Genomic DNA, 51,710 nt, shown 5'->3' on the forward strand with positions numbered 1-51,710 from the left:
AGTCCACAGCCGGTGCTCAGGCCGTTCTATCGAACAGCCTGAGCACAAGCACTACCTAGTCTAGCCCGCCGCCAAAGGGGACATCTCTATCTTGGGCAAAAGGGGACATTTCAATTTTGGATTGACATCAGGAGACAAAAATTCATAGTCTCAGGCTGTTTCGCCGTCGTACGCCCGCTGCAACTGCGCGATGTCGAGCTTGCACATCTGCATCATTGCGTGCATGACCCGCGCCGAACGCTCGCGATCCTGGTCGCGCAGCATCTCGCCGAGCACGGTTGGCACGACCTGCCATGTCACGCCGAACCGGTCGCGCAGCCATCCGCATTGGAGCCGCTCCCCCCCTTCGCCCAGCTTGTCCCAGAGCGCGTCCACCTCCGCTTGCGTGCGGCAATGAATGAAAAACGAAATCGCCGGCGAAAACGCCATCTGCGGATTCGGGCCGCCGTTCAGGGCGATGAAGGTCTGCCCGTCGAGTTCGAACGTCACGCTCATGACGCTACCTTTCTCTCGGGGTCCGGCTTCTCCATAGTGCATCACGTCGACGATCTTCGAACGCTCAAAGACGGACGTATAAAACGCAGCCGCCTGCTCGGCTTCGCGATCGAACCACAGAAACGGCGTGATCTTTTGCATGCTCTCTCCTTTTTACGGTTCGCATCGGCAGCGCGCCGCATCGTCCGGTCCGCGATCCAGCGATCCAGCGATGCGTACGATGCAGGACGACCGAAACCGGGCCGAATCGATCGCGATGTAAAAATGCACTTTCACCTGTCACATTTACACCGCTCGCGGTCCCATCACGACCGATCCCTCCGCCATCAAGACTAGTCGATGACTGTTGTCATCGGAATAGCGAAAAAATGGCCAACCGTACGAAAAGCGCATGCCGGTCCCGGCTGGCGCGCGCATACTGGCCGCTATCGACGCTATCCGTTCGTCGAACGCCGCCCCCGCCGCGGGAACGGCGGCATGCATCGTGCTTTCGCTCAGTCGCGCGCTCATGCCGCCAACGCCCCGGCCACGGCTCGCGCGGCGCACGGATCATCGAGCGCCGCCTGACAACGCGATGCGATCGCACACCGGGGCGCCTACGGGGCGGAGCCTGAACGTGCATCCACATCGCCGGACGAACTGGAACGGACCGATGGACTATCGTACGTATGCGCCGCGGATTTACTTTCTTCACCCCCTTCTCGTCGGGCCGCTGCAAGCCTGGCCCGCTCACTTCGAGCGCGCGGCGGCGCTCGGCTTCGATCACGTTCTGATCGGCTCGCCGTTCGCCACGGGGCAGGCCGCTCATCTGCAGCTCGTCGCCGATCACGCGCGGGCGCACCCGGTGTTGGGCGCGCCTGGCCACGTCGATGAAACACTGCGTTCGCTGGCTCAAGCCGCACAGACGCACGGGCTCGGGTTGCTCGTGGATATCGTCCTCGATCGCGTCGCGGCCGACGGCGAACTGATACGCGCACATCCGCAGTGGTTTCACCCCTACGAAAGCGCGCGCTCGCGACTCGATCCGCGGCATGCACGCCATGAGGACAATGCGGCCTTCGCGAACTTCGGCGATCCTCACGCGGCCACACAGCTCACCGCCTGGTGGTGCGAGCGTCTCGCGGCGATGATCGATGCCGGCGTGACGGGCTTTCGCTTCGATTCGCCCCATCACGTGCCGCTCGATGCCTGGCAAGCGCTGCGCGCCGCTCTGAAGGCGCGGCGCGATGATGTTCGCCTGCTGGCCTCGACGCCCGGGCTTGCACGCGGCGACCTCGCGCGGCTTGCGCCGGTGGGCTTCGACAGCGTCTTCTCATCGGTCCGCTGGTGGGATTACCGGGCGGACTGGCTCGCCGACGAGCATGCAGCGCTCACGCGCGTCGGCGCGCCGATCGCCTTCCCCGAAGCCCCCTACGGACCGCGCCTTGTCAGCGAGTTCACCTATGCGGCCGATTCCGCGGTGATCGAGCGGGCGTATCGCCGCGCAATCGCGACAAGCGCCGCGCTCGGTACCGGCTGGCTCGTGCCGATGGGCTTCGAATTCGGCATCGCCGAGCCGCTCTCGCCCACGATCGGCAGCGCCGATCGCTATCGCGAAGCCTGCGCCGCCGCGCGCTTCGATCTTTCCGACGCGCTCTCGCAAGCGAATACGTTGCAGCAGCAAACCCCGCTGCTGTCGACCGCTGGCGAAGTGCGTCAATTGTCGGCCGCGGGATCGAACGTCGCCGCCGTCTTGCGCGGCGAGTGCCCCGACCTGCGCGATGCACGCGAAGCCGTATTGCTGCTGGCCAACCCCGATCTGGACCGGCCCACCTATGTCGAGCCCGCGCGGTTCCTCGACGGCGTGCCCGGCAATTTCATGGCGTTCAAGCCGTTGAGCGATCCTTGCACGAGCCAGGCCGAGCCGCTGCCGGCGTTCGCGTTGGCGCCCGGGGAAACGCGCCTTTATCGCGCGCTGCCCTGTCCGAAGGTGGCCGTACGCCGTCCGTCGAAACGCACGTCGACTGCGTCGGCGATGGATGCGCTGGCGGCACCGCGCATCGCGATCGAAAGCGTGACGCCGTCCATCGACGGCGGTCGCTTCGTGGTAAAGCGCGTCGTGGGCGAGGAGGTCGAAATCGGCGCGGCGATTTTCGGGGAAGGCCACGACAAGATTGCCGCCGCGGTGATCTGGCGCGCCACCGATGAAACGGCCTGGCGCGAGGCGCCGATGCTGCCCGCTCAGCCTGCCGGGCTCGATCTCTGGCAAGGCCGCATCCCGCTGACGCGCGTCGGGCGTTACGAGTTCACGGTGATCGCCTGGCGCGACGATTTCGCCTCGCTCGTCGACCATATTCGAAAGAAGCTCGACGCCAATCAATCGGTCGAGCTCGAACTCGAAGAAGCGCGCCATCTACTCGCACGTGTCTTAGCCGAAGCCGAGACGGCCGACGAAACGGGCGTGCAACAGCAGATTCATCAGGATCATCGCGACTACGAAGGACAGCGTGCCGCGATCGCCGAATTGAAGCGTATCGCCATCCGCTTCGCGCATGCGAATGCAACGGCGCGGCTCGAAGTCCTGCTCGCGCCCGACACGGCCGCCGCCATTGCGCGGGCGCGCCATCGTCCCTTTCTTGCGCGCGACGCCACGATGTACCGCATCGACGCCGAGCGCGCCACCGCCCGCTTCGCGAGCTGGTACGAAATCTTCCCGCGCTCGATGAGCGGCGACGCGTCGCGTCACGGCACGTTCGACGATGTCATCGCGCAACTGCCGCGCATCCGCGACATGGGCTTCGACGTGCTTTACTTCCCGCCGATTCACCCGATCGGCAGGATCAATCGCAAGGGGCGCAACAATACACTCAATGCGCAACCGGGCGACGTAGGCAGCCCGTATGCGATCGGCAGTGCGGAAGGCGGCCATACCGCCGTCCACCCGGAGCTCGGTACGCTTGACGATTTCAAGCGGATGCTCGCGGCGGCCCACGCACACGGGCTTGAAATCGCACTCGATTTCGCCATCCAATGCGCGCCCGATCATCCGTGGCTGACCGAACACGCGACGTGGTTCGCCTGGCGCCCCGACGGCACGCTGCGCTATGCCGAGAATCCGCCGAAGAAGTACCAGGACATCGTCAATCCCGAGTTCTACGCGCATGACGCAAAGCCGGCGCTGTGGCTCGCGCTGCGCGATGTCATCGCGTTCTGGATCGATGCCGGCGTGCGCATCTTCCGCGTCGACAATCCGCACACGAAGCCGCTGCCGTTTTGGGAGTGGATGATCGCCGACATTCGTGCGCGCGACCCCGACGTCATCTTTCTATCGGAAGCGTTCACGCGGCCGCGCCTCATGTATCGGCTGGCGAAGCTTGGCTTTTCGCAGTCCTACACGTACTTCACCTGGCGCGAATCGAAGCGCGACTTCACCGAGTATCTGACCGAACTCACGCAGACGAACGTGCGCGAATTCTTCCGCCCGAATTTCTTCGTCAACACGCCCGACATCAACCCGCGGCACCTGCAAGCACAGGGGCGCGCCGGCTTCATGATCCGTGCGGCGCTGGCCGCGACGCTATCGGGGCTGTGGGGTGTCTACAGCGGCTTCGAACTGTGCGAAGCGGCGGCATTGCCGGGCAGCGAAGAGTATCTGGATTCGGAGAAGTATCAGCTGCGCGCGTGGGATTGGCATCGGCCTGGCAACATCGTCGACATCGTCACGATGCTGAACCGGATCCGCCGCGCGAACCCCGCGCTGCATTCGCACCTGGGCCTGACGTTCCTGACTGCGCACAACGACCGCATCCTGTTTTTCGAGAAAGCGACGCCGTCGCGCGAAAACGTCGTCCTGGTGGCGATCAGCCTCGATCCGTTCCAGCCGCAAGAGGCCGATATCGAACTATCCCCACGCACGTATGAGCACTGGCGCATGGGGGAATGGGATGCACTGGCTGTGACCGATCTCGCGACCGGCGCGCGCGGCGAATGGCGCGGACGCCGACAGCACGTGAGACTCGAGCCCGAGCGCCCCTTCGCCATCTGGCGCATCGCGCCGGCGGCCGGCATGCCGCACGACGAACGTGCGCATTGGGCGCTGAGCCACGCTGGCCGTACAGACCAGAGCAGTCCCGTCAGTCAACTGAGCCACGACGGCCATCGCGAGCACGGCGCCCCGGAGACCCACCATGAAGCGTGAAGATCAACCGCTCGACGCGGCTGCCGCCGAGTCGGGCGCGCGCGCACGCGCGGCGCGACGTCGAGCCCGCGGCGCGCTCTCGGACGATCCGCTCTGGTACAAAGACGCGATCATCTATCAGGTCCATGTGAAGTCGTTCTTCGATGCGAACAACGACGGCGTAGGCGACTTCGCGGGTTTGATCGCCAAGCTCGATTACATCGCCGAACTGGGCGTCAATACGATCTGGCTGCTGCCGTTCTACCCGTCGCCGCGCCGCGACGACGGCTACGACATCGCCGATTACCGCAACGTCCACCCCGATTACGGCACGCTCGCCGACGCGCGCCGCTTCATCCAAGGGGCGCACGCGCGCGGCATGCGCGTCGTCACGGAACTCGTCATCAACCACACGTCGGATCAACACCCGTGGTTCCAGCGTGCACGTCGCGCCAAACCGGGATCGAACCATCGCAACTATTACGTCTGGTCGGACACCGACAAGAAGTACGAAGGCACGCGCATCATCTTCATCGACACCGAGCCGTCGAACTGGACCCACGATCCCGTCGCGGGCGCCTACTACTGGCATCGTTTCTACTCGCATCAGCCCGATCTGAACTTCGACAATCCGGCCGTGATGCGCGAAGTGCTGCAGGTCATGCGCTTCTGGCTCGATATGGGAATCGACGGGCTGCGCCTCGACGCCGTGCCGTACCTCGTCGAACGCGAAGGCACGAGCAACGAGAATCTGCCGGAAACGCACGCGGTTCTGAAGCGCATCCGCGCCACGATCGATGCCGAGTATCCGAACCGGATGCTGTTGGCCGAGGCCAACCAATGGCCCGAAGACGTGCAGGAATACTTCGGCCAGGAAGACGAATGCCATATGGCGTTTCACTTCCCGCTGATGCCGCGCATCTACATGGCCATCGCGAGCGAGGACCGCTTCCCGATCACCGACATCATGCGGCAGACGCCCGAGTTGCCGCCTTCGTGCCAATGGGCGATCTTTCTGCGCAACCATGACGAGCTCACGCTCGAGATGGTGACCGATTCCGAGCGCGACTATCTGTGGAACACCTACGCGAGCGACCGACGCGCGCGGCTGAACCTCGGCATACGCCGTCGGCTCGCGCCGCTGATGGAGCGCGATCGACGCCGCATCGAGCTCATCAATTCGCTGCTGCTTTCGATGCCGGGCACGCCCGTGATTTATTACGGCGACGAACTCGGCATGGGCGACAACATTCACCTGGGCGATCGCGACGGCGTGCGCACGCCGATGCAATGGTCGTCCGATCGCAACGGCGGGTTTTCGCGCGCAGACCCCGAGCAGCTGGTCCTGCCGCCCGTCATGGGGACGCTGTACGGTTTCGACGCCATCAACGTCGAAGCGCAAACGCGCGATCCGCATTCGTTGCTCAATTGGACGCGCCGCATGCTCGCCACGCGCCGGTCCAAGCACGCGTTCGGACGCGGGACGATCCGCTTCCTGCGTCCGTCCAATCGCAAGATCCTTGCGTACCTGCGCGAGATGGAAGGCGAAGCGCCGATTCTCTGCGTCGCGAACCTGTCGCGTGCGCCGCAAGCGGTTGAACTCGACTTGTCCGAATTCGCGGGCCGCGTGCCCGTGGAAATGACGGCCGACTCCGTGTTCCCCGCCATCGGCCAGCTCACCTACCTGCTGACGTTCCCGCCCTACGGCTTTCTTTGGTTTCTGCTGTGCAACCGGGAGGACCGCCCGTCGTGGGCTCAGGCCAACTCCGAGCAGTTGCCCGAGTTCGTTACGCTCGTCATGCGCGCGGGACAAACGGGGCCGACGCCGGAAAACGTCCGCCTGCTCGAATCGGAGGTGCTGCCTTCGTATCTGAGCCGTCGCCGTTGGTTCGCGTCGAAGGATCAGAAACTGCATAGCGTACGGCTCGCCGCATTGACGACGATCCCCGATGCGGGTTTCGCCTTCACCGAAATCGAGGCCGATGTCGGCCGCCACACCGAGCGCTATGTGTTGCCGCTCGCGATCAGTTGGGGCGCCGATACGACCGTGCCCCTGTTCATGCAGCTCGCGCTGGCTCGCGTGCGTCGCGGCCGCAACATCGGCCACCTGACGGACGCCTTTGCGTTACCGCTGTTTGCGCACGGTGTACTGCAGAAACTGCGCGAGCGCGCGGCGGTGCCGACCGTGCAGAAGAGCGAAATCCGCTTCCTGCCGACGGCGCGTTTCGGTGAGCTCGATGCGCTCGGCGATGCGCCCGAGATCCGCTGGATCGCGGCGGAGCAAAGCAACAGTTCGCTCGTGATGGGCGAGCGCGCCGTGCTCAAACTGGTGCGTCGGTTGATCGGCGGCATTCACCCCGAAGCCGAAATGAGCCGCCATCTGACCGAGATCGGCTACGCCAATACTGCGCCGCTCTATGGCGAAGTGGTCCGCGTCGATCCGCAGGGCGTGCCGCATACGCTCGCGTTGCTCCAGGGGTTCATCGAGAACCAGGGCGATGCCTGGAATTGGGCGCTCGATTACCTGCGGCGGGTCATCGACGAGTTGGCGTTGAGGCCCGAAACCGAGGAAGTCGACACCGACATGATCGAGGGCTACCGCGCGCTGGCCGGCACGATCGGCCGTCGGTTGGGCGAGTTGCATGCCGCGCTGGCGGCGCCCTGCGATGATCCCGCGTTTGCTCCCGAGCAAGCCAGCGCGGCCGACGTGCGCAGCTGGATCGAGGGCGCCCGTTCGATGCTGGAGCACGCGCTCGACGTGTTGGCCGCCGAGGCTGCCAAGGAAGGCACCTCGATCGACGAGGACACGCGTGCGCTCGCCCAAGCGTTGATCGGCCGGCGCGCTGCGCTCGTCGAAGCGCTCGAACGGCATGTGCCGCACGACATCGACGCACTGCGTACCCGAGTGCATGGCGATTTCCATCTGGGCCAGGTGCTGATCGCGCAAAACGATGTCTACCTGATCGATTTCGAGGGCGAGCCGGCCCGCAGCCTCGACGAGCGTCGCACGAAACGCAGCCCGCTCGTCGATGTCGCCGGCATGCTGCGCTCGTTCTCCTATGCCAGCGCGGCGGCTCAGCCCGTTTCCGAAAACGCCCCCGCGCAAACGGCCGACCGCAAGCGCTCGCTGTTCGAGCGCTTCCGCGAGGAAGGTCAGGACAGCTTCCTGGCCGGCTATCGCAAGGCGATTGCCCAGGCCGTGCGCCCGGTGGTTGCGCCGGAAGCCGAACAGGTGCTGCTCGATTTGTTCCTCGTCGAAAAAGCCGCCTACGAAGTGCGCTACGAAGCGGCGAACCGGCCCACTTGGCTTGGGTTGCCGCTGCGTGGCCTGGCCTCGCTGGCCGCGCGGCTCCTCGGCGAGACGAAACATGACGGCGACGAAGCACCGGCGCCTGCGCAAACGTGAGGATGGCCGAAATGGGCTCTATGAAAGATCAATCCGCACGGATCCGCGAGATTGCCGATCGCGACCCATTGGCGGGGCTGCATCCCGTCGACCTCGAGGCGCTCGTCGATGCCCGACACCCCGACCCGTTCTCTCAACTCGGGCTGCATCGGACCGCAGACGGCCATGTCGTGCGCGCCATGCTGCCCGGTGCGGCAAGCGTGGCCGTCGTTGCTCGCGCGAACGGCCAATGCATCGGCAGGCTCACGCAAATCGATTCGCGCGGCCTGTTCGCAGGACGCGTCGAGCGCGCGGAACCCTATCGGCTTCATATCGACTGGCATGGCGTCGAGCAGGAGACCGAAGATCCCTACTCGTTCGGCCCGGTACTGTCCGAAGATGCGCTCGCCCGCCTCGCGCGCGCCGATCCGTATGCCGTGCTCGATTGCCTCGGCTCCCGGCCCTGCACGCTCGACGGCATCCCCGGCGTGCGCTTCGCGGTGTGGGCGCCCAATGCGCGGCGCGTGTCCGTGGTCGGCGACTTCAACACGTGGGACGGCCGACGGCATCCGATGCGGCTGCGCCACGTAGCCGGCGTATGGGAACTGTTCGTGCCGCGGCTGTCCGCCGGCGCAAGTTACAAGTACGAGATCGTCGCGCGCGACGGGCGCACGCTGCCGCTCAAAGCCGATCCTTGCGCGCTGCAAACCGAACGCACGCCCGCAACGGCATCGATCGTCGCCGATTGGAGCGCCATCGACCAATTCACCTGGACCGACGGCGCCTGGATCGCCAATCGCGCGTCGCTGCAAAACGCCCGTGCACCGATCGCCATCTACGAGGTGCATGCGGAATCGTGGCTGCGCGTCGAAGAAGACGGCCGCCGCGGGCTCGATTGGTACGAACTCGCCGATCGGCTCATTCCGTACGCGCTCGGTATGGGCTTTACGCACATCGAATTCCTGCCGATCGCCGAGCATCCGTTCGGCGGCTCCTGGGGCTATCAACCGCTCTCGCAGTTCGCGCCGTCGGCGCGTTTCGGACCGCCGCAGGGCTTCGCGCATTTCGTCAATCGGGCTCATGAAGCGGGCCTTGGCGTAATCCTCGATTGGGTCAGCGCGCACTTTCCGAACGACGCGCACGGCCTGATTCAATTCGACGGTACGCCGCTTTACGAACATCAGGATCCGCGCGAGGGCTATCACCAGGATTGGAACACGATGATCTACAACCTCGGCCGCAACGAGGTCAGCGCGTTCCTGGTCGCATCGGCGCTTGCGTGGCTGCTGCGTTATCACGTCGACGGCCTGCGCGTGGACGCCGTCGCATCGATGCTCTATCGCGATTATTCGCGCGCGCAAGGCGAGTGGGTGCCGAACATCTACGGCGGCCGCGAAAACCTCGAAGCGATCGCGTTCCTGAAGCGGGTCAATCACGAAGTCGCCTACGCGCCGGGCGTGCCGGGCGCGATCACGATCGCCGAAGAATCGACGGCATGGCCCGGCGTGACGGCTCGCATCGAGGACGGCGGGCTCGGCTTCGATTTCAAATGGAACATGGGCTGGATGCACGACACGTTGCACTACATGCATGAAGACCCGGTCTACCGCCGCTATCATCATCACAACATGACGTTCGGGATGGTCTACGCGTACTCCGAACGGTTTGTGCTGCCGCTCTCGCATGACGAAGTCGTGCATGGCAAAGGCTCGCTGCTCGGCAAAATGCCCGGCGACCGCTGGCAGCAATTCGCGAACCTGCGCGCGTACTTCGGTTTCATGTGGACCCACCCCGGCAAAAAGCTGCTGTTCATGGGCGGGGAGCTCGCGCAGTACGGCGAGTTCAATCACGACGCCTCGCCGCATTGGCATCTGCTCGACGACCCGATGCACCACGGCGTGCAAACGCTGGTGCGCGACCTGAATCGCCTCTATGCGGCGGAGCCGGCACTGCATGCACTCGATGCCGAGCCGGGCGGCTTCGAATGGCTCGTCGGCGACGACAGCGGCAACAGCGTCTTCGCCTATCGACGCTGCGACGGCAGCGGGCGCGAGGTGGCCGTCATCTGCAACTTCACGCCCGTGCCGCGCCATGGCTACCGCATCGGCATGCAGCGCGCAGGCTGGTGGGCCGAAGTGCTCAACACCGATGCGGCAGCCTACGGCGGCTCGAACGTCGGCAATTCGGGGGGCGTCGTCACGCAGGACGTCGCAAGCCACGGCAAACCGCAATCGGTCGTACTGACGATACCGCCTCTGGCCACGATCATCCTGCGCGCCGAATGACGGTGCGCAACATGGCGCCGGCCCGGACCATGACGAAAACAGCAATTGCCATCAGAACCAGGATGCGGCATGGCGAATTCACTACCCGAGCGGCTCGATCCCGGGGCACCGTATCCGCTCGGCGCGACTTGGGACGGGCTCGGGGTCAATTTCGCCGTGTTCTCCGCGAATGCGCAGCAGATCGATCTATGCCTGTTCGATCCGGCCGGCCATAAAGAAATCGCACGGCTGCCGCTGCCCGAATGCATCGATGAAGTCTGGCATGGCTACCTGCCCGGCGCGCACCCGGGCACCGTGTACGGCTTTCGCGCGTACGGTCCTTATCAACCGCAATATGGCCATCGCTTCAACCCGGCCAAGCTGTTGCTGGACCCGTACGCGAAAAAACTGACCGGGTCGTTTCGCGCCTCCGATGCATTGTTCGGCTACCGCCCTCATTCGAGCCGACAGGATTTGTCGCTGGACAAACGCGACTCGGCGCCCGCCGTGCCGAAATGCGTCGTCATCGACGAAGCATTCGATTGGTCGCGCGACGCGCGCCCCGACCTGCCTTGGCCTGAGACCGTCATCTACGAGGCGCATCTGCGCGGCGTGTCGATGCTCAATCCGGACTTGCGCGCGCACGAGCGTGGGACGTTCGCGGCGCTCGCGTCGCCGCGTTTCATCGACCATCTGCACACGCTCGGTATCACGGCCATCGAGCTATTGCCGATTCACGCCTTCTTCGACGAGCGCTTTCTGCTCGAACGCAAGTTGACGAACTACTGGGGCTACAACACGGCCGCCTTCTTCGCGCCCCATCCGTCATACCTGTCGACGCGGCGCTTGAACGAAGTGCGCATCGCCGTGCGTCAGTTGCACGCCGCGGGCATCGAAGTGTTTCTCGATGTGGTGTACAACCATACCTGTGAAGGCAACGAACTCGGGCCCACCGTCTGTTGGCGCGGCTTCGACAACGCCAGCTACTATCGGCTCATTCCCGGCGACGAGCGCCACTACATCAACGACACGGGCTGCGGCAATACGCTCAATCTTTCGCATCCGCGCGTGTTGCAAATGGTGATGGATTCGCTGCGCTACTGGGTGAACGCATTTCACGTCGACGGATTCCGTTTCGATCTCGGCGTCACGCTCGGTCGGGAAGGGCCGGGGTTCGATCCCGGTTCAGGCTTCTTCGACGCCATCCGACAAGATCCGCTTCTGTCGCAGCGCAAGCTGATCTCCGAGCCTTGGGACATCGGCCCCGGCGGTTACCAGGTGGGCCGACATCCGCCGGGCTTCGCCGAATGGAACGACAAATTCCGCGATTGCGTGCGGCGGTTCTGGCGCGGCGATGCGGGGATGCGGGCAGAACTCGCCGCACGCATCACAGGCTCGGCCGAGCTCTTCAATCACCGCTTCAGACGTCCGTGGGCTTCGGTGAACTATGTCGCCTCTCATGACGGCTTCACGCTGGCCGATGTCACCGCCTACGAGCATAAGCACAACGAAGCGAACGGCGAAGACAACGCCGACGGTCACAACGAAAATTGCAGCGCGAATTGGGGCGTCGAAGGCCCGACCGACGACCCGGCCATCAACGCGATGCGCGCACGCGTCGCACGCTCGATGCTGATGAGCGTGTTCACGTCGCTCGGGACGCCGATGCTGGCCGCCGGCGACGAGTTCGGGCGCAGCCAGCGCGGCAATAACAACGCATATTGTCAGGACAACGAACTATCGTGGCTCGACTGGGGGTTGGCCGAATCGGCCGAAGGCAAGGCGTTGACCGCATTTGCCGCACGCCTGATCGCGTTGCGACGCCAATACCCGCTGCTGCGCGACACGCGCTTTTTGCGTGGCGACGCCGAGGTGCTGCCCGGCGTCAAAGATGTCGAATGGTTCGATGAACGCGGCGAGCCGCTCACGAGCGAGGCATGGCAAGACCACGACGCGGGCGCGCTGACGCAGCGCCGCGCCGGCCGAAACCTCGAAGGCGGACTCGACGTACTGCTGCTGATGCATAACGGCTCGAATCTGGACCTCATGTTCACGCCGCCCGAGCCGTCTCTGGAATGGAATGTGCTCGCAGACAGCACTGCCCCGAACGCACCCGCACAGCGTCACGACAGCGGGCAATGGAAAGTCGGCGCACACGGCTTCCTGCTGCTCGCCGCGCAACTCCCAAGGACTGAGGGCGCGATGCCCTCCGGTGCGTCGGCGGCATAGGTCCGATCATCGTCTCGCATGCGTGAACAAGGAGCCGTTGACATGTCCGAACATCGATCCGAACCGCAGGTTGGCCGCGCGCATCGGTTACCGTTCGGCGCCGAGTTGATCGGCGTGCAGCAAGGCGAAGGCCCGCGCACGCGATTTCGTCTGTGGGCGCCGTCGCGCTCGACCGTGCGCGTCGAATTCGAATACGAAGGCAAGGCGGGCACCGTCCAGATGGCGCCGGCCGGCGAGGGCTGGTTCGAAGCCCAGGCGCCATGCGGCGCGGGCACGCGCTACCGTTATCGGCTCGACGGCGATCTCGCCGTCCCGGATCCAGCCTCGCGCTTTCAACCCGAGGATGTCCATGGGCCGAGCGAAGTCGTCGACCCACTCGCGTACCGGTGGAAGCTCCCGGATTGGCGCGGGCGTGCCTGGAACGAGATGGTGATCTACGAGCTGCACGTCGGCGCACTCGGCGGCTACGCCAATGTCGCGCGCCGCTTGTCGCACATCGCGCAGTTGGGCGCGACGGCCATCGAACTGATGCCGCTCAACGATTTCGCGGGCCATCGCAATTGGGGCTACGACGGCGTATTGCCGTTCGCGCCCGACTCCGCTTATGGTCGCCCCGAAGAGCTCAAGGCGTTGATCGATCATGCTCACGAACTGGGCATTGCCGTGCTGCTCGATGTGGTCTACAACCACTTCGGCCCCGAGGGCAATTATCTGCCGCAGTATGCGAAGGCGTTCTTCCGCGACGATGTCACGACGCCGTGGGGCCCCGCGATCGACTTCCGCCGCAAACCCGTGCGCGAATTCTTCTGCGAAAACGCGCTCTACTGGCTCAACGAATATCGCTTCGACGGACTGCGCATCGACGCCGTCCATGCGATCGGCGACGACGGCTGGCTACGCGAGCTCGCCGATCGCGTGCATGCGTCTATCGGCTCGCAACGGCACGTGCATCTCGTCCTCGAAAACGAGCGCAACACGGCGAGCCTGCTGCAATCGCACTTCGATGCGCAATGGAACGACGATGCGCACAACACGCTGCACGTGTTGCTCACCGGCGAACACGAGGGCTACTACCGCGCCTACGCGGATCGTCCCATCGCCAGGCTCGCACGCGTACTGTCGGAAGGTTTCGCCTATCAGGGCGAGCCTTCGCCGATTCATGACGGCGCGGCGCGCGGCGAGCCGAGCACGCACTTGTCCCCGACGTCCTTCGTCATGTTCCTGCAGAACCACGATCAGATCGGCAACCGCGCTTTCGGCGAACGTCTGCGTACACTGTGCGCGCCATCGGCGCTGCTTGCCGCGACGGCGCTCATGTTGCTGTCGCCGCAGATTCCGCTGCTGTTCATGGAAGAAGAATTTGGTTCGACGCAGCCGTTTCTCTACTTCACAGACTATGGCGGGCAACTCGCCGAAGCGGTGCGCGAAGGACGTCGGCGCGAATTCGCGAAGTTCTCGGCGTTCAACGACCCCGAACGGCGCGCGCGCATTCCCGATCCGAACGCGGCGCAGACGTTCGCGCTCTCTTCTCCGCCTACCGAAGAAGAGCCGAACGGAAGCGGCGACGCGACGCATCCCAACGGCATGGGCGATCGCGCGGCGTGGCTCCACTTCTACCGTTCCGCGCTTGCCGTGCGCGCAAAGCTGATTGCGCCACGCTTGAACGGCGCACGGGCACTCGGTGTCGAGCTATTGCGAACGGCGAGCGGTCTCGACGCCAATGCGCTCGTCGCACGCTGGCGTCTCGGCGATGGCGAGACACTGGCCGTCGCGCTGAACCTGACTTCGGACACGCTTCCGTTCAATCCGCAGCCCGCGGGCAGGGTCATCTTCGAAACGCCGCCGCGCGCACGAGACAGGGTCGACGCCGGGCAATTGCCCGCTTACGCCTTCATCGCCTGGCTCACGGGCGATGTCAACGCGTTCGCGCAGGGACATGACGCCCGCGTCGCCGCACCTGCGGGGAGCGCACCATGAGCGGGCGAGCGGCGGCTTCGGGGCGGGAAACGATCGAGCGGATCGCTGCGCGCGCCGGCTTTGAAGTGCATTGGGAAGACGCGAACAAAGCGACTCATCGGGTGAAGCCCGACACGCTCGCCACGTTGCTCACGGCGCTCGGCCTGCCTTGCGACACGCGCGAGCAGGCCAAAGAGACGCTGGCGATGCTCGACGCCGAGCGAGCCGAGCCCCCGCTTCCGCCGCTCGTCACCGCGGAATGCCATCGCGCGACGGCGCTACCGGTCGCATCGCTGAATGCCGGTGCGACCTATCGCATCGAACTCGAACGCGGCGGCGTCATCGAAGGGCGCCTGGGTACGCCGAAGGGCGAATCGCCGCTACTCGCACCGATTTCGGAACCCGGCTATCACGTGCTCGAACTGGGCGACCAACGTGTTCGACTCGCGGTCGCGCCGCCGCGCTGCTATACGATCGCCGACGCGTGTCGCGATGCAGGCGGGCCGCCCGAAGCGCGACGCACGAATGACGACGCGCCACGCGCAGCCGCGATCTGGGGGATCGGCGCGCAACTCTACGGCTTGCGGCGCGTCGGTGACGGCGGCATCGGCGATTACACCGCGCTTGCTTCATTGGCGCGACGAGGCGCACAAGCAGGCGCCGACGCCATGGCCATCAGCCCCACCCACGCGATGTTCAGCGCGGACCCGGGCAAAATCAGTCCCTACTCCCCGTCGTCACGGCTACTGTTGAACGTCGCGCATATCGATCCCGCCAGCGTCTTCGGCGCCGACGCTTTCGCAGCCGTACTCGACGCGCACGGCGCGGAAGGTGCCGCCCCGCTTCGGGAACAGTGGGCTGCACTCGAAGCGCTGCCCCTCATCGATTGGCGCAACGTCGTCAAGCTGCGACTGACGGTGCTGCGCGCGCTCTACGAGCGGTTTTGCGCGCACGATCGTGCGGGCACGAGCGCCGCTGCGCCATTGGCACGCGACTTCGATGCATTCTGCGCGCAAGGCGGCCATGCATTGGAGGATCACGCGCGGTTCGAGGCGATCGATGCGATCCAGCGGGGGCAGCACGGCATCGGCCACTGGCGCGATTGGCCCGACTCGCTGACGGACCCGCGCCATCCGCGAGTGCAAGCCTTCGCACGCGAACACCGCCATGAAGTGGACTTCCATCTGTTCCTGCAGTGGCTGGCCGCGAAAGGGCTCAAAGGGGCGCAGCAGGCTGCGCGCGAGGCCGGCATGGCGATCGGACTCGTGACCGACCTCGCGGTCGGCTGCGACGGCGCGGGCAGTCACGCCTGGTCGTACCGCGACGACATGCTGCAGCGCGTGTCGGTCGGTGCGCCGCCCGACCTGTTCAATCAAGCGGGCCAGGCTTGGGGTTTGACGACGTTCTCGCCGCGGGCCATGCGCACACAGGGGTTCAGCGCCTTCATCGACATGCTGCGCGCCACCTTCGCTTATGGCGGCGGCTTGCGCATCGACCACGTGCTCGGCCTGCAGCGCCTCTGGCTCGTCCCCAAGGGCGCGAGCGCTGCCGATGGCGCCTACCTGCGGTACCCGCTCACCGATTGCCTGCGGTTGATCGCGCTCGAATCGCTGCGGCATCGCGCGATCGTCATTGGCGAGGATCTCGGCACCGTGCCCGACGGCTTCCGCGAACGCTTGGCGCGTCACGGTCTGCTCGGCATCCGCGTGCTCTGGTTCGAACGCAGCGCAGACCGCGGCACCTTTACGGCGCCGCCGCAATGGAGCCGAACGGCGATCGCGACAACGACCACCCACGATTTGCCGACCGTTGCCGGCTGGTGGAGCGGCGCCGACATTGCGTGGCGCGACCGCATCGGACAGACCGCGCCCCGCGCGGACGGCCGCGACCCCGTCGCGCTGGCCAACGCCGAGCGGGCCGCCGATCGCCATGCGCTGTGGCGCGCTTTTCAGCTGGCGGGCGTCGCGGCAACCGGCGTCGGCGCGCCGCCGAAAGATCAGGCGCCCATCGACGAGGCACTCGGCTTCGTCGCGTCGACGCCCGCCCCGCTCGCGCTCTACCCGCTCGAAGACCTTCTGGGCCTCACCGATCAGCCGAACCTGCCGGGCTCGATCGACGAACATCCGAACTGGCGCCGACGCCTCGATGCGCCGCTCGACGCCCTGTTCGAAGACAGCGCGCTGAACGATCGGCTACTTGCACTGGCGAACAAACGCGGACGTGCCGCCCGCTCGTCCACCGCACCGGCTTCCCCCGCTACCGCACCCTCCGAATCGCCCGATAAGCCATGACCGTCCCGCGCTCCACGCTACGCCTCCAGCTCCACCGTGGCTTCACGTTCGACAATGCGCTCGCTCATGTCGACTATTTCGCCGCGCTCGGTGTGAGCCACCTCTACCTGTCGCCGATCACGACCGCCATGCCCGGCTCGCTGCACGGCTACGACACGATCGACTATGCGCACGTGAACCCCGAACTGGGCGGCGAACCCGCGCTGCTGCGTCTCTCCGAGGCCGCGCATGCTCGCCAGATGGGGCTTATCGTCGACATCGTTCCGAACCACATGGGCATCGCGGAAGGCCACAATGCCTGGTGGCTCGACATCCTCGAATGGGGGCGGCACGCCACCTATGCGCGCTTCTTCGACGTCGATTGGCATTCGCCCGATCCGGCGCTGCGCGGCAAGGTACATGCGCCCTGTCTGGGCGGCCCTTACGGAGAAGAACTCGCGGCCGGCCGTATCACGTTGTCATTCGATGCGACGCAAGGCCGGTTCAGTGCGCGCTACGCCGACCATCGTTTTCCGATCTGCCCGGTCGACTATCCACAGCTCTTGCGCAGCGTCCCGGCGGCAGAGCATCCCGAGCTGACGGCGCTCGCCGAACGCTTCGATGGTCTCACGGTGCAGCCCGAGCACCGGCAGCGTGCGCAAGCCGCGCTCGATGCACTGCGCGCGTTCGCATCGGATCACGGGACACAGCCATTCGAAGCGGTGCTCGCGGCTCATGCCCCGAACGCCCCGGCTTCGCGCGAGCGATTGCATCGGCTGCTGGAGCGGCAGTTCTTCCGCCTGGCATGGTGGCGCACCGCGGCGGACGAAGTGAACTGGCGGCGCTTCTTCGATATCGGGACGCTCGCGGCCGTGCGCACCGAGCGCATGGAAGTGTTCGACGCCATTCATGCCCTGCCGCTGCGCTTGTTCGCGCAGGGCGTGATCGACGGGCTCCGCATCGATCATGTCGACGGGCTGGTCGATCCTCGCGAATACTGCCAACGTTTGCGCGAGAAACTTGCCGAGCGCGAAGCCGAGCGGCCGCCGCAACTCGATCGTTCGCGCGCGTATGTCGTCGTCGAAAAGATCCTCGCTCGCGGCGAAGCGTTGCCGGCCGAGTGGGGGATCGACGGCACGACGGGATACGACTTCATGAACGACGTCGGCGCGCTGCTGCACGACCCGCAAGGCGAGGCCGCACTGACGGCGGCATGGGCCGAACTGTCCGGGTCGGGGGAGACCTTCGCCGATGCCGGCTACGCGGCACGACGCAAGATCCTCGCCGAAAACCTGTCGAGCGAGCTCGACCGGGCGGCGCGGGGCCTGCACCGCATCGCACGCGAGCAAGCGGCCACACGCGACTATACGTTCACGGCGATCCGTCGCGTGCTGACCGAATTGGCCGTGTACTTTCCCGTCTACCGCATGTACCCGCAAAGCGGCATGCGCACGGCGGCGGACGAAGCGAACTTCCGGCAAGCGCTCGCGGGCGCCCGGTGCTCGCTCGCGCGCGGCGATCATGCGGTCCTCGCATTCGTCGACGCATCGCTCGGTGGCGGCCCCGAGCGCGGCGCCCCCGTCGGCGCGCCGCCGAGCCGCGAACGCCGCACCGCCGCCACGCTGTTCGCGCAGGTGACGGCGCCGTTGGCCGCGAAGGCCATCGAGGATACGGCCTTCTACCGCTATGGCCGCTTGTTGTCGCGCAATGAAGTGGGCGCCAATCCCGGCGAGTTCGCACTCGGCGTCGATGCTTTCCACGAGGCCAATCTCGAACGCGCACGACGTTTCCCGTATGCAATGGTCGCCACGGCCACGCATGATCACAAACGCGGCGAGGACGTACGCGCGCGGCTCGCCGTGCTCAGCGAAATCGCCGATGAGTGGATCGCCAAACTGCGCGCCTGGTCGACGCTGAACGCGCCGCTTCGTCGCCCTTCGTCTTCGCCTTCTCCTGCCGGGCTCTCACTCGCCTGCACGCCGCTGCCGGGCCCCGCGCCCGATTGGGCACCGGGGCCCGCGGCGGAAGCGATGCTTTATCAAACGCTCGTCGGCGCGTGGCCCTATGACCTCGACTTCACCGATGCCGATGCCATCCATGCATTCGCCGAGCGCATCGCCACGTGGCAGCTGAAGGCCTCGCGAGAAGCGAAGTTGGAAACGAGTTGGCATGCTCCCGACGAAGCGTATGAAGCGGCGTCGCGCGCGTTTCTGTTCGACATTCTGGCGCCCCAGCGGCGCGACGGATTTCTGCAAGAGCTGGCTGGATTCGTGGCCCGCATCGAGCGCGCCGGTGCGATCAACAGCTTGCTGCAAACGCTGTTGCGCCTGACATCGCCGGGCGTGCCCGACCTCTATCAAGGCACGGAGCTGTGGGACTTCAGCCTCGTCGATCCGGACAACCGGCGGCCCGTGGACTTCGACAAACTCAGCGCATGGCTCGTCGACACGCCGCCCAGCGAACAACTGCACAACTGGCGCGATGGCCGCATCAAGCTCGGCGTCGTGCATCGCGCATTGACGCTGCGCGCCGTCTCGCCGGCGTTGTTCCTGGAAGGCTCGTACATACCGCTCGCGGTATTGGGCGCCCGCGCGCGTCACGCCATTGCGTTCGCGCGTCAGCACGGCGATGCCTACGCGATCGTCATAGGCACGCGCCTCGCTGCCTCGCTGATGCCGGCATCGAGCGACGTACCGCTCGTCGATCCGGCCGCTTGGGAAGACACGTCGATCGAACTGCCGGCCGCCCTGGCCGGGCGTGCGCTCTTCGATTGCATGAGTCCCGCTGCGCCGAAAGCCGATGAAACGGGGAGGCTGTTCCTGCGCGATGTGTTGACCGCGCTGCCTGTTGCATTGCTCGTCGAAGAAGGCGTGCCGCGCGCTTGAGCCGCGCTTGAGGTTTACTGGGCGAGAAGCGGCACGCGCAGCACGAGTGTCGAAGGTTCTCCATCACCGGTGCCGGTTTGCTCGAATGTGCCGCCGTGTGCCGACGCCACGCGCTGCGCCAGGGCCAGCGCCCATGCAATACGCCCTGCCTCGCGCGGCTGCATGGCCTGAGTGCGGGCGAACGGCTCCAATGCGTGCGCGGGTTCGGGATCGGACAGCGCGGCGAAATTCGCCGTGAAAGCGATCTCTACGCGCCAAAATGCCGAGTCGATGTTGCTCGTCAGCCTGAGCTTCGCACCGGGCTCGCTGGCTTCCGCGGCGAACACGAGCATCGTCCAGAGCGCCTGCACCAACCGCTCGCGATCGCCGTCGCAGCGCTCGGAATCGATCGACGACACGAGCTCGACCGCGTTGGAGCGCGCTGCGAGAACGGCATGCCGTGCGTCCTCCAGCGCGCGTTCGACGGCGACGCGAATGGGGAACGACTCACGCGCGAGCGGCAACGACTTCGTCTCGGCGCGCGTCTTGTCGACGGCATCCTCGAGCAGCTTCACCTGCTGTTCCACGCCCGCCCGAATGCCGGCCAGCGCGCGCTGCGAGGCCGCGTCGGCGGCGTCGAGCTTGCGTTCGAGGACGTAGGCCCAGCTATGAATTGCATTCAGGGGGCTGCGAAGATCGTGCGAGACAAGGGACAAAACATGATCGCGCATGAACAGCGCGACTTCGGCCCGCAGATGGGCGAGACGTTCGTCGGATGCGGCAACGGCATGGGAAGACGTCGACACGGTCGGCCTCTCGGTAAATGGCTCGGCTGTCCGGGCCGCGGCAACGAGCAGGCAAGCGCCGCTCGCAACTCGCAACGACCGCGTGACGCCGTCAGCGTGTTGAGCAGACGGACATTATAGGCATCGCCGCGGCCGAAGCGCCTACAATGACGGTTTCATCACACATGGAGCGCAATCACCATGACGATCGTCACCACGGATTCGGGGTTGAAGTACGAGGATTTGACCGAAGGCACGGGCGCGGAAGCCACGGCGGGACGCACGGTCAGCGTCCACTACACGGGCTGGCTCACCGACGGCCAGAAGTTCGATTCGAGTAAAGACCGGAACGATCCGTTTGCATTCGTTCTCGGCGGGGGCATGGTCATCAAGGGTTGGGACGAAGGCGTGCAAGGCATGAAGGTCGGCGGCGTGCGGCGTCTGACAATCCCGCCGCAATTGGGCTACGGCGTGCGCGGCGCCGGCGGCGTGATTCCGCCTAATGCAACGCTCGTGTTCGAAGTCGAATTGCTCGACGCGTAAGGCACAAGGACAGGCACAGGCACGCTGTACGTACGACGATGGAAAGGCACTGCGTCGAATCACCGGCATTGTCGCTGCGCCGCTACGGCGCGGTGAGCGCATGCGATGTCCATGCCTTCCATCAGATCGTGCTTGGCGTCGATGGCGCGATGGAAATGGTCGTGGATGGCATTGGCCAGCGCATCGACGCAGGCCATGCCTGGTTGATTCCCGCCGGAGCACGTCACGAGTACGCAGGCATCGGCGACAATCGCCAACTCATTCTCGACGTGCCACGCGCATCGTTGGCGTTGCCCGAGCGCATGTTTTCTCGCGCGGCGGCCTTGGTCATGAATGACGCGCTGACGAGCGTCGTGCGCGAAGCGGCTTCGTACGCGGCATGGATCGAAACGGAGCATCCGCTTTGCGTCCCAGGCGCCGATCGACACGACGATGGGGCCGATGCTCCCGCGAGCGTATCGTTCGCCACCGAACGGGCCCGCCGCCTGGCATGGATCACGGCCGCACGCATGGCGCAGCTGTTGGGAGAACATATCGGCGCGCCCGCACCGTCGGCACGACTCGACTACGCGCGCGTCGATAACTGGTTGCGCGCGCATCTATCCGAGCCGTTGCGGGTCGTCGATCTCGCCGCGCATTGCGGCTTCGGCGAGCGGCGCTTCCATCAGTTGTTCGCCGAAGCGTTCGGCACCACGCCGCACCGCTACCTCCAGCGGCTTCGCCTCGATACGGCGCTCGTACTCCTCTTCGACTCACGCCAGACGTTGACCGACGTGGCGCTGACGGTGGGTTTCGCCGATCAAAGCGCCTTTACGCATGCATTCACGCGACGCTTCGGGATCGCACCCGGGCAGTGGCGGGCTGCTCGGGTCCACTGATAGCGGACGACGGTGGTCTGGCGGCGTAAGCCGCCTCTCACAGCGCCTTACTTCTGCAACCCTCGCCCGAGATCCGTGCAGATATCTCCAACATCCTCGAGCCCGATCGCCACGCGCAGGAGCGCCTCGGTAATCCCCGCCGCGGCGCGCGCTTCGGCGGTAATCCGGCTGTGTGTGGTCGTCGCCGGATGCGTGATCGTCGTACGCGTATCGCCAAGGTTCGCCGTGATCGAGCACAGTTTGGTTCCGTCGATCACACGCCAAGCGTTCTCGCGCTGCTGCTCCGGCGTATCGCCCAGCACTTCGAAGGCGAGCACCGAGCCACCCGAGCGTTGCTGGCGCCGCGCAATTTCATACTGCGGATGCGATTCGAGCCCCGGATAATAGACGCGCTTGACGCACGGATTTGCTTCGAGCCAACGCGCCACATGCAGCGCACTGGCGGAATGACGCTCGGCGCGCAGCGAGAGCGTCTCCAGCCCCTTGAGCAGAATCCACGCATTGAAGGCGGAGAGCGTCGGCCCCGCCGTGCGCACGAACGGGAACACCTTCTCCATGATGAAGGCTCGCGAGCCGACGAGCGCGCCGCCCAGCACGCGCCCTTGGCCGTCGATCAGCTTTGTCGCCGAATGCATGACGACGTCGGCGCCGAGCTTCAAAGGCTGCTGCACGGCCGGACTGCAAAATGAATTGTCGACGACGAACAGCGCGCCCGCCGCTTTCGAGATCTTGCCGATGGCCTCGATATCGCACAGTTCCGTGAGCGGGTTGGACGGCGTTTCGACAAAGAACAACTTCGTTTCCGGACGCACCGCCGCACGCCACGCGTCGAGGTCGTTCGGATCGACGTAGGTGGTCGTGATGCCGAAGCGCCCGAAGATCTGCGAGAACATGCCGAGCGTCGAACCGAACAGCGCACGGGAGCTCACGATATGGTCGCCCGCTTGCGTCGCAGCCATCACGACGGACAGAATCGCACTCATGCCCGAAGCCGTCGCGATGCATGCCTCGCCGCCTTCGAGCGCCGCCAGGCGCTCTTGAAACATCGTGACGGTGGGATTCGTGAACCGCGAATACGTGTAGTAATCCTCGGAGTGCTTGAACCGCTCGGCGGCCTCGGCTGCGCTGTTGAAGCAGAAACTCGAAGTCAGGAAGAGCGCTTCCGAGTGCTCGTTGTAGTCCGTGCGTACCGTGCCGGAGCGCACGGCGAGCGTATCGAAATTCAAAGAGTCGTCCATGTTCTGATGCCTTATGCCTGGGCGTGACACGCCGTTTTCCACGCCGGCTGCCGCAAAAACGGCGGCCAGCAAAAAGCCCGCTTCGCGTCGGCAAAAGCGGGCTTCGTATGCGGGGCTGTTTCGGCGTCGGACGGCTTGATGGCCGCCTTTCGCTTTAGCTGTTTTGGGTCACCCCGCGTCCGCAAGCTGAATTCAAATCGACGCTGAACGCGCATGTTAGCACGCCTTCCCAAGCGCGTGCATGCATGCCTGAGCGCGCACGGGTGACTTACTCGACCGACAACTGCAGGTGCAGTTGCGAGCGCGTGACCGTGCCGTCGACGGCATCGCCGGCCGAATCGCGCTCCGATTGGGATTGCGGCGAAAGCCGTGCGAGCTCGAGCCGATCGAGGTACTCGGTCGTGACGTCGCCCGTGATGTAATCGCCGTCGAAGCAGGATGCCTCGAAACGTGACAGCGCCGGATTGATGTCGCGCACGGCTTGCTTGAGCGCGTCGACGTCTTGGTACACGAGGTGATCGGCACCGATGATCTTCGCCACATCGTCGTCCGAACGCCCGTGGGCGACGAGTTCGCCGCGCGTCGGCATGTCGATGCCGTAGACGTTCGGATACTTCACGGGCGGCGCCGCCGACGCGAAGATCACGCTTTTCGCGCCCGCATCACGCGCCATCTGCACGATCTCATGCGAAGTCGTACCGCGCACGATCGAATCGTCGACAATCAGTACGTTCTTATCCTTGAACTCGATCGTCATCGCATTGAGCTTCTGGCGCACGGACTTCTTGCGCACTGCCTGACCGGGCATGATGAACGTGCGGCCCACGTAACGATTCTTGAAGAAGCCTTCGCGATATTCCGCGCCCAGCTTGGCCGCGACCTGCATTGCCGCGGGACGCGACGAATCGGGAATCGGCATCACGACATCGATCGGCACATCGGGCAGGACGCGCCTGATCTTTTCCGCAAGGTAGTCGCCCATGCGCAGGCGCACGTTGTAGACGGAGACGCCGTCGAGCACGGAATCGGGGCGCGCGAGGTAAACGTATTCGAAGATGCAGGGGTTCAGGCTCGGCGTGTCCGCGCACTGCTGGCTATGCAGACGTCCTTCCGTGTCGATGAAGATCGCTTCGCCGGGCGCCACGTCGCGGACGAAGTCGAAGCCGATGCCTTCCACGGCTACCGATTCCGATGCGACGATCCATTCGACGCCCCGCTCCGTCTCGTGCTTGCCGATGCACAGCGGACGAATGCCGAACGGATCGCGGAACGCCAGCAGCCCATAGCCGGCGATCAGCGACACGATCGCATACGAGCCGCGCACCCGGCGATGCACGCCTGCGACTGCCTTGAACACAGCGGAGGCGTCCAGTTGCAGCCCCGAGCTGGCCAACTGCATTTCGTGCGCGAGCACGTTGAGCAGCACCTCGGTATCGGAGTTCGTGTTCACGTGGCGCCGATCGATCCGGAACATCTCGTCTTTCAGCTGCTGCCAGTTCGTGAGATTGCCGTTATGCGCGAGGATGATGCCGAACGGCGCATTTACGTAGAACGGCTGCGCTTCTTCCTCGCTCGACGCCGAGCCCGCCGTCGGGTAACGCACCTGGCCGATGCCGGCCGTGCCGGGCAAACTGCGCATGTTGCGCGTGCGGAACACGTCGCGCACCATGCCGTTGGCCTTGTACATATGGAAAGTGCTGCCGTTCGCCGTCGCGATGCCGGCTGCGTCCTGGCCGCGATGCTGCAACAGCAGGAGACTGTCGTAGATCAGCTGATTGACCGGGGAGTGGGAGACTACGCCTACGATGCCGCACATGGCAGGTCCTTCAAAGATACGAAAACGATGGCGCCGGCCACGCGGCCGACACATGCGCCTCACACGCGAACGTACGCGGCAAGCGCCGGGGGAAGCAAAGGCTTCAAGTCGCGCACGCCTTGCTCGGCGTAGGGCCGTAGCAGCGCGTCGCGCCAGAATGTTTGTTTCGGCAGCTCGGTCAGGCCCGCCAGCGCCACGAGCAGCAGCACGAACACGATGCCGCGCACGATGCCGAACAGCAAGCCGAGCGACCTGTCCACGCCGCCAAGCCCGCTGACGGCGACAAGCCGCGCGATCAAAGCATTGGCGACGCTTGCGACGAGCACCACGCCGATCATGATCGCTGCAAATGCCAATAGCCACTGCGTCAGCGCGCCGCCGGGCCAGTCGCTTGGAATATAGGGCACCAGGAGCTGCACGTAGCGGCAAGCCACAAAAAAAGCCACGACCCAGCCGATCAGCCCGAAGATTTCGGACAACAGCCCTCGCCAAGCGCCACGCAGTGCCGACAGGCCGATGACGGCCAGCACAGCGTAGTCGAACGCGGTCAGCATCGAACCCGTCATTGTGGCGCGTTGCCGGCGCCCGCCGCCAGGCCGGCTTCGCGCACCTTCGCGATCGCGGCGGAAGCCGCCGCGCGATCGGCGAACGGACCCGCGCGCAACATCGTGCGCGTCTTGCCATCAGCTTGCGGGCGATGTTCGATGTAGGCCGGCACGCCGGCCGCCTTCAGCTTGCTCTCCCATGCGCGGGCGCTTGCATCGTCGGCGAACACGCCGAGCTGCACCGCATAGCGGGCGCCGGCCGGCGCGGCGGGCGTGCCGGAATCGGCCCGGGCCGGGCTTGGCGACGGCATCGCGCTCGGCTTTGTCGTCGATTGAGCCGCGCTCGGGCGCGCAGTCGTTGCCGACGGAGCACGCGCTTGCTTCGATTCGGCTTGCTTCGTGTGGGCTTGCGGGCCGCTTGCGGGCTGTGGCGCGGCTTTGCCAAGCGCGGCGGTGGGCGTCGGTGCGGACGCGATGCCTGCGGCGGCGCCGCTCATGTCCGCGCGATCGGGCGCGATCCCGTCTTGCGTGTTTTCGGGGTTGTCGTCGCTCGCGCGCGACGGCACTGTCGCCGGGCGATTCGGAATGTCGATGGCAATATCGTTCGTGACCGGCTTCGGATGCGAATCGAGCACCATCGGCAGAACAACCACTGCGGCGACCACGAGCGCGATAGCGCCGACGAGACGACGCCGCGCCCGCTGTTTTTCGGGCAGCGTCGGATCGAGCAGCATCGCGTCGACATCACCGGTTCGCTCTTTGCGGCGGCCGCGTCGCTCTTCGCGCGCCTCGAACGTGCCACCGCTACGCGTGGACCTAGCGCTGGCGGTGCGCCGGCGTGGCGTATCGTCTTTTTTGCCGAACGAGAAAAAGCCCATGAATCCGCTGTGTTCGAGGGGACGGCCGTGAGTGTGGCGCGCGTCGCTCAATGTTGCCGCGACTTGCGGTAGGCCATGACGCCAGCAACCGTATAGAAACTGCCGAAAACCACGATTCTATCATCGTCCGTCGCTCGGCTCAGTGCATCTTGGAACGCTTCGGCCGGAGAAGCGAAGCGCCTGATGCTGCTGTCGGGCCCATCCTGCACGCCCGTCGCCCGCACGATCGCTTCGAGATCCGCCCCCGAAGCCGCGCGCCCGAGCGGCAAGTCGGTCACGCACCAATGATCGATTTCGCCTTTCAGATGACCGACGACACCCTCGATATCCTTATCGCGCATCGCCCCGAACACCGCGTACGTGTACCGAAAAAAGCCCATGCTGCCCAGATTCTGGGCCAGCACGGCGGCGGCATGAGGGTTGTGCGCGACATCGAGCACGACGGACGGACGCCCCGGCAACACCTGGAAACGCCCGGCCAACTCGACGTTCGCGAGCCCAAGCCGCACGTCCTGCGCCGAAACCGGCAGACGGTCGCGCAGCGCCTCGAGCGCGGCCAACGCGGCCGACGTATTGATCAGTTGATTCGCACCGCGCAGCGCGGGATAAGCGAGCGCCGAACGCCGCATCGTCGGGCCGACGTAGCTCCACTGCTGCCGCTCGCTGCCCGCCTGGCCTTCGTAACGAAAATCGCGCCCGAACAGCCAGAGTTCGGCGCCGATCGCCTGTGCATGGTCGATCAGCGTTTGTGGCGGCGCCGGATCGGCGCAGATGGCGGGGCGGCCCGGACGGAAAATTCCGGCCTTCTCGAAGGCAATCTTCTCGCGCGTATCGCCGAGATATTCGGTGTGGTCGATATCGATGCTCGTCACGATCGCGCAATCGGCGTCGATGATGTTGACGGCATCGAGCCGCCCGCCGAGCCCGACTTCGAGAATGACGGCGTCGAGCTTGCGAGAAGCGAACAAATGCAGAATCGCGAGCGTCGTGAATTCGAAGTACGTCAGCGATACGGGCTCGGCCAGCCCCTGGCGCGCCGCTTCGACCGCCTCGAAATGCGGCAGCAGGGCATCGTCGGTCGCGTTTTCACCGTCGATGCGCGCGCGCTCGTTGAACTGGAGCAGGTGCGGCGACGTATGGCAGCCGACGTGATAGCCGGCGGCGCGCAGGATCGACTCGAGCATCGCGCAGGTCGATCCCTTGCCGTTCGTGCCGCCCACCGTAATGACAGGGCAATCGAGGTCGAGCATCAACGCATCCTTGACCTTCCGGATGCGCGTGAGGCCCATGTCGATGCCGACCGGATGCGCCGACTCGAGATGCTCGAGCCAGGCGTCGAGAGTGGGAAATGTGGTCATCCAAAACCGCGGGCCGTCCCGCGTGAGAGCAGCGTTTAACGTTCAGGCGACGGCGTCCGCGGGCTGGCGCGTAAGCAAGGCGATCAGCCGCGCCAATTCCTCGCGCAGCTTGCGACGGTCGACGATCATATCGATCGCGCCCTTTTGCAGCAGAAACTCCGCCCGCTGGAAGCCTTCGGGCAGTTTTTCGCGGACAGTCTGCTCGATCACACGCGGGCCGGCAAAGCCGATGAGCGCCTTCGGTTCGGCGATGACGACATCGCCGAGGAACGCGAAACTGGCGGACACGCCGCCCATCGTCGGATCGGTCAGCACGGAGATGAACGGCAACCTGGCGTCGGACAGCTTCGTCAGCATCGCCGTCGTTTTCGCCATCTGCATCAGCGAAAGCAGGCTTTCCTGCATCCGCGCACCGCCCGAAGCCGTGAAACAAATGAACGGCACCTGCTGTTCCAGCGCGTTTTGCGCGCCACGCGCGAAACGCTCGCCGACGACCGACCCCATCGAACCGCCCATGAAAGCGAACTCGAAGCACGAGACGACGACAGGCAACGTATGAATCGCGCCGCCCATGACGACCATGGCATCGGTTTCGCCGGTTTCATCCATCGCATCTTTGATGCGATCGGGGTATTTGCGGCTGTCTTTGAACTTCAGCGCGTCGACGGGAACGATCTCCTGCCCGATCTCATAGCGGCCTTCGGCGTCGAGCAACCCGTCCAGACGGGCGCGCGCACTGATGCGCATGTGGTGGCTGCACTTCGGGCAAACGTGCAGGTTCGCCTCGACGTCGTTGCGATACAGCACGGCCTCGCAAGACGGACACTTGACCCAAAGACCCTCTGGAATCCCCTTGCGGCTTTTCGGATCGGTCTGTTTGATCTTCGGCGGCAGCAGTTTGTCGAGCCAGCTCATCGTTGTTCCTTCCATGGATATTGTTCCGTACTGTGTCGCGCCTACAACCACCCGCCGCCCACGCCAATGCCCGTCAGGCGGCGTCGAGCGCCTGGCGGATCTCCGCGACGAACGACGTCAGCATCGATGCCGCCGCTTGCGCCGGCGCCTCTTCCAGCAATTGGACGAGACGGCTGCCGATCACCACGGCATCGGCCACATCGGCCACCGCGCGGGCCGTCGAGGCATCGCGAATACCGAATCCGACCCCGACAGGCAACCGTACCTGCGACTTGATGGCCGGGATTTTACTCGCGATCGCGGAAACGTCCAGATTCGCGGCGCCTGTCACCCCTTTGAGCGACACATAATAAACGTAGCCGCTCGCCACCTTGCCGACAGCCGCGATGCGTTCATCGGTCGAGGTGGGCGCGAGCAGGAAGATCGGATCGATCTGCGCCGCACGCATGCGCTGAGCGAATTCGGCCGATTCCTCGGGCGGGTAATCGACGATCAGCACGCCGTCTACGCCGGCGTCGCCCGCCGCCTGCGCGAACGCTTCCACGCCCATTCGCTCGACAGGATTGGCATAGCCCATCAGCACGACCGGCGTTTTGGCGTCTTGCTCGCGAAAGCGCTTCACGTCGGCCAGCACATGCTTGAGCGTCACTCCATGCTCGAGCGCCCGCTCCGAAGCGCGCTGGATGACCGGGCCGTCGGCCATCGGATCCGAAAACGGCACACCGAGTTCGATCACGTCGGCGCCGCCGGCCACGAGCGCGTGCATGAATTCGACCGTGCGCGCGGGATCGGGGTAGCCGGCGGTGATGAACGGAATCAACCCTTTCTTGCTCTGTGCGGCCAGCGCCGCGAAGGTCTGTTCGATACGGGACATAGTCTTCTCTACCGGTAGGTGCGATTCACCGCGCCGCTGCAGCGGCGACGGCGGGTGCGCGGGACGGTGCGTCGCTCACGGCGGCCACGCGTTCCCGCGCGATCGCGCAGTAACTTTCGTTGATCTCATAGCCGACGAATGCGCGCGCGTGCCGTGCGCAGGCCACCGCGGTCGTGCCGCTGCCCATGAACGGATCGAGCACGCGGCCGCCCTGCGGGCAACTCGATAACACCATGCGCTCCACGATTTCGAGCGGCTTTTGCGTCGGGTGGTCGACGCGCTCGGCATGTTGACGATGCAGCCGCGACACCGACCAGACATCCTTCGGGTTGTAGCCGACCTCGAGCCACTTGCTGCCCTCGAACAGCTTGCGAGAGCGGGCCTTTTTCGTGGCCGCGTCGTACGGAATCCGCACCGGATCGAGATCGAAGTAGTAATCCTTCGAGACGGCGAAAAACCCGATGTTGTCATGCACGGACGTGAAACGGCGCGTCGTGCCGCCCATGCTCGGCACGCGCCGGTCCCAGATGATCTCGTTGACCATCGTGAGCTTCGTCTTCAAGAACGAGAAGATTTCCGGCGCATATTGCCACGTGCAAAAGACGTAAAGCGAACCGCTCGCCTTGAGCTTCGGAATCGCCAGATCGAGCCAGGAGCGCGTCCATTCGAGAAAGGCCGCGCCCGAGCGCATGTCCGAATCGTTGCCGTAGTCCTTGCCGAGCCCGTAGGGCGGATCGGCGACGATCAGGTCGATCGACCCGTCCGGCACCGACTGCGCATCCGCCAGAAAATCGCGGTTGCGCAAGTCGATGGGCAAGCGCGGCGCGCCCGTGTTACCGAGCGCGCCACCCGCAGCCGCGGGGCGTGGCGCATCGAATTCGTCGATGAAATCGCGCATTGCCGCTGCGACTCAGAGCACGAGGCCCGAGCGATCGGCCACCGTATGCATATCCTTATCGCCGCGGCCCGACAAATTGACGAGCAGATGCGTGTCGCGCGGTAGCGTCGGCGCGATCTTGGCCGCATAGGCGAGCGCGTGACTCGACTCCAGCGCCGGAATGATGCCTTCGATCCGGCAACAGTCGTGGAAGGCCTTGAGCGCTTCGTCGTCAGTAATGCCGACGTATTGCGCGCGCCCGCTGTCCTTCAGCCATGCGTGCTCGGGGCCGACGCCGGGATAGTCGAGGCCGGCCGACACCGAATGCGTTTCGATGATCTGGCCGTTCTCGTCCTGCAACAGGTAGGTGCGATTGCCGTGCAGAACGCCGGGGCTGCCGCCGATCAACGACGCGGCGTGATGGCCCGTCTCGATGCCCTCCCCGGCCGCTTCGACGCCCACGAGCTTGACGGCGGCATCGTCGATGTAGGGGTAGAAGATGCCCATCGCGTTCGAGCCGCCGCCGACGCAGGCGATCACCATATCGGGTTGGCGCCCCGTCAGTTCGGGCATCTGCACGCGGCATTCATCGCCGATCACCCGCTGAAAATCGCGAACCATCATCGGATACGGATGCGGGCCGGCCACGGTGCCGATGATGTAGAACGTGCTTTCGACGTTCGTCACCCAGTCGCGCATGGCCTCGTTCAGCGCATCCTTGAGTGTGCGCGACCCCGACTCGACGGGAACGACGGTCGCACCCAGCAACTTCATCCGATAGACATTGGCCGCCTGCCGGCGCACGTCCTCGGCGCCCATGTAGACGACGCATTCCATCCCGAAGCGCGCGGCAATCGTAGCGGTGGCCACGCCGTGCTGCCCGGCGCCCGTCTCCGCGATCACGCGCGGTTTGCCCATGCGTTTGGCCAACAGCGCCTGACCGATGACGTTGTTGATCTTATGGGCACCCGTGTGATTGAGATCCTCGCGCTTGAGGAAGACCTGCGCCCCGCCGAGCAACTCGCTCCAACGGGCCGCGTGGTAAATCGGCGACGGACGGCCGACGAAATGCTTCAGCTCGCGCTGGTATTCGGCGATGAATTCGGGATCTTTGCTGAACTTCTCGTAGGCCAGACGCAGCTCGTCGAGCGCGTGGACGAGCGTTTCGGCAACGAACGTGCCGCCATAGGGGCCGAAGTGGCCCCGTTGATCAGGAAGGTTGTACATGGTTGTCACTCTTCGCAGTGACGGCGAGGCGCATGTGGCTGCACCTCGCCGCCTTGGCTTTCACCCGGCGTCCGCCTCGCGCACTGCGCGTACGAACGCCGCCATTCGGGCGGGATCCTTCACGCCCCTGGCGCCCGGTACCTCGATGCCGCTCGAGACATCGACCGCGTACGGGCGCACGCGCCGAATGGCGTCACCGACGTTTTGCGCGTTCAACCCACCACTCAAAACGGCCCGACGCGCGAGCTCTGCTGGAATAAGTGACCAATCGAATGTCTTCCCGCCACCGCCATAGCCTTCGACGAGCGTGTCGAAGAGCAAGCCGCCGGCTGTCGAATAGTTAAGGGCCGATTCTACCAAATCGGCGGGCTGCATATGCGCCGCGACCCGCAGGGCCCGCAGCCACGGCAGCCCCGCAACGCTCGCGAGCGCTTCGCACTGCGCGGCGGTCTCGTCGCCGTGGAATTGCAGCATCGTGAGCGGGACGTTGCTCGCCACTTCGCCGAGCCACTCGCGCGTCGGATTCACGAACAGGCCCACGACCGAGACGAACGGCGGCAGGGCACGCGCGAGATCGATCGCCTCGGCCACGCCGACTGAACGAGGGCTCGGCGGATAGAAGACGAGACCGATCGCGTCGGCTCCGAGCTCGACGGCTAATTCGACATCGGCCCGGCGCGAGAGTCCGCACAGCTTGACGCGCGTGCGATGCGAGACCGAGCCGGCGGCGGGTGAATCGGGGACGGCGCTTGTCATGAACTCACTCGCTCCAAATGCCGCTCCAGGGCACACTGCCGAGGGGCGCGGGCGGCACCGCAAACGCCTCGGGATAGCCCACATGGGCCAGGTACAGACCTTCAGGCATGAAGGTGGGCGCGGCGCAGTCGCGATCGCGGCTTTCGAGCACATCGGCGAGCCACGACACCGGATGACGGCCTCGGCCGACCGCTACGAGACAGCCCATCAGGTTGCGGACCATATGATGCAGGAATGCGTTGGCCCGAAAACGGAAGTGGACCATGTCGCCCGCTTGCCGGATATCGATTTGATAGAGATGCTTGACGGGCGATTTCGCTTGGCATTCCGACGAGCGGAACGCCGAAAAATCATGTTCGCCGAGCAGATACTGCGCCGCCGCACGCATGGCGTCGAGATCGAGCGGCGTATGGATCCAGCCGGCGCGCCCTGTCAGCATCGGCGAACGCACGGCGTTGATGTACAGCACATAGTAGTAAGTACGCTCGAACGCCGAAAACCGCGCGTGAAAATCGTCCGGCATGCGCTTGGCCCACAGCACAGCCACCGTCGGCGGCAAGAACGCGTTGGTTCCGCGCACCCACGAGAAATCCTGGCGATCGAGGTCAGTGTCGAAATGCACGACCTGCCCAAGCCCGTGTACCCCCGTGTCCGTGCGGCCCGCGACCACGGTATGCAACGGCTTGCAGGCGAAATCGGCCAGGGCTCGCTCCAGCGCGTCTTGCACCGTCTTGCCGTGAGGCTGCGACTGCCAGCCGCAAAACGCGGCGCCGTCGTACTGGATTCCGAGAGCAATGCGCATGGCAGCACGCGTCACGATAGCGGCGCGAGCGTCGCCAGCAACGCGTGCGCTTCGTCGCGCGTGGCCACGTCGTTGGATTCGATCACTTCGTTGATCAGCGTACGTGCGCCGCCGAGATCGCCGAGCGCGATGTATTCGGCCGCAAGCTCGAGCTTGTTGCGCGCGATCTTGGCAAGCTGTTCGGGCGTGAACTCAGGCAGCGGCGCGGACGCGGCTATTGAACCGTCGCGATCCCCCGCCTCGCCCCCCGGCAGGTCGAGATCGAACGAGAGCCTGAGTGGCCCGATCGGCGCCGCGCCCAGTCCCGCGACGCTCGGGCGGGCCTCCGGTTCTGCGGGGGTCGGTTTGGACTCCGGCCCCATGTCCTCGCCTGGCTCGACGTGCGCCGGCAGCTCCGCGTGCGCTTCATGCGCGGGGGCCAGGTCGGAGAATTCGTGCTCGTGCTGCGATTCACTCGCTTCCGATGGCGTCGCGGCGGCCAGTTGAGCCGCACTATCGGCATCCTCGATGCGCGGCGGCAAGCCGAGGTCGAGGTCGCCAAGCGCCGCGATTGCCTCCGGGGGAAGCGTTGCTTCGGGGCGCCCGGGTGTCGTCGATTCCGCCTCTGGCGATACAGCGTCAGGCGATTCCGCTTCGCGGGTTTCAGCTTCGTGCTGCTCTGCTTTGTGCTCCTCTGCTTCGGGCACCTCTGCTTCGTGCGGTCCACCTTCGTCCGGTTCTGCGCCGTGCGGTTCGGCCAAGTGCGGTGCAGCTCCCAGGGATGCGGCCTCCGCGGTCGGTGCAACATCGGCTCCCGGTTCCGGCTCCGGTTGCAAGGGCTTCGCGACATGCGCCGCACCGTCTGGTTGCGCCTCGCTCGGCAGTCCGGGCTCTGTGGCCGGCGGCGTCTGCGGCAACTCCCCGGTCAACCCGGGCAACGTCGTGTCACTCGGCGCGTGCCCCACGGCCGCGGCAGAAGGCGCGCCCGCCTCTTGTGCGGGCGCGTTCAGCGCATCGCCGGACGGGCTGCCCGTCGCCACCGCGTCGTCAGCCTCGCCCGCTTCCAACGCGTACAACGGATTGTCGGGGTCGAGCTGACGCCCGAGCGCAGCCACGTGAATCCAATTCGGTCCGCGCCCACCCGAAAGACGATAAATGCGCTGCGCGATTTCATCGAATCCGCTGACGTTCTGGCGCTCGGCATAGCGGGCCGCCAAGCCCATCAGGGCTCGCTTACTGGATGGGTTGCGCGCAAGGATCGCCAACAGCTCGGCTTCGATGGGATCGTCCACCGCCGCCGCGGGCCTCGTCATCGGTGCGGCCGACTCGTCGCCCGTAGCGGCCGCAGCACCTGGCGCAACCGGACCGGCCGCCTTGTGAGCCGCAGCGGTCTTGCGCCGCTTGCGGCGGCTGATACCAAGGGCGCCGAGCAACACGACCAACGCCGCGACGACAGCGGCAGCCGTGGCAGCCAGAGCGGGCACGTCATCGCGCGACACCCCGAACCCGATACCGCCAATGCCGATGAAACGCTGACTAGCGGCAGCAGCCGCGCGCGATCGCCCTGGAGCGGGCGCCACGACGCCGGATGCGGCAGGCGCCACTGCGAAGCCGGCGGCGCTGGCAGGAGCGCTGTCGGCAGCGCCCGGGCGCGCCGGCGCAGGCGTTCCGAAGCCGTGTCGCTGCAGTTCCATCAACACGCGATTCTTGAGCGTCAGCAATTGTTGAAGGCTCGACACCTTGGGATGGGCAGCCGCAGCGGACGCGGCGGCTGCAGAGGCAGCCCCCTCCGCCACGCGCGTTCCGCTGGTCGCGCCCGCAACCGCGGCCGAGGCGCCGGCCGCTGAAGAAGCAGTCGAGGCGCCTTGACCGGTAGAGGCCGCAGGCGCCGCCGGGGCGGTGGCACCCGATGCCGGGACCGCGCTGGCCGCACCTTCTGCTGTCGCGCTGGCCGGCGCGACGGGCGCAGTCTCAATCGCGCCGCTCCAGGCGTGCTCTCCGCTCGCGCCGGCCGGCACGCCCGGCTGAGCATGGACGGCCGCGGGCGCAGCCGCCTTGGCGGGTGCCGAAGCTACAGCACCAACGGAGGACGCCTGCGAGGCTGCGGGCGAAGATGCGGGCGCCGAAGACGCCGATGCCGCCGAAGACACCGATGCCGGGTTCCCCGCTTGCACCCCATTGGGCTTGGCTGCCGCGGCGGGCGGCGAAGCAAGCGCGGCAGTGGCGGACGCCGCACCGGAGGCACTGCCCGAAGCGGCGGACGGGGCCGCTTCGCTCCTGACGACGGCGCCCGTCGCATCGAGCGGCGGCACGTTCAGCACAGCACCGAGCTTCAACAGGCTCGGGTCGCTACGCATAAACGCGGACGGATTCGCATCGAAAATGGCTTTCGCCGCGCGGCTTATTACCGCCTTGTCATGCGATTGAGTGGCGGAGGCGGCGATGTCAGCGAGCGATTGCCCGGGCTTGACCGCATACTGCGTGGCGGCCGAAGCCGGCGCACTGGCAGCAGAAGCGGCAGCGACGACAGAAGCGCCGGCAGGCGCAGCGGCGGCTGGCCGGGCATCGGCAAGCCACACGCAAGCGAGCGTGGCGAAGGCGAGCGCGAGCGGGACGGCGCCACGCGTCGAACGTGTTGTCATGGAGATGTCACGCGCGGTCAAGCGCGTCTCGAGATGGCGTTTGGAAGAGACCAAAATTCGCTGCGGCAATAAAAAAGGCGTCGCTGCAAGGCGACGCCTTTTCGGGGTTCCTATGCGTCGTAGCCGCACAGTTTACGTGAGGAACCCCTTCAAAACCACTGCACTGCGCGCTGGCTCCGCACGACGCCGGCCGCAGCGGTGCGCGCGCGTTGCGCAGCTTACTTCTCCAACAGGATGCGCAGCATGCGGCGCAGCGGCTCGGCAGCGCCCCACAGCAGCTGATCGCCGACCGTGAACGCCGAAAGATATTCGCCGCCCATCGCGAGCTTGCGCAGTCGGCCGACGGGCACCGACAGCGTGCCGGTCACGACGGCCGGCGACAATTCGCGCATCGATACTTCGCGCTCGTTGGGCACAACCTTGACCCAGTCGTTGGCGGCCGCGAGGATGCCGTTGATCTCGTCGAGCGGCACATCCTTCTTCAACTTGATCGTCAATGCCTGCGAGTGGCAACGCATGGCGCCGATGCGCACACACAGCCCATCGACGGGGATCGAGCCCGGCTGGCCCATGGCCGGCTTGCCGAGAATCTTGTTCGCTTCGGCGCCGCCCTTCCATTCTTCCTTCGACATGCCGTTGCCGAGATCCTTGTCGATCCAGGGGATCAGTGAGCCCGCGAGCGGCACGCCGAAATGCTGGGTCGGCATTGCATCGGAGTTCATGGTCTCGAGCACGCGGCGATCGATGTCGAGGATGGCCGACGCGGGCTCGGCCAGTTGCGCCTTGACGGCGTCGTGCAGCGTGCCCATCTGCGAAAGCAGTTCGCGCATATTCTGCGCGCCGGCGCCCGAGGCGGCCTGATAAGTCATGGCCGTGATCCAGTCGACGAGGTTCGCGCTGAACAAACCGCCCAGCGCCATCAGCATCAGGCTGACGGTGCAGTTGCCGCCGATGAAGTTCTTCGTCCCCTTCACGAGTGCGTCTTTGATCACGTCGAGGTTGACGGGATCGAGAATGATGACCGCGTCATCAGCCATACGCAGCGACGACGCCGCATCGATCCAGTAACCGTTCCAACCCGCGGCGCGCAGCTTCGGGAACACTTCGTTCGTATAGTCGCCGCCCTGGCAGGTGATGACGACGTCGCACTTCTTCAGTTCGTCGATGCTCTTGGCGTCTTTGAGCTTGGTCTCGTTCTTCGCGAACGACGGCGCGTCGCCGCCCACGTTGCTGGTGGTGAAAAACACCGGTTCGATCAGATCGAAATCGCCTTCCTGCTGCATCCGCTGCATCAGGACGCTGCCGACCATGCCGCGCCAACCTACGAGACCTACGTTCATGACTAACCCTTGGAGTGGACGCTTCCCCGCAACCTTGCCCGGCGTGACCGCGCGGGGAAGACGAGCGGGCACGACGGACGATCAGCTTTTCGTGATCGTTTTGGGGGTAATCGTAATAATGGCGGCGATGCCGGCAGCGCCAGCGACGCCTGCAATGGCGAGCCCACCCACACGGGCCGTATCGCCGTGCAGGGTTTCAATCGAGGAGATTTGGGACAGTTTCGCCATCGGCACAGTCTACACGAAAAATCCAGATCGGCGCGCGCACCCGCACGGCCGATTCAGCAAAAAAACCGCACTTTCAAGCTGTTTCAGGCTCTTTCGTGCGAGCTGAGCGCGAACGTCCGCTCACCCGAAACGGTGCGGAATGCCCGGCATATAGGGCATACACGGCACCGGACGACGATCAGAGCGCCGCGCGCACCGCATCGCCCATTTCGGCGGTGCCGACCTGGCGGCAGCCGGGCGTCGCGATGTCGCCCGTCCGATAGCCGGCTTCGAGCACCTTCTGCACAGCCCGCTCGATGCGATCGGCCTGGTCGGCCTTGTTCAACGAATAGCGCAGCATCATTGCGGCCGACAGAATCGTCGCGAGCGGATTGGCCACGCCTTTACCGGCGATATCGGGCGCCGAGCCATGCGAAGGCTCGTAGAGCCCCTTGTTGTTCCGATCGAGGGAAGCCGAAGGCAGCATGCCGATCGAACCTGTCAGCATGGCTGCCTCGTCCGACAGAATGTCGCCGAACATATTGCCCGTGACGATGACGTCGAACGACTTCGGCGCTTTCACGAGCTGCATCGCGGCGTTGTCGACGTACATGTGCGACAGCGTGACATCGGGATATTCCCTGGCCACGTCGATCATCACCTCTTTCCAAAATTGGGAGGTTTCGAGCACGTTCGCCTTGTCGACCGACGTCAGCCGTTTGTCGCGTTTTTGCGCCGCCTGGAAGGCGACGTGTCCAATACGCCGCACTTCGGGCTCCGAATAACGCATGGTGTCGAAGCCCTCGCGTGCGCCTTCGAATGCGCCGTCCGGCGCCTGGCGAACGCCGCGCGGCGCGCCGAAATAGATGTCGCCGTTCAACTCGCGCACGATCAAAATGTCGAGGCCCGAAACGATCTCCGGCTTCAGCGACGAAGCGTTCGTCAATTGCGGGTAGCAGATCGCCGGACGAAAGTTCGCGAACAGCTGCAAATGCTTGCGCAATCCCAGAATGGCCTGCTCGGGACGCAACGCACGTTCGAGCGAGTCGTACTTCCAGTCGCCCACTGCGCCGAACAGGATGGCGTCGGCCTCTTTGGCGAGCGCCAGCGTCGAATCGGGCAAAGGATGTCCCTTCGCCTCGTAACCGGCGCCACCGACCGGCGCTTCTTCCATCTCGAACTGTTCGTCGAGCGCATGAAGCACCTTGACCGCTTCCTTGACGATTTCCGGCCCGATGCCGTCACCGGGGAGCACTGCAATTTTCATTAGGAGTCCTATCGGGTTTTCTGTTTGCCGTTGGAGTATGTCATCGCGGGGGCTGGCATCAGCCGATGACGCGGTTGCCGAGCCAAGGTTGCTTCGCGATGCGTTCGGCCTCGAACGCGCGGATCTTGTCCGCGTGCCGCAACGTCAGTGCGATGTCGTCGAAACCGTTCAAGAGGCAATACTTGCGGAACGCGTCGACCTCGAACGGATACTGGCGACCGTCGGGCGTGCGCACGACTTGTGCCTCGAGATCGATCGTCAGCTGATAGCCGTTGAAAGCATACGTCTCGTTGAACAAATGATCGACCTGCTGTTCCGACAGCACGATCGGCAGCAAGCCGTTCTTGAAACAGTTGTTGAAGAAAATATCGGCGAAGCTCGGCGCGATCAGCGCGCGAAACCCGTACTGCTGCAACGCCCACGGCGCATGCTCGCGCGAACTGCCGCAGCCGAAGTTCTTACGGGCGAGCAACACCGAAGCGCCTGCGTAGCGCTTTTGATTGAGCACGAAATCGGGGTTGAGCGGGCGGCGCGAATTATCCTGACCCGGCTCGCCGTGATCGAGGTAACGCCACTCGTCGAACAGGTTCGGTCCGAAGCCCGTGCGCTTGATCGACTTCAAAAACTGCTTCGGGATGATCGCGTCGGTATCGACGTTCTCGCGATCGAGGGGCGCAACGATCCCCGTGTGCAAGACGAATTTATCCATGTCTCTGTTACTCCGCAGCCTTCTTGATGGCGTGGCCCGCGTCGTCCATATCCTGACCGAACCCTGCAACGGTATGGCAGCCCGCGAGCCCGAGCAATGCGCCGGCAACGGCGATCAACGCGGCGCGCCGCCAAAATGTCAAAGCTTTCATGGCTTCCCTCAACCCAACTTGCGAATATCGACGAAATGACCTTCGATGGCTGCTGCCGCGGCCATCGCCGGGCTCACGAGGTGCGTACGTCCGCCCGCACCCTGCCGCCCTTCGAAATTGCGGTTCGACGTGGAAGCGCAGCGTTCGCCCGGGTCCAGCCGGTCTGCGTTCATCGCGAGGCACATCGAGCATCCCGGCTCGCGCCACTCGAAACCGGCCTCGACGAACACCTTGTCGAGGCCTTCGCGCTCAGCCTGCGCTTTGACGAGCCCCGAGCCCGGCACGACCATCGCCAGTCGGATATTCGACGCAATGCGGCGTCCGAGCTTCTTGACCACGTACGCGGCAGCGCGGATATCTTCGATGCGCGCGTTCGTGCACGAACCGATGAACACCTTATCGACCTTGATCGATTCCATCGGCAGATTCGGTTCGAGTGCCATGTACTGCAACGCACGCTCCATCGCTTCGCGCTTGACCGGATCTTTTTCGCGCTCGGGATCGGGCACGCGGGCGTCGATCGCCGTGACCATTTCGGGCGAGGTGCCCCATGTGACTTGCGGCACGATCTGCGCGGCATCGATCTCGACCACGCGGTCGAAGTGCGCACCCGGATCGGAGACGAACGTGCGCCAGTATTCGACCGCATGGTCCCACTCGACGCCCTGCGGAGAGAAAGGCCGGCCCTTCAGGTATTCGATCGTCGTATCGTCGACGGCGACCATGCCGGCGCGTGCGCCGGCTTCGATCGCCATGTTGCAGACGGTCATGCGACCTTCCATCGACAGCGAGCGGATCGTCGAGCCGCCGAATTCGATCGCGTAGCCCGTCCCGCCGGCCGTGCCGATCCTGCCGATAATGGCGAGCACGATGTCCTTGGCCGTACAGCCGCGCGGCAGAGGGCCGTCGACTTTGACGAGCATGTTTTTGCTCTTCTTCTGCAAGAGCGTTTGCGTGGCGAGCACATGCTCCACTTCGGAGGTCCCGATGCCGTGCGCGAGCGCACCGAACGCGCCGTGCGTGGACGTATGGGAATCGCCGCAGACGATCGTCATGCCCGGCAGCGTCGCGCCTTGTTCCGGCCCGATGATATGCACGATGCCCTGGCGCATGTCGTTCATCTTGAACTGGGTAATGCCATAGCTATCGCAGTTGGCGTCGAGCGTGTCGACCTGCAGCTTCGACACGGGATCGGCAATGCCATGGCTGCGATCGGTCGTGGGCACGTTATGGTCCGACACGGCCAGGTTCGCGCTGACGCGCCACAGCGGGCGCTCGTGCAGCTTGAGCCCTTCGAAAGCCTGCGGGCTCGTAACTTCGTGCAGCAAATGACGATCGATGTAGAGCAGCGTCGTGCCGTCTTCTTCCGTATGGACGACGTGCGAATCCCACAGCTTGTCGTAAAGAGTCTTGGACATGGTATGCGCGGTAATCATGGCAACGGGCAATCCCCGGTGCGGTCGATTATGCCACGCAGCGTGCCGCCACGGCACCGGCCATAAAGGAAAAAGTGATAAAAAACAGTGAGTTGGCTGGTAGTCGCAGTACCATGCTCGAGGCTACCAGGAACGCGGGGACCGTTTCGACGAGGAGCCGCCACGATCGGCGGTGATCTGCGGAAACGGCCGGCACGCGGACTGCATGCCGATGCCGGACGCCGCGCGTTTCCCCGTGCTACAGCGTTTCCCCGTGCGCTACAAATCGAAGTTGGTCGGCATCAACACCACATCGCGGATCGTCACGCCGCGTCGCCGCGTCAACATGAACAAGATCGTTGCGGCTACCTCGCTGGCTTCGATCAGGCTGCCCGATTCTTTCGCCTCGCGCAGTTTTTCTTCAGGCCAGTCCGCGAGCAATGCGCTGATGACAGGACCCGGCGAGACCGAGCCGACGCGAATGCCGTGCTTGAACACTTGCCGGCGCACGGTCTGCACGAAGCAGTTGATCGCCCACTTCGACGATGCGTAGACCGGCTCCCAAGGCGTCGGAAAATGCGCGGCCAGCGAACTCGTGACGATGATGTCGCCGGTTTTTCGCTCGATCATGTGCGGCAGCACGTCGTGAACGTTTTTCATCACCACGTTGACGTTCAGATTCAGCATCCGGTCGATCGCGGCGGTGTCCGCGTCGACGAGATCACCGCCCACGTACGTGCCCGCATTGGCATGCAGAATGTCGATTTGTCCCGCCATGTCCAGCGCGCGAGGCACCAGCGTTGCGCAGGCTTTCGGATCGAGCAGATCGATGACGAGCGACATCGCGGCATCGCCTCTCCCGGCGAGCAGCGACTTCAATGCGGCCTCGTCGCGGTCCACCAAAACGACGCGCGCGCCCGCCGATAACATCGCATCGGCACTGGCAAGGCCGATACCGGAAGCCGCGCCTGTCACAACCGCGACTTTTCCCTGCAGTTCTCCCGCCATCGTCTCCGCCCTCTTCTCGTTGATTGACGCCAAAATGGTCATTTGCTCGATTAATGATCAAATGATCGTACCGAGCGCGAGAGTTGTCAAGGCGCGTTCGAGCAATGCCGCTCCGGTCGCCCGCCCCGGAAAGAGCGCCGTCCCCGGTGAAGAACGACCGGCGAGCGGGGCACAAGCGCCGCCCAAAAAAAGAAGGGGCTCGCATGGCGAAGCCCCTTGTCAGGTGGAATCGAGCCCGGCTTCAATCGTTGTCGGATTGCGCCTTGCTGCCCGATGCCCTTGGTTGTTGCTTAGTTGTTGTACTGCCAGGTGCTCGTGTAGTACCGGCCGTCAGCCTGCCAGCCGATTTGCACTTGAGCGGCAGCTTGGGCGTAGATGTTGGTCCCCGCCGTCAACTGATCGACGTAATGAGAGATCGTCGAAGAGTAGGACGTCCCTTTGATCGTCGGGCTGGCCCAATTCATCATGCCGTAGGACTGCGCCTGATATGTCAGCGCCCCGTTCTTGAACTGCTCACCGCTTTGCGAACTCACTTGCACCCATGTGTTCGGGTACGGCTGCGCAGCTGACGGCACAGTCCAATCGATCGTGGCGGACGGCACCCCGCCAGCCTGCGCCGTCACGACCGTCATCGCACCCGCGCCGCCCGGCGTAAGCAGATTGCCGATCACGTCGCTACCGAGCGTTGGCCACGGCACCGTCGCGCCCGTGGCTGCGCTCGCGTTCGCCGCAATGTTGAGGACGGTTTGCGGCGTGCCGATCGCGTTGCCCGAGTAGTCATAGAACTTGACCGTGTAGGCACCGAATTGCTGGATGCCTGACACGTCGGCCTGCGCCGAAGCATAGTCGGCGGTAGCCGGCACGGTTGCGCCAGTGGTCGAAGACAATCCAGCCCATGACCACTTGTACTGATCGCTCATGCCGACATCGGGCCACGAGGGCGTGCTCGACAGCTGCAGTTTGGGCGGCGACGCGACAGGAGCCATCGGGAAGGTCAGATAAGGGCCAAACCCGGAAAAGGCGCCCAGCATATAGACGCCATTGGCCGGCAGCCCCGGACCTTGCACCAGCGCCGAGCCAACTGCCGTCTGGACGCCGTTGGCAGTCACGACCGGCGGGATCTGGATAGTCAGGCCCGACTCGTATCGCCCTTTGCTTGCATCGGCACTGTCGAGATATTGCACTCGACCGACGAACGAAGCGATATAGGCGGGGAACTGCGCCTGGTTTCCGATGACGTCCCAGCTTCCGTTCGGCAATTGCTGCACGACATCGCTGGCGAAGTTCTGGGTGCCGTCAGGCTGCGTGAAGAGGAAGTACACGAGCGCCGCGGGGTTGGTGATCGCAGGCAACGTTCCGGCCGGCAAGAAGGCCAAGGTTTTGATGCCTTGCAGCGTCGTGCCCTTCCTGAACAGGCTGTGGCGCTGAGCGAAGCTCATGCCGTTGTTCAGATACTTCGCATCCAGCGCACTCGAGCACGCCGTGCTCGCGCTCGTGGTCGAACCGCCTTGCACGTCGGCCATGCATTGCGACAACGACGTCAAGAGCGAGGACAGGTAGTTGGCGGCCTGCGTCGGCGCTTTGAGCGGCGTGGCCACCGACGTGTTTTGATTCAACGAGATCGGCGTATTCGGATCGGCCAGACTGACGAGTTGCAAGCCGGTGCCCTTGACCGAAGGCGTGACGGAAACGGAATCGATTACGGCGTCCGCCCCCTTCTGATTCGCCGCAAACGAGCCGCCGATCGGATCGAACGTCGACGGCAAGCCGTTGGCGCTGAGAATCGACGTCAGCGCCGTGTCGAGTTTGGCGACCGCGGCACTGACGGCTGCCGAGGTCACGGCCGACGAAGCGCCCGACTGCACGAGCGACGTCGGATCGCCGTCGGCGGCAAGCAGCGCTGCAACGGCTGTGGTCAGCGGCGTGACGTTGACGGTCAACGACGCACCGCCCGCCGTCGAAAGGCTGGCGACAACCGAGTAGAGCGTGGTGGAAACGCCGGAGGGGACGGTCGCAGTAATCACGAACGGCGCCGTGAGTCCCGCGAGCGAGACGTTGTAGCTACCGTCCGATCCGGACGTTGCCGTGGCTGTCTTGCCGTTGACGTCGATGATCGTCACAGTGGCGCCCGAAAGCGCATCGCCGACGGCGACGGTGCCGGACATCGTAGTAGCGTTCGCCACAGTCGAACCGGTGCCGGCACTGGAGCTCGATCCGCCGCCCCCGCAGGCGGAAAGGGCTGCCGCCATCGTGGCGCAAAGAGTGAATTTCAGAAACCCCGGGTTACGCTTGCTCTTCAATTTTTATTCCTCGTTAAAGGTGATCCGATGTAATGGATTCGTAATTTATTGCATGAATCGACGAAGGCGTTTTGTAATGCTTGTGCCGACCGAATCTAATCGATCGCGATGAATTGCTTCATTCGTTCATGCGAAATCGCGGCGTGAAGCGCGGCTGTTTACCGGCCTCGGAAACGGTCACGCCACGAATTCAATCTGGACAACGGCAATTCGTCTGAAAAATTTAGGGTTTGCGCGAATGCTGTAAACCAGGCAGGGGCAATGGCATGAAGTGCGTAAGGCGAAATTGACTGGGTAATTCAATCGATTTCGATCAAAGACGCGTATTGCTCGTCATGCAATCGTTTGCGCCACCGCATTTCATCGGGATTGCAATGACCGAGCACGCAGGTTAAAGACTTTTGACTAGCAGTTTTGCGTCACGCTTCGCGCGACTTCGGTTCGGCAAAGCTGCCGAACTCAACGGGTAGGTGATACACCTGCGCGATACGCAGCGCCGCGTAGGTCGCACTGCCGGCGCTCGCGAAGTCCAAAAACGGGTGCTCTCCACCATCGCAATCGAGTAGATAAACCGCGTAACACGCCGACGGCCCGGCACCATTGCCCGATGAATTGCCCGCATGCTCGACCGCATGAATCGCCACGCGACGGATCGCCGGAAGCAGCGCGCGGAATGCGACGATGCGTACATCGCCGGAAGCAGGCATGGCATCGGCACATTCGAAGACGTCGATCGGAAAATCGATCACTGGCTCGCCTTCGCGTTCGCGCGCAGCCGCGCCTTGAATCTCCTCGCCAGCGTCTCCGTCTACAACTGCAGAAGAAGAAGTGCGACCGGTGGGCGAACCGGCCGCAAAGCCGCCTGCATGGGAGGCCGAGGAGGCGCAGGCGGGGAGCGGCTCGCGAACGAGCCGCACAAACGAAAGGTCGTGAACGCAGGGCATGATCTCAAATGCAATGCGTCTGGCTGCATAAGCGCAACATGAATGTGCGCGCCGGAATAAATAGCGTCGCGCACAACCCGCTAGCGGGAATGCTCGAGCGCGACAAAGCCACCTGCCTCCGAGGCCGGAACAAAACTTGACTGACAGGCGGGACACGACGCTGAAAGCGCGTGCCATGAGGGACAGGACAAACTGAATGAGCTGGGCTTTCGGGGCGCGCGCTATTACGCAGCGACGCCGCACGCAGCCGACGGTGCCGTAGAATACGGACAGCCATGGATGGTCTCGTATTAATGCGTCCTTGGTCAGGCCCGGGCAAGTGCTGCAACACTTGCCCGGGCCGCTCTTCCTTCATTCGCTAACCGATTCCTTCACGAAAGCCCAACTGTCGCGCGGACCGGCCATCGCCGCTGCGCGATCAAGCGTTTCCACGCAACGAAGCCAAGCCACGTGCGCGGTCGCTACGCTCTCCGAGCGCCGGTTGGAGCGGCTGCCCGGAAACACGCAAGGCAAACGCCGTGGCCACGGTGCTTGCATAGACGTTCAGCGCCGTACGCCCCATGTCGAAGAACGCATCGATGCCCAGAATCAGCAACACGGCTTCGGCGGGCAATCCGATCGCCGCCAAAATGACCGTGATCGCAACGACAGCGCCCGACGGTACGTTCGCTGCACCATCGATCATGATCGTCGTCAACACGATGATCGTGAATACGAGCGGCCAACTCCATGTGAGGTGATAAACGTCGGCCAGATAGCCGACGGCGAGCGCGGTATAGAGCACCGCGCCGTCACGATTGAAGATGTAGGAAAGCGGCAGGATCGTCGATGCAACGGACTGCGGCACGCCCATCTCCGTCAGCTTCTTCAGATGCAACGGAAAAGTGATTTCGGAAGAACGAGTCGTGAACGCGAGGATCAGCGGCTCGCTTACATGCTTGAAGACTGCCCGTGCGGAAAGCCCGCTCGCTTTCACCACGAGTGTGAGCAAGATCGCGAGGATCGCCATACCAAGGTACGCCACGCCAAGCAGCTTCAACAGCGGCATCAACGCGGATACGCCCTTCGAGGCAAGCAACCCCGCCAGTGTCGCGAAAATCGCCACCGGCGAAAACGCGACCACCCATTCGGTCAACTTGAACAGCGCAGCGAGCATCGAGTCGAGCACGGCTACGAGCGGCCCTGCTTTGTCTTGCACGGCGGCCAACGCGGAACCGAGCAAAACGCCGAACACGAGCACCGGTACCGAATTGCCCGACGCAAGCGCCGAGACGATATTGGCCGGCACGAGATCAACGACGAACTGCATCCAGTCGACGCCCCCGGCCAGATTCTTCGGCATGGATGCAGTTTCGGTCATGCTGGCGCCGACACCGGGATGGAACAGGTAATTGAGGCCAAGGCCGAGCGAGGCCGCGATGAACGTTGCCGCAATGAAGAACGCGATGCTGAGCATCGCCGTGCGACCCAGGTGCCCCCGCTGAATGCCCGCACGAAACACCCCAACGGTGACTGACAACAAAATCAACGGCATCACGACCATCTTGATCGCATGGGCGAAGATGGCCGACAGGAACGACAGTTTGGTCGCGAAACCCGGCGCGAGAATGCCGAAAAGCGCACCTAGCACGAGCCCCGCGATCATCTGCACGGGTACGGAAAAAACTCCTTTACGCTGGATTGTCATATTGGCCTCGGATTAGTTTGATTCTTGCGTCGGTGCCATCCAGAATGTGATTCCACATGTGCCGACGTGCCGCTTCGGGCTCTTTTGATTGAATTGATGCGTAGATGCTCAGGTGTTCCAACGTACCGCGCCGCACCGTCGCGGCATCGTCTCGATGCAGTTCGTTAAGCGCGAGCCCCGTCTGGGCGCGCAACATCCTATATGACGTGTAAAGCCGCTCGTTTTTCGCGGCGACGAACATCTCCTGGTGAAACACCCACCCGATGCGCTGCTCTGCCATCAGATCGGTCGAATCCATATCGATAATCCGTTGCAACTGGGAGGCAGCGGTCGCTAACGCTTCCGTGCCGCCGTTGACCGCCGCCAGATATGCGGCAGTGCTCTCCAATGCAAGTCTGACTTCAAAGATCTCGCGCAAATCGATTTTGGTTGGTGCAGTAACGTAGGTTCCCTTGCGCGGAACGACTTCAACCAGACCTTCAACGACGAGACGCTGAATGGCGGACCGCACCGGCATATGCCCAAGCATCAACTCGTCAGCCATATTGCGCGGCGAAACCGGATGCCCCGGAGAGAGGCGCCCATCGAGAATGCGAGAACGAATTTGCGTATAGGCTGTTTGTGTATCGGATTGACGGTCTGCCGTCATCTGAGATCTCAATAAGTTGCGTTATGCCGAAACCATTTTTCGACCAACCCGGAGATTACCCTAAGGTGACCCCGAATGGACCTGATATTTTTGGGAGTATAAACCGTTCGTGGATCGACGTAACTGTAGGCGTAACTGCGCTACGTAACTGCGTGACCAAACTTCGAGACGTAACTTCGAGACGCAACAGCGCGGCGAACCGCAATAGAACCTTTCTGCTTTCGTCGATCACCGTGGCGATTGTATGATAGACAAACCGGTCTTCCGAGTGTTTGAACAGGTTCGCAAATATATTGGAATATTCGAAAACAACTAACCATTCAGCTCATCTATGCCCGATAGCCCCGCGCTTTTTTCGATACATGCCGTTTCAGCGGAACATGTCCTCCCGTTGCGACGTACGATCCTGCTCGACAATCAATCCGAAACCTGTCGCTTTCGCGGCGACGACGAACCGACGACGTTGCATGTCGCCGTGTACGACGCGGTACGCATCATAGCCGTTGCGACGGTGTGCCGCGAAGCGCTGCCGGGATCACAGAGCGACACGGCCTGGCGCTTGCGCGGCGTAGCCGTCGAGCCCCATGCGAGAGGATATGGGTTCGGCCGCACGCTGATTAAGCTTTGTTTTGATCACGCGCACCGGCACGGAGGTAGAGTCGCTTGGTGTACGGCCCGCGAATCGGCCCGCGGATTTTACGAAGCGCTGGGCTTTGCATTTTCATCCCCGCCGTTCAAATTGCCCTCTCGGGGCGATCTTCTTTTTTACGAAATGCATTACGTGTTGCCCGGCGAACCGATTTCCGACGTGGAGTAAGCAGGCACGAATCACCGGAGCGATGGGTTGGCGCCGCGCGTCCCAAATTTAACGCGCGCGCCCCCTCTGAGCGAATGTCGTATCCCCGGCCGGCTGCTGCGCTCGATTCCTTGTCTCGGCTTTTGGGCTTGTGGGCTTTGCGCTGTGCATTTTCAGGTCACATTACGCTACCAAGGCAGTCAATTGCCGATTAACACCCGGTTCGAGTTCACGAGCCCCCTTCGCCAAATTGACTTGCTTCGTCGATTTGGCCACGTCAATGAGCGCGAGATTAATGGGATAACCCCCGCGGGCCATGAGCCAGAGCAACACGTCGGACAAGTGCCAAACCGAAGGGTTGCCCTCATGGACCGGCAACGGAAACTGCGACGCATGAGCGAGCATCAACTTGCGCATGTTCTGTCGCGTGACGCCCGCGGCATCTGCGACGTCCGTCAGCCCGACGAAATCGGGGCCGGCCTCCACGAGGCGTGCCAATGGAATGGCTTGCTTGACATCCCTGAGGGCCGAGTAGATGGCCGCCCAGGCGTCAGCGCCTTCGCGCCGGAAAGCAAGGGCGATGCGGCCCGGCTGGCCGATGCCGATCGTGGCGTCGTCGCAGCCTGCCTCAAAAAGGCGTTCGACAATGCGCTCGTGATCCGAATCGTCGTCCGCCAGCTGGTATTTAAGCGTGAATGCGTACTCCATTCGTACTCCTAAGTTTTTGATGACTTGCTGCGTGCCGAGCCACCGATCCATTGCGCAATAGCACAGTGATCGACGACCCGCTTCAAAGCCTTGGCATGGTTCACGGAGCAACGCGGCGTGCTCCAGATGCTGGTGATGCAAAATTCTCCACAGCGACAATCGGCATCGTTGTACGGACACAGCATCCTGCCCCACGCATGCCCGTTTCCCTTCTTCGGCTCGACGCGCCAGCCTTGAGCCTCGGCATACGCGAGCGCCGCCTCGATTTCCTTCTTCGGATGTGGTCTTTGCATTCGTCAATGCGGCAAGAATACCGCCCTGTAAATGGGTTGTCAACTGACAACCTTGATTGATCGACGAATGGAGAGTACAGGCTCGAAGTAGCGGCCGCGAGTTCGCCGGATGGCATAGTCCGCGATTGCCCGACCGTGCACCGGGAAGAAAAAAAGCCCCGACGGCATGACCCGTCGGGGCTCTACAACTTTGCATGCCGGCTCCGGGGAGCCGGCATAAGCTCGCGCGATCAGCCGCGTTGACCGATCGGCTTGGCTACGCGCGACGTTTCGCCGATGAACAGCTGACGCGGACGGCCGATCTTCTGCTCGGCTTCCGAGATCATTTCGTTCCATTGAGCGATCCAGCCCACCGTGCGTGCCATCGCGAAGATACAGGTGAACATCGACGTCGGAATACCGAGCGCGCGCTGCACGATGCCCGAGTAGAAATCGACGTTCGGATAGAGCTTGCGCGACACGAAGTATTCGTCTTCGAGTGCGATTTTTTCGAGTTGCATCGCGAGCTTGAACAGCGGATCGTCGTGCAGGCCCAGCTCTTCGAGCACTTCGTGGCACGTTTCGCGCATGAGCTTCGCGCGCGGATCGTAGTTCTTGTAGACGCGGTGACCGAAGCCCATCAGCTTCACGCCCGAGTTCTTGTCCTTGACCTGCCTGATGAACTCAGGAATGTTGTCGGGCGAGCCGATTTGCTCGAGCATGTTCAGCGCGGCCTCGTTCGCGCCGCCGTGCGCCGGACCCCACAGGCAGGCGATACCGGCAGCGATACACGCGAACGGATTCGCGCCCGACGAACCGGCCAGACGCACCGTCGAAGTCGACGCGTTCTGCTCGTGGTCGGCGTGCAGAATCAGGATGCGATCGAGCGCGCGCACGAGCACATCGTTGATCTTGTACTCTTCGCACGGGTTCGAGAACATCATGCGCATGAAGTTCGCGCTGTACGACAGGTCGTTCTTCGGATAGACGAACGGCTGGCCGATGCTGTACTTGTACGCCATCGCCACGAGCGTCGGCAGCTTCGCGATCATGCGGATTGCCGACACATCACGGTGATGCGGATCGTTGATGTTCAACGAATCGTGATAGAAGGCCGACAGCGCGCCGACCGACGCGACGAGAATCGCCATCGGGTGCGAGTCGCGACGGAAGCCGCGGAAGAAGAACTGCATCTGCTCATGCACCATCGTATGGCGCGTGACCGTGCCCACGAACTCCTGCTTCTGCTTCTCGGTCGGCAGATCGCCCTTCAGAAGCAGATAGCACGTCTCGAGGAAATCCGCGTTTTGCGCGAGATTGTCAATCGGGTAGCCGCGGTAAAGCAGCTCGCCCTTGTCTCCATCGATATACGTGATGGCAGAGTTGCACGACGCCGTCGACATGAAGCCAGGGTCATACGTGAACTTGCCGGTTTGGCCGTACAGCTTGCGGATGTCGATCACGTCCGGGCCCATCGTCCCCTTGTAGATCGGCAGTTCGACGCTCGGCGAATTGTCACTGAACGAGAGCGTGGCTTTAACATCTGACGGAGTCATAGCATCCTCAATCGAAGTTGGAACGGGTTTTCCGAACATGCGCGCGGCGCGCCCTGCAATGCGGCGCTCAAACTGCGCGCAACAGCCCCAGCACCCGGACGATGTCCGGGTCGGAAAGGTCGCCTTCCGGTTCCTTGCGAGCGAGAAGCAAGTCCATCAGGTCGTTGTCGCTCAGCTCGAACAGCCGCGTGAGCGCGCCCACGTCGTTGTCGCTGAGGTTATCCTCATAACGGCTGAAAAAACGCTCGAAAATCAGATCGTTTTCCAGCAGACCGCGCCGCGCGCGCCAACGTAGTCGCGCGCGGCGAAGCGGGTCGGACTGATGCGAGGCATCAGTATGCGCCGCACCGCCCCCGGACGTCCCGAAGGACTCCTCGGGAGACGGTGAATGAAGCGAGCGCGAAAAAGCGAGTCTCATGCTTTAAACCGCGCGACGCACCATCAGTTCCTTGATCTTGCCGATCGCCTTCGTCGGATTGAGGCCCTTCGGGCACACATCGACGCAGTTCATGATCGTATGGCAACGGAACAGACGATACGGGTCTTCAAGATTGTCCAGGCGCTCGCCCGTCGCCTGGTCGCGGCTGTCGGCGATGAAGCGATAGGCTTGCAACAGCCCCGCCGGGCCGACGAACTTGTCGGGATTCCACCAGAAGCTCGGGCAAGACGTCGAGCAGCTGGCACACAGGATACATTCGTAAAGGCCATCGAGCTCGTCGCGCTCTTGCGGCGACTGCAGCCGCTCCTTTTCAGGCGGCGGCGTATCGTTGATCAGATACGGCTTGATCGAGTGATACTGGTTGAAGAACTGCGTGAAGTCGCAAATCAGATCGCGCACCACCGGCAGGCCCGGCAGCGGACGCAGCACGATCTTTTGCGGCAGATCGTTCAGGTTCGTCAGGCAGGCGAGACCGTTCTTGCCGTTGATGTTCATCGCATCCGAACCGCACACGCCCTCGCGGCACGAGC

General features: G+C 64.0%; 39 protein-coding genes and 1 pseudogene. 10 read left to right on the forward strand and 30 right to left on the reverse strand.

Features of this window, described 5'->3' with window-relative positions; translation table 11 throughout:
- Window positions 1-150 precede the first annotated feature (150 nt).
- A complete protein-coding gene (locus C0Z19_RS25735; protein WP_102612672.1) occupies window positions 151-636 on the reverse strand; it encodes a VOC family protein in 486 nt (161 codons plus the stop codon).
- A 511-nt stretch (window positions 637-1,147) separates the two neighbouring features.
- Here C0Z19_RS25735 and C0Z19_RS25745 point away from each other — a divergent pair.
- The 7 genes from C0Z19_RS25745 to treY all read left to right on the forward strand — a co-directional run bounded on the left by C0Z19_RS25745 (window position 1,148) and on the right by treY (window position 19,640).
- A complete protein-coding gene (locus C0Z19_RS25745) occupies window positions 1,148-4,672 on the forward strand; it encodes a maltotransferase domain-containing protein (RefSeq protein ID WP_102612674.1) in 3,525 nt (1,174 codons plus the stop codon).
- Window positions 4,662-8,057 carry a maltose alpha-D-glucosyltransferase gene (gene treS / locus C0Z19_RS25750; protein ID WP_102612675.1) on the forward strand — a complete coding sequence of 1,132 codons (3,396 nt, stop codon included), beginning with the start codon at window positions 4,662-4,664 and terminating at the stop codon, window positions 8,055-8,057. The genes C0Z19_RS25745 and treS overlap by 11 nt, the downstream gene beginning before the upstream one ends.
- Before the next feature lie 20 nt (window positions 8,058-8,077).
- Window positions 8,078-10,321, forward strand: a complete 2,244-nt coding sequence (glgB, locus tag C0Z19_RS25755; RefSeq protein WP_425330316.1) for a 1,4-alpha-glucan branching protein GlgB — start codon at window positions 8,078-8,080, stop codon at window positions 10,319-10,321.
- A 69-nt stretch (window positions 10,322-10,390) separates the two neighbouring features.
- Window positions 10,391-12,529: a glycogen debranching protein GlgX gene (gene glgX, locus C0Z19_RS25760; protein ID WP_102612676.1), complete on the forward strand. Its 2,139-nt coding sequence runs from the start codon at window positions 10,391-10,393 to the stop codon at window positions 12,527-12,529.
- Window positions 12,530-12,571: 42 nt separating this feature from the next.
- Window positions 12,572-14,506, forward strand: coding sequence for a malto-oligosyltrehalose trehalohydrolase (treZ, locus tag C0Z19_RS25765; RefSeq protein WP_102612677.1), 1,935 nt, complete (start codon window positions 12,572-12,574; stop codon window positions 14,504-14,506).
- Window positions 14,503-16,776, forward strand: a complete 2,274-nt coding sequence (malQ, locus tag C0Z19_RS25770) for a 4-alpha-glucanotransferase (protein WP_102612678.1) — start codon at window positions 14,503-14,505, stop codon at window positions 16,774-16,776. Before treZ ends, malQ begins: the two co-directional genes overlap by 4 nt.
- Window positions 16,773-19,640 (forward strand): malto-oligosyltrehalose synthase, encoded by a 2,868-nt coding sequence (gene treY / locus C0Z19_RS25775; RefSeq protein ID WP_102612679.1) that lies wholly within the window; start codon window positions 16,773-16,775, stop codon window positions 19,638-19,640. The genes malQ and treY overlap by 4 nt, the downstream gene beginning before the upstream one ends.
- Before the next feature lie 14 nt (window positions 19,641-19,654).
- Here treY and C0Z19_RS25780 read toward each other — a convergent pair whose 3' ends face one another.
- Window positions 19,655-20,425 (reverse strand): sensor histidine kinase, encoded by a 771-nt coding sequence (locus C0Z19_RS25780; protein ID WP_233196285.1) that lies wholly within the window; start codon window positions 20,423-20,425, stop codon window positions 19,655-19,657.
- Window positions 20,426-20,605: 180 nt separating this feature from the next.
- On the opposite strand from C0Z19_RS25780, the gene C0Z19_RS25785 reads away from it, so the two are divergent.
- Both C0Z19_RS25785 and C0Z19_RS25790 read left to right on the forward strand, forming a co-directional pair.
- Window positions 20,606-20,947, forward strand: coding sequence for an FKBP-type peptidyl-prolyl cis-trans isomerase (locus C0Z19_RS25785; protein ID WP_102612680.1), 342 nt, complete (start codon window positions 20,606-20,608; stop codon window positions 20,945-20,947).
- Window positions 20,948-20,985: 38 nt separating this feature from the next.
- Window positions 20,986-21,825 (forward strand): AraC family transcriptional regulator, encoded by an 840-nt coding sequence (locus C0Z19_RS25790; protein ID WP_102612681.1) that lies wholly within the window; start codon window positions 20,986-20,988, stop codon window positions 21,823-21,825.
- A gap of 47 nt (window positions 21,826-21,872) precedes the next feature.
- On the opposite strand, the gene C0Z19_RS25795 is transcribed toward C0Z19_RS25790, so the two are convergent.
- The 23 genes from C0Z19_RS25795 to C0Z19_RS25915 form a co-directional block, all read right to left on the reverse strand.
- Window positions 21,873-23,063, reverse strand: coding sequence for an O-succinylhomoserine sulfhydrylase (locus C0Z19_RS25795; RefSeq protein WP_102612708.1), 1,191 nt, complete (start codon window positions 23,061-23,063; stop codon window positions 21,873-21,875).
- A gap of 268 nt (window positions 23,064-23,331) precedes the next feature.
- Window positions 23,332-24,879: an amidophosphoribosyltransferase gene (gene purF / locus C0Z19_RS25800; protein WP_102612682.1), complete on the reverse strand. Its 1,548-nt coding sequence runs from the start codon at window positions 24,877-24,879 to the stop codon at window positions 23,332-23,334.
- A 59-nt stretch (window positions 24,880-24,938) separates the two neighbouring features.
- Window positions 24,939-25,433 (reverse strand): CvpA family protein, encoded by a 495-nt coding sequence (locus C0Z19_RS25805; protein ID WP_102612709.1) that lies wholly within the window; start codon window positions 25,431-25,433, stop codon window positions 24,939-24,941.
- An 8-nt stretch (window positions 25,434-25,441) separates the two neighbouring features.
- Complete coding sequence (locus C0Z19_RS25810) at window positions 25,442-26,302, reverse strand: SPOR domain-containing protein (protein ID WP_102612683.1); 861 nt, start codon at window positions 26,300-26,302, stop codon at window positions 25,442-25,444.
- Window positions 26,303-26,349: 47 nt separating this feature from the next.
- Entirely contained in the window at window positions 26,350-27,660 is a 1,311-nt protein-coding gene (gene folC / locus C0Z19_RS25815) for a bifunctional tetrahydrofolate synthase/dihydrofolate synthase (RefSeq protein ID WP_102612684.1), read from the reverse strand.
- A gap of 42 nt (window positions 27,661-27,702) precedes the next feature.
- Complete coding sequence (gene accD, locus C0Z19_RS25820) at window positions 27,703-28,575, reverse strand: acetyl-CoA carboxylase, carboxyltransferase subunit beta (protein ID WP_102612685.1); 873 nt, start codon at window positions 28,573-28,575, stop codon at window positions 27,703-27,705.
- Window positions 28,576-28,648: 73 nt separating this feature from the next.
- The gene (gene trpA / locus C0Z19_RS25825; RefSeq protein WP_102612686.1) at window positions 28,649-29,449 is read right to left on the reverse strand and encodes a tryptophan synthase subunit alpha; all 801 of its coding nucleotides are present in this window, start codon (window positions 29,447-29,449) and stop codon (window positions 28,649-28,651) included.
- 25 nt (window positions 29,450-29,474) lie between these two features.
- Window positions 29,475-30,347 carry a DNA-methyltransferase gene (locus C0Z19_RS25830; protein ID WP_102612687.1) on the reverse strand — a complete coding sequence of 291 codons (873 nt, stop codon included), beginning with the start codon at window positions 30,345-30,347 and terminating at the stop codon, window positions 29,475-29,477.
- Between the two features lie 12 nt (window positions 30,348-30,359).
- Window positions 30,360-31,553, reverse strand: coding sequence for a tryptophan synthase subunit beta (gene trpB, locus C0Z19_RS25835; protein WP_102612688.1), 1,194 nt, complete (start codon window positions 31,551-31,553; stop codon window positions 30,360-30,362).
- Window positions 31,554-31,613: 60 nt separating this feature from the next.
- The gene (locus C0Z19_RS25840) at window positions 31,614-32,309 is read right to left on the reverse strand and encodes a phosphoribosylanthranilate isomerase (RefSeq protein WP_102612689.1); all 696 of its coding nucleotides are present in this window, start codon (window positions 32,307-32,309) and stop codon (window positions 31,614-31,616) included.
- A 4-nt stretch (window positions 32,310-32,313) separates the two neighbouring features.
- Window positions 32,314-33,111, reverse strand: a complete 798-nt coding sequence (truA, locus tag C0Z19_RS25845) for a tRNA pseudouridine(38-40) synthase TruA (protein WP_102612690.1) — start codon at window positions 33,109-33,111, stop codon at window positions 32,314-32,316.
- Window positions 33,112-33,122: 11 nt separating this feature from the next.
- Window positions 33,123-35,732, reverse strand: coding sequence for a FimV/HubP family polar landmark protein (locus tag C0Z19_RS25850; protein ID WP_158243065.1), 2,610 nt, complete (start codon window positions 35,730-35,732; stop codon window positions 33,123-33,125).
- Window positions 35,733-35,950: 218 nt separating this feature from the next.
- On the reverse strand, window positions 35,951-37,072 hold the full coding sequence (gene asd / locus C0Z19_RS25870) for an aspartate-semialdehyde dehydrogenase (RefSeq protein WP_102612694.1): 1,122 nt from the start codon (window positions 37,070-37,072) through the stop codon (window positions 35,951-35,953).
- Window positions 37,073-37,153: 81 nt separating this feature from the next.
- A complete protein-coding gene (locus C0Z19_RS28545; RefSeq protein WP_175084102.1) occupies window positions 37,154-37,300 on the reverse strand; it encodes a hypothetical protein in 147 nt (48 codons plus the stop codon).
- Between the two features lie 178 nt (window positions 37,301-37,478).
- Window positions 37,479-38,546, reverse strand: coding sequence for a 3-isopropylmalate dehydrogenase (gene leuB, locus C0Z19_RS25875; RefSeq protein WP_102612695.1), 1,068 nt, complete (start codon window positions 38,544-38,546; stop codon window positions 37,479-37,481).
- 58 nt (window positions 38,547-38,604) lie between these two features.
- Complete coding sequence (leuD, locus tag C0Z19_RS25880) at window positions 38,605-39,255, reverse strand: 3-isopropylmalate dehydratase small subunit (protein WP_102612696.1); 651 nt, start codon at window positions 39,253-39,255, stop codon at window positions 38,605-38,607.
- Window positions 39,256-39,262: 7 nt separating this feature from the next.
- Window positions 39,263-39,406 carry an entericidin A/B family lipoprotein gene (locus tag C0Z19_RS25885; RefSeq protein ID WP_102612697.1) on the reverse strand — a complete coding sequence of 48 codons (144 nt, stop codon included), beginning with the start codon at window positions 39,404-39,406 and terminating at the stop codon, window positions 39,263-39,265.
- An 8-nt stretch (window positions 39,407-39,414) separates the two neighbouring features.
- Window positions 39,415-40,824 carry a 3-isopropylmalate dehydratase large subunit gene (leuC, locus tag C0Z19_RS25890; protein WP_102612711.1) on the reverse strand — a complete coding sequence of 470 codons (1,410 nt, stop codon included), beginning with the start codon at window positions 40,822-40,824 and terminating at the stop codon, window positions 39,415-39,417.
- A gap of 276 nt (window positions 40,825-41,100) precedes the next feature.
- Window positions 41,101-41,829, reverse strand: a complete 729-nt coding sequence (locus C0Z19_RS25895; protein WP_102612712.1) for an SDR family oxidoreductase — start codon at window positions 41,827-41,829, stop codon at window positions 41,101-41,103.
- Between the two features lie 290 nt (window positions 41,830-42,119).
- Entirely contained in the window at window positions 42,120-43,994 is a 1,875-nt protein-coding gene (locus tag C0Z19_RS25900) for a carboxypeptidase-like regulatory domain-containing protein (RefSeq protein ID WP_102612698.1), read from the reverse strand.
- Between the two features lie 554 nt (window positions 43,995-44,548).
- Window positions 44,549-44,878 carry a hypothetical protein gene (locus C0Z19_RS28080; RefSeq protein WP_146012146.1) on the reverse strand — a complete coding sequence of 110 codons (330 nt, stop codon included), beginning with the start codon at window positions 44,876-44,878 and terminating at the stop codon, window positions 44,549-44,551.
- A gap of 613 nt (window positions 44,879-45,491) precedes the next feature.
- Window positions 45,492-46,760 (reverse strand): dicarboxylate/amino acid:cation symporter, encoded by a 1,269-nt coding sequence (locus C0Z19_RS25910; RefSeq protein ID WP_102612700.1) that lies wholly within the window; start codon window positions 46,758-46,760, stop codon window positions 45,492-45,494.
- Window positions 46,744-47,409, reverse strand: coding sequence for a GntR family transcriptional regulator (locus C0Z19_RS25915; protein ID WP_102612701.1), 666 nt, complete (start codon window positions 47,407-47,409; stop codon window positions 46,744-46,746). Before C0Z19_RS25915 ends, C0Z19_RS25910 begins: the two co-directional genes overlap by 17 nt.
- A 331-nt stretch (window positions 47,410-47,740) precedes the next feature.
- On the opposite strand from C0Z19_RS25915, the gene C0Z19_RS25920 reads away from it, so the two are divergent.
- Window positions 47,741-48,226 carry a GNAT family N-acetyltransferase gene (locus C0Z19_RS25920; protein ID WP_102612702.1) on the forward strand — a complete coding sequence of 162 codons (486 nt, stop codon included), beginning with the start codon at window positions 47,741-47,743 and terminating at the stop codon, window positions 48,224-48,226.
- 162 nt (window positions 48,227-48,388) lie between these two features.
- Here C0Z19_RS25920 and C0Z19_RS25925 read toward each other — a convergent pair whose 3' ends face one another.
- The 5 genes and pseudogenes from C0Z19_RS25925 to C0Z19_RS25945 form a co-directional block, all read right to left on the reverse strand.
- Complete coding sequence (locus C0Z19_RS25925) at window positions 48,389-48,913, reverse strand: helix-turn-helix transcriptional regulator (protein ID WP_102612703.1); 525 nt, start codon at window positions 48,911-48,913, stop codon at window positions 48,389-48,391.
- Window positions 48,914-48,921: 8 nt separating this feature from the next.
- The gene (locus tag C0Z19_RS25930; RefSeq protein WP_102612704.1) at window positions 48,922-49,206 is read right to left on the reverse strand and encodes a hypothetical protein; all 285 of its coding nucleotides are present in this window, start codon (window positions 49,204-49,206) and stop codon (window positions 48,922-48,924) included.
- Window positions 49,207-49,436: 230 nt separating this feature from the next.
- On the reverse strand, window positions 49,437-50,741 hold the full coding sequence (gene gltA, locus C0Z19_RS25935) for a citrate synthase (protein ID WP_102612705.1): 1,305 nt from the start codon (window positions 50,739-50,741) through the stop codon (window positions 49,437-49,439).
- Between the two features lie 67 nt (window positions 50,742-50,808).
- A pseudogene (locus C0Z19_RS25940) lies at window positions 50,809-51,075 on the reverse strand (FAD assembly factor SdhE); the annotation flags it as partial.
- 87 nt (window positions 51,076-51,162) lie between these two features.
- Window positions 51,163-51,710 (reverse strand): succinate dehydrogenase iron-sulfur subunit (locus C0Z19_RS25945; RefSeq protein WP_102612713.1); only part of this gene is annotated, 548 nt, incomplete at its 5' end.

The organism is Trinickia soli (assembly GCF_002879855.1).
In the GTDB taxonomy this organism is placed as follows: domain Bacteria; phylum Pseudomonadota; class Gammaproteobacteria; order Burkholderiales; family Burkholderiaceae; genus Trinickia; species Trinickia soli.

Bases quoted from the DNA above. Each gene is read 5' to 3' on its own strand.
- gltA (WP_102612705.1), bottom strand. From the start codon at position 50,741: ATGACTCCGTCAGATGTTAAAGCCACGCTCTCGTTCAGTGACAATTCG.
- C0Z19_RS25805 (WP_102612709.1), bottom strand. From the start codon at position 25,433: ATGCTGACCGCGTTCGACTACGCTGTGCTGGCCGTCATCGGCCTGTCG.
- treS (WP_102612675.1), top strand. From the start codon at position 4,662: ATGAAGCGTGAAGATCAACCGCTCGACGCGGCTGCCGCCGAGTCGGGC.
- folC (WP_102612684.1), bottom strand. From the start codon at position 27,660: ATGACCACATTTCCCACTCTCGACGCCTGGCTCGAGCATCTCGAGTCG.
- trpA (WP_102612686.1), bottom strand. From the start codon at position 29,449: ATGTCCCGTATCGAACAGACCTTCGCGGCGCTGGCCGCACAGAGCAAG.
- glgX (WP_102612676.1), top strand. From the start codon at position 10,391: ATGGCGAATTCACTACCCGAGCGGCTCGATCCCGGGGCACCGTATCCG.
- C0Z19_RS25900 (WP_102612698.1), bottom strand. From the start codon at position 43,994: ATGTCCGGCACCGTCGCCGTCGGCGATGCGCTTTCGGGCGCCACTGTG.
- C0Z19_RS25910 (WP_102612700.1), bottom strand. From the start codon at position 46,760: ATGACAATCCAGCGTAAAGGAGTTTTTTCCGTACCCGTGCAGATGATC.
- C0Z19_RS25735 (WP_102612672.1), bottom strand. From the start codon at position 636: ATGCAAAAGATCACGCCGTTTCTGTGGTTCGATCGCGAAGCCGAGCAG.
- C0Z19_RS25925 (WP_102612703.1), bottom strand. From the start codon at position 48,913: ATGGAGTACGCATTCACGCTTAAATACCAGCTGGCGGACGACGATTCG.
- C0Z19_RS25810 (WP_102612683.1), bottom strand. From the start codon at position 26,302: ATGGGCTTTTTCTCGTTCGGCAAAAAAGACGATACGCCACGCCGGCGC.
- treY (WP_102612679.1), top strand. From the start codon at position 16,773: ATGACCGTCCCGCGCTCCACGCTACGCCTCCAGCTCCACCGTGGCTTC.
- C0Z19_RS28545 (WP_175084102.1), bottom strand. From the start codon at position 37,300: ATGGCGAAACTGTCCCAAATCTCCTCGATTGAAACCCTGCACGGCGAT.
- leuC (WP_102612711.1), bottom strand. From the start codon at position 40,824: ATGTCCAAGACTCTTTACGACAAGCTGTGGGATTCGCACGTCGTCCAT.
- C0Z19_RS25885 (WP_102612697.1), bottom strand. From the start codon at position 39,406: ATGAAAGCTTTGACATTTTGGCGGCGCGCCGCGTTGATCGCCGTTGCC.
- C0Z19_RS25895 (WP_102612712.1), bottom strand. From the start codon at position 41,829: ATGGCGGGAGAACTGCAGGGAAAAGTCGCGGTTGTGACAGGCGCGGCT.
- C0Z19_RS25915 (WP_102612701.1), bottom strand. From the start codon at position 47,409: ATGACGGCAGACCGTCAATCCGATACACAAACAGCCTATACGCAAATT.
- asd (WP_102612694.1), bottom strand. From the start codon at position 37,072: ATGAACGTAGGTCTCGTAGGTTGGCGCGGCATGGTCGGCAGCGTCCTG.
- leuB (WP_102612695.1), bottom strand. From the start codon at position 38,546: ATGAAAATTGCAGTGCTCCCCGGTGACGGCATCGGGCCGGAAATCGTC.
- C0Z19_RS25840 (WP_102612689.1), bottom strand. From the start codon at position 32,309: ATGACAAGCGCCGTCCCCGATTCACCCGCCGCCGGCTCGGTCTCGCAT.
- treZ (WP_102612677.1), top strand. From the start codon at position 12,572: ATGTCCGAACATCGATCCGAACCGCAGGTTGGCCGCGCGCATCGGTTA.
- accD (WP_102612685.1), bottom strand. From the start codon at position 28,575: ATGAGCTGGCTCGACAAACTGCTGCCGCCGAAGATCAAACAGACCGAT.
- C0Z19_RS25790 (WP_102612681.1), top strand. From the start codon at position 20,986: ATGGAAAGGCACTGCGTCGAATCACCGGCATTGTCGCTGCGCCGCTAC.
- truA (WP_102612690.1), bottom strand. From the start codon at position 33,111: ATGCGCATTGCTCTCGGAATCCAGTACGACGGCGCCGCGTTTTGCGGC.
- C0Z19_RS25785 (WP_102612680.1), top strand. From the start codon at position 20,606: ATGACGATCGTCACCACGGATTCGGGGTTGAAGTACGAGGATTTGACC.
- malQ (WP_102612678.1), top strand. From the start codon at position 14,503: ATGAGCGGGCGAGCGGCGGCTTCGGGGCGGGAAACGATCGAGCGGATC.
- C0Z19_RS25850 (WP_158243065.1), bottom strand. From the start codon at position 35,732: ATGACAACACGTTCGACGCGTGGCGCCGTCCCGCTCGCGCTCGCCTTC.
- leuD (WP_102612696.1), bottom strand. From the start codon at position 39,255: ATGGATAAATTCGTCTTGCACACGGGGATCGTTGCGCCCCTCGATCGC.
- glgB (WP_425330316.1), top strand. From the start codon at position 8,078: ATGAAAGATCAATCCGCACGGATCCGCGAGATTGCCGATCGCGACCCA.
- purF (WP_102612682.1), bottom strand. From the start codon at position 24,879: ATGTGCGGCATCGTAGGCGTAGTCTCCCACTCCCCGGTCAATCAGCTG.
- trpB (WP_102612688.1), bottom strand. From the start codon at position 31,553: ATGTACAACCTTCCTGATCAACGGGGCCACTTCGGCCCCTATGGCGGC.
- C0Z19_RS25920 (WP_102612702.1), top strand. From the start codon at position 47,741: ATGCCCGATAGCCCCGCGCTTTTTTCGATACATGCCGTTTCAGCGGAA.
- C0Z19_RS25930 (WP_102612704.1), bottom strand. From the start codon at position 49,206: ATGCAAAGACCACATCCGAAGAAGGAAATCGAGGCGGCGCTCGCGTAT.
- C0Z19_RS25830 (WP_102612687.1), bottom strand. From the start codon at position 30,347: ATGCGCGATTTCATCGACGAATTCGATGCGCCACGCCCCGCGGCTGCG.
- C0Z19_RS25745 (WP_102612674.1), top strand. From the start codon at position 1,148: ATGGACTATCGTACGTATGCGCCGCGGATTTACTTTCTTCACCCCCTT.
- C0Z19_RS25795 (WP_102612708.1), bottom strand. From the start codon at position 23,063: ATGGACGACTCTTTGAATTTCGATACGCTCGCCGTGCGCTCCGGCACG.